Here is a 48693-nt window from a genome sequence, read left to right as displayed (position 1 = left end):
GAAATGGCGCAAGCTTGATGGCCAGAACCGCCTGCCCGAGATCATCCAGGGGATTGAATTCCGCGATGGCCTCCGCCAACTTCAAACCGCCGCCTGATCAGGCATCACCAACTTTCGCGCATATCTCGGCGGTTGCCGGGTCAATTCTCAGTGGCAATCAACACCAATGGCAGAGGCGTGCTGAACTGCTGGAAGTTCTGACTTTCCTCGGATCGCCGGGTCTGCGTGGGCAGCAGTCCCGCGATCTTTGCCAGCACGGAAATCCGTGCAGCCGGAGATGCGGCTTTACGGAAAAGCGCCTTTCCGTATTTGCGCAGGAAGAGGACGGTAGCGACTTCGCACGCCTCATAGGCCAGCTTCCAGTCCCAGGCACCTGTGGCATCGGACGCGCCGAAGGCCGTTTCCATAGCACGGCGCAACGTGACGGCATCGACGCGCTGACCGCGTTCGAGATGGGGGAGCAAAAGATTGGCCGCAGGCAGGATCGCGGGCGCAACCGCCAGCGGCGTGACCGGATCGGCCACGGGAAACACCATGTTCATGTCGGAAACCTCAGGAGAGCAGAAACGGAAGAGCCCGGACAGCGCGCTCTCTCGACCGCCCGGACTCAACCCCTTCCGGCCCACCTCTCCCTCTCAAACGGCTGCATGAAAAAAGCGCCCCGACCGGATGGCGGGGCGCTTGTCGTCATCAGCCGAAGCGGCGACCGGCTTCGGTGAAAGTGTATTCGTTGGCGGCGATGGTTTCATCGACCGCCTCGTCCGAAGACAGATAGTCATATTCGCGCTCAAGCTGGCGGTAGAGCCAGCGAGCCAGATCGCGCAGCGCCTCGATGATCGTCTCCTCGGCATCGGCGGTCATGTCCTGCCAGGTCGGGCTGTCTCGCTCGACCGAGATCGCCATGCAGTATTCGTGGTAATAATGACCGCGATGGCTGGCATCGGCGCGAAGCTGATAGAAGTTGCGGCGCTGGATCGCCTGAAGGGCATCGGCGATACGATGCAGTTCGGTGTCCTGCGGGGCGTATTCCCGGATCCGGTGCGGCGCATGTTTGCGGTAGGAATACCCGGATTCAAAGCAGGCACCGTCACCTTGCGACCAGAACCCTAGGTGCCAGATGCAGGGTTCCTGCCGGGTGCCGCCGCCCATCAACCGGACGGTGCGGGTCTTGAGGTTCAACCCGAGGATTTCCGCGATGCGCTGGAAATCCTCATAGACGGCATCGTACCAGTCATAGTCGAAGCCGCCCTCACGATACCAGGCACGGGCCTTGTCCTTTGCCGCATCAGACAATTCGTTGAGGCGATAGACGGTAGTTTCGATGACCTCAGGCATAGGGGTCTCTCCCTTCCAGAACCGAGGAAAGCCAGCCATCGGTATAGATCCAGTCCACGGTTTCGCCGGTGGCGAGATCGAGGACATGCGCCCCGCCGCCAAACCCGTCGATGCGCGGTTTCGAGCAGCTGTTTGCGTACTGAAAACCCCATAATCCGCTCAGGCCAAACTCGGCAGCGCAGCGTTTGACGAATTGGACGAGATGCTCGGGATCGCCGGTGATGTCGTCGCGCATCCAGAGCTGTGTGCCACCATGTTCAGGCTGGATGGAGAGCAAGAAGCCATCCGAGGGTGGATCTTCGGCGGCATTGTCATCCGCCAGAGCGTTGTAGAGATCGAGCGCGCGGGCGGCGTTTTCGGGGGTGCCTACGTCGAGGAGGCAGGAAAAATGCGTGTAATAGTCGGCCATGACGGTCTCCGGACATGACATGGCCCGGCGTATGGCCGAGCCGAATGAGATGGAAAGGGTGAAGCTCAGGCGGCCTGCGGCAGGCGGAGCAGATCGGCCGAGGTTTCTCGCCAGAAGGGATCGACCAACCGGGCCTCCAGCGCAGCGGCACGGTAGCGCAGCCGTCTCGCATCACCGGGATCCGAGGCCCTGAAGGCCATACCGCGCAGGCGGCTGGCCTCGGTCACGATCCTGCTTGCCTCGGCATCGGATGCGACTGGCTGTTGCCAGAGGATAATGCCGGCGCGGATTTCACCGACGAGGACCAGGCGCTGATCCCGATCCTGAATGAGCATGATGCGCGGCTGAAAATACGGGAAGCTGTCCGGCCCCGTGCAAATATCACCGCGCGCCACGCGCAAGGCTGCGGCCTGGATGGCCTCTTCCGGTGACGGGCATTCCCCAAGCGGGATCATGCGGTCGAAGCTGTTCGCCGCGTCATTGGCGTCATAGCTGGCGACGCCCAGGCAAGAGATGCGCAGCGGCAGCTTTTGCGCTCGATAAAGCGCGGGCAGAACATCGGCAGCCAGAATCTGACCGATGGAACGGAAGGTTTCGGAACGGGCAAAGGTCATCGGGATCACTCCATGACGGGCGCCGGTGAGCCTCTCTCTCCGTCCCTCAACCCGTCACGGCCGAACGGCCCGCACTCTTCCTCTCTGACCGGGCTTGTTCCCGGTTCCGCTGCCGGCGATGGGGATCATCGCAAGGCTGAAGGCCCGAAGCGCGGGCTGCCGCGCTCGGGCCGTCGGGGATGAGGCGCTTTCGCGCCTTACTCCCACGGGTCCAGCTCCAGCTTCACCATGTCGTCGTCGCCGTCGAACTCGGCGGCGGGGCAAGCGGCGTGGGTGCCGTCTCCGGCCTGGAACACAACGATCGAAACCATCAGCGTGGCGGCGAGGCTGGCGGCGAAGGCGGTGGCATCTGCATAGGACATGGGTTCCGGCTCCTGTCTTTGGAGGCGGGGGACCATCCCCCGCGCGACAGGCGCCCGAAGTGTCTGACCGGATCTGCAATCACCCTCGGGCGTTCGGACTTTTTCCGAATCCCCGAGGGCGGCACGCGCGCGTAAGCCGACCCTTCACGGGTTGATTGTCAAAGAGACGGATCGGACCAAGGTTTGCGAATGGAAGCGGGGGTGGGGCTTTGCATCAGACTGGAGCCGGATGTCCGCAGATGCCCCGCCGCGCCAGCCTTGCCACCATGCTGGCATCAGGATCGTGTTCACTTCAGGCCAGAGATGGCTGCCGCTTGTCCTGATGGGAATGACGGATTGCATGGTGAAGCCGGATTGGACACGTCCGGTGCAGACCTCCCATCCTCACGGCCAGGCACCCTGCGATCGGGTCTTCAGGTCCAAAGCCCATCGGCAATTTCTCGGGCGATCATCGCGCGCGCCTTCATTATCAGATCATCGCCCGAGGTATCGATATGACCGAAGAAACGGGCACGAGCACCATGAGCTGCCCACTCGGCGTAGCGGCAATACTCACGGGCATCGAGCCGGAACACCCGCATGTCTTCGGCCCAGTGAGGCTTTGGCTCCACGACAACAGTGATGCCATCGCAGGTTTCGGTCCACGGTAAGGTTCGATCCGAAGGGGGATGTTCGCGGTCGTCCAGAAAAATCTGATCGATGTCGATACTGATCGGCATGGCGGCTCTCCAAAGAAAAAGCCCGATCACGAGGACCGGGCGAGTTACGGAAACGGAGCGGTTGGAACGAGGCGACCGAAGCCGCCCCGCATGAGTGCTATTCAGCAGCGACCATATGCTGTTCTTCCTCGTCGTCAGCCGGGTCGTCCTCGCCATCGCCGGAAAGGAAATCGGGCAGATCGTCGGCTTCCGCCGCAGCGCCCGATGCCGGATCGACTTCGATACCATCGTCCACCATGCGCAGCGGCTCAGGCAACCAACCGGAATCGGCAAGCAGGCGTTCGGCCTCCTTGGCCATGTCGCCCTTCTTGAGATGTCCGATCAGATCGGCGGCCCGGTCGCCGGCCCCTTCGCGCACGGCTTCAAGGATACGCGGCTTGGTCACGCGGCCGAGATAGTTGCCAACAGTCGGTCGCCAACCCACGGCCACCATGTCGAGGCCGGTCGAACGGGCGAGCCGGTCAGCCTGTGACAGGCGGATGTCCAGCCCGTGCTGGCTGACGCCCGCGCCGCTGTAAGGGTTGGGCTTTTCATAGAGCGCGTTGACACCGAAGCTGACGCAATGGGCGAGCAGATCCATGCGCGAACCATCGTCCAGATCGGTCAGCCAATCCCAGAGTGCGGCATCATCTGCCGGGATATGATCGCCCCAGCGTTCGTGCCGGTCCTGGATCGCCTTGGCCGAAGCGCTGTCGCGCAGATCATCGGCCTGCGCGGGCAGATGCACCTCGCGGACCTGTGCTTCGAGGCAACCGCGGCTGGAATGCGGCATGAAGCAATCCATGACCAGCCTGTGCAGCAGTGCCGTCATAGCGACATGCGGGCTTACTGCCACCGCATCCCGCAGCGCCAGCGTCCGATGCGCGGTCAGCTCGCTGACCAGGCGATCGGGCAGCGGCTTGATGGTGTCGGCCTCGTCTTCCTCCTCAATTTCGACCGCCTGGCCGCCCAACGTGATAACTGCACCCATGCGGCTTACCTCCGGTTCTGCCCGCTGGATCACCTCGCCGGTTTCCGGGTCAACGATTTCAGCTTCCGGTTCCGCAGGCGTTTCATCCTCGGCGCGAACATAGCCGCGCTCGATCAGCAATGCGCCATCGGCGTCGATGCTGATGAAGACACCCGCCATGCAGATCTGGTCCGGCTCGAAGGTCATCGGACGGCGCTCGAAGGTTTCCAGCGCCTGCTCGATCTCACCGAGGCGGGCGTCGATCTCGTCCGGCAGTTCGTCGGCCTCGCCATATTCCGCTTCAAGCCGCTCATATTCGTCGCGCAATGCCTCGCGGGTGGCGCGTTCCTCTTCGCTCAGATCGACCGTGGTGCCGACAATCTGGCGAAGGCCATGATCGTGACCATAGGGAAAGGTGATGGCGACCTCTATCCATTTCCAGCCCTCCGCGGCGATGGCTTCGGCCTCGGCCTTCAGTTTTTCGCCCACCAGCCGGTCGAGCAGCACCGGATCTTGCAGCCAGCCACCATCGTCCTGCTGGAAAAGATCACGCAGGACGCAACCGCCAGCCTCTTCATAGGCGGCAATACCGACAAACACTGCCCGCTTGTCGGCGGCGCGGACCGTGGTTTCGGTCAGCAGGCGGCGGATGTGGTAGGGTTCTTTCTGCCAGCCATCCTTGATCCCTTCCCAGACATGCTCCTGCCGGGGGTGGTCAGAACTGACGCTGAAAGCCATGAGCTGCTCCAGCGTCATGCCGTCCTCGGCATAGACGTCGAGCAAGGTCGGGGAGACGGAAACCAGACGCAGGCGCTGCTTCACCACCTTGGCGTCCACGAAGAAGGCAGCAGCGATCGCTTCCTCGGTCATGCCCTTGTCGCGCATGGCCTGGAAGGCGCGGAACTGGTCGAGCGGATGCAGCGGTGCGCGCTCGATATTCTCGGCGAGCGAAACCTCGTCGATCAGCACGTCGGCGCTGGCCTCCGACACCACGCACGGAACCGGCGCGACCTTGGCGAGGCGCTTCTGCTTGACCAGCAGTTCGAGCGCGCGGAAACGGCGGCCGCCGGCAGGCACCTCGAACATGCCGGTTTCCTTGCCCTCGGCATCCACCACCGGGCGGACATGCAGGGACTGGATCAGGCCGCGACGGGCGATGGACTCGGCCAGTTCCTCAACCGAGATCCCGGCCTTGACGCGCCGGACGTTGAACTGGCTGAGGACCAGCTTGTTGAAAGGAATGTCGCGCGAGGACGACAGGGTGATCTTCTGAACGGCAGTGGCCATGTCAGTGACTCCATGACGGACGCCGGTGAGCCTCTCTCTCCGGCTATCAGCCCGTCACGGAGCGAAGCGCCGCCCTCTTCCTCTGAAGAGAGCGACGCCAGCCGCAGAACCTGAAACCCGGAAATCAGGCACTCCGGTTTTCTGTATCGGCGGATGTACGGGAAAAGCTCGCGCCGACGCGGTAGAGCAGGCGCTCGGCGGCGCGGATGCTGCCGGTCTCACGGGCGGCCTCGGCCCAGACCGAGATCGGGAAATCTCCGGTGAACAGCAGATCGTGCTCGATGCCCATGCCGAAGGGCAGCCGGACTGACTGCATCTCGCCAAGGCTCCACGAACCCAGTTCGGGATGGCCGAGATCCGCCAGGCCGAACATGATGTCGTCATCCTCATCCAGTTCGGTAGCGAGCCAGACGCCTTCACCGATGGGATTGAAGAACTTTACGACCGGGATGTTATCCTGATCGCGCTGGCGACCATTCGCCAGCAGGCGGTCTCGCTGTGCGCCGGTCAGGAGGATCATGCCGCAGCCCTCCGGTCGGTTTCGCTCGCATCCGGCTCCCCGGTGTCCTCGGCAGGCAGATGCGACAGCAGCCAGTCTGCCGCCTTGCTGGCCTGCGAGGCCGCGCGGACAATGGCGCGGGAATCCTCGCGCATGACCTCCAGCCACGACCCGATGTAGTCGGCATGGCGCACGGTCGGCACGATCCCGAGCGCGGCGCAGCTGAAAGCTGCAGCCTGCTCGGCAATCATTTCCTCGAAGGCGTATTTCTTCGAGCCGAACGAGCCGGTCAGATCGCGGTTGAGGCGGCTGTGATGGCCGCTGGCGTGACCCAACTCGTGCAGGGCCGTCCGGTGCCAGTTGATAGGCTCGAAATAGGCTTGCGGAGGCGGCACCTGCACATAGTCGAGCGGCGGCATATAGAAGGCGCGATCGCCGCCAATGCGGAAGTCGATGCCGGTGGCATGGATCAGCGCCTCGACCCGAGGTTCGATCAGGCCCGGCGGCGGTGGCGGCGCGACTGCCGTGATGTCATCGGGCAGGCCATCGCATTGTGCGGCATTGAAGACCGTGAACCGCTTCAGGAACGGTATGGCATGCGCATCCTCACCCGTCTCGCGGGCACGGCGTTTCTCGTCCTCGGGGGTGAAACGGTCGGCATAGACAACGGTGGTGCCACGTTCGCCCTTCCTGACATTTCCGCCAAGCGAAAGCGCCTGGCGGAAAGTCAGCCACGCCTGGCCGGGGAAACCATGCTGGATGACAGCGCCCCAGAGGATGAGAATATTGATGCCTGAATAGGACCGGCCGGTTGAAGCATTTCTCGGCAGGCCCAGCGGGGCGGTATTGGGCGACGCGCCCCAGGGCTGGACCCAGGGGAGCCGGCCTTGCTCCAGCTCAGCGATGATCTTGTTGGTGATGTCATCATAAAGGTTGCTGCGCGCGCCACCGTCAGCGGGGCTGTGAGCGTGTCTGGCCATCGGTGTAATCTCCGCGACGGGCGCCGGAAGCCTCTCTTCCAGCCCTCAACCCGTCACGGAAAACCCGTCCGCACTCTCACTCTGAAGGGGGCGTTGCGGGGTCTCCCCGCAGAAGGGGTAGGCAGAGACCAAGGCTCGGCCGCAGGGGAAGGCTTTCCCCATATCTGGCCTCTGTACGAGCGCGGAGCCCTCACAAAGGCGGACTATGGCTGACGTCTTCCTCCAGCTTTCAATCGAAGATCACACGAGGCGTTGGAGTCGTCGCTGACCGTTCGGGTCGCCCTACCCATATTCTCGAAATGGTGGCGACCCTTTGCGCCGCTTGGGAATCATCTGGCGACCACGCCCCATCTGTTAGGGACAATGCGAAAGCTTGCCGTGAGGAAAAGCGGCGGTCCAGCAAGATCCACCGGTGGCTACTGGCCTGGCTTACAGAGGCGTGCAGCCCATAATCGCGAACACGATGGCTGCCGAGACGCTCGCTTGAGATCAAGGCAGAACAGAATCAGGTCCAAGATATTGTTATAGAAAGATAAATGAGCATCCATGCTTACGTGGATTTGCCGCGTAAGCAACATCTCTCAAAAAGAGGGAATTGATAATGTTTTGATTTTTATGGGAAAAATGGCGCACCCGAGAGGATTCGAACCTCTGGCCTCCGCCTTCGGAGGGCGGCGCTCTATCCAGCTGAGCTACGGGTGCATACCGTTCGCGAGGTGCTTACGTCATGCTTACGCGAGTTTTTTGGCTTCTTGAAGAGCAAACCCGATATTCGCTCAAGCCATTGTTAAATCAGTACCTTTTCCAAACGCCTTCAGCCTTCACCGGACTTGACTACCGCCTTCGGAGGGCGGCGCTCTATCCAGCTGAGCTACGGGTGCATACCGTTCGCGAGGTGCTTACGCCATGCTTACGCGAGTTTTTCGTCGACAGGAAGAGCGAACCCGACATTCGCTCAAGCCATTGTTTAGTCACTTCTTTCTTCCAACACCAGCAGCCATCACCAGACTTGACATCCGCCTTCGGAGGGCGACACTCTATCCAGCTGAGCTACGGGTGCCCGACGCCTCCATAGCCGGGCCGGAGGGCTGACGCAATGGGTAAGTCAGTCCCGCGGGACGACCGAAAAGCCCGCCATCTTCGCATATCCACCGACCAGTGCCTCGCGGTCGGCATAGGACAGGATCGCGTCGATATCCTCGAAACCCGCCGGCGCCAACTTCTCGACCGCGTCGATCACGCCTTCCGGGCCGCCCTTGCGGTTCTGATGGACCACCTCGGCGGTCTTCGGGCGCCGCTCGGCCTCATAGGCCCAGAGGCCGGCCCGGGGATGGGGCTGCAGCCGCAGCGCATCGGCGAGGCAGCGGGCGTCCAGCACCGCCTGGCTGGCCCCGTTCGAGCCGACCGGATACATCGGATGCGCCGCGTCGCCGAGCAGCGTCACCCGCCCGAATGTCCAGCGCGGCAGCGGATCGCGATCGGCCATCGGGTATTCGAAGATCTCGGGCGTCGCGCGGACCAGGGCGTCGATGTCATAGCCGGGCAGGCTGAACCGCCGGGCATGGGGCAGAACCGTCGCCAGCGCCACCTTGCGCGACCAGTTGTCGGGCGGCGGCGGGCTGACGGCCGGATCCCTGGTGCGCACGTTCACCACCCAGTTCACCAGCTGCCGGCCATCGGCTTCGGGCGGGGCGATGGGATACAGCACCAGCTTGGCCCCGAAACCGCCGCCGATCGCCATCACCGTGCCATCGCGCCAGGGCGGGGCCAGGGCGGCGCCGCGCCACATCGAGACGCCGTTCCAGGACGGGGCGCCTTCATCCGGGTAGAAGTGCCGCCGCCCGGCCGAATGGATGCCGTCGGCGCAGATCAGCACGTCGCCGCGGGCGACATCGGCGGCGCCGCCCTCGGCCGCATCGACGAATTGCGCGGTGACCCCGCCCTCGTCCTGCACGAAACCGGCGAGGCGGCGGCCGCAGCGCACCGCATCCGGCCCCATCCGGGCGATCACCGCATCATGCAGAACCTTCTGCAACCGGCCGCGATGGATCGAGAACTGCGGCACGTCATGGCCGGCCAGCAGGCCGCGCGGCTCGTTCCAGACCTCCTGCCCCCGGCGGGTGTAGTAGTAGAGATGCGAGGTGCGCACCGCCACCCGGTCCAGCGCGTCGAGAAGGCCCAGACGGTCCAGTTCGGCAATGGCATGGGGCAGGATGTTGATGCCGACGCCGATCTCGCGGACCTCGCGGGCGGCCTCCCAGATCCGGCAGGGGATGCCGCGGGCGTGCAGCATCAGCGCCGTGGTCAGCCCGCCGATCCCCGCCCCTGCAATCAGGACCCGCATCACCCGTCCTCCGTGCCGCTATCCTCGGGCGGGGGCAGGAAATCGACCTCATGGGCGGCCGAGACAGCGACCACCTCGGCCGGGTTCGGGCTGGGGCCGAGGTTGTGCAGCGCCCAGAACAGGTCATAAAGCCGGCGCGCGGGCGACACCCAGAACAGGCATTTCACATCCGCGTCGGTCTTGTTGAAGATGCCGTGCGGAATGCCCATCGGCAGCCGCACCAGATCGCCCGGCACGGCCCGCCGCTCGGCCCCGTCCAGCAGGAAATCGAAGCAACCATCGAGGATATAGAGGAATTCATCCTGTGTCGGATGAATATGGGGCGGCACGAAGGTGCCCTTCGGAAAGGTCGCATGCCACGAGAAGGATTGTTCGGAAAGCTGTTTCGGAACATAGATTTGCCCGAGGATGTTCCAGCTTATTCCGTCCATCCCCTCGATGGCGCGGGTAATCCCGGCGGTCATGGTCATGTCGAATCCTCCCAGTTCAGACATGCAGGAAACGTTCCTTGATTTCGGGTGTGCTGCGCAATGCGGCATTATCGCCCGACCAGACGACGCGCCCCTTCTCGATCACCACGTGGCGATCGGCAAAGCGGGTCAGCGCATCCACGTTCTTGTCGATGATCAGAATCGATTCGCCCTCGGATTTCAACCGGGTCAGGCAGGCCCAGATCTCGTCGCGGATCAGCGGCGCCAGCCCCTCGGTCGCCTCGTCCAGCACCATCAGCCGCGGATTGGTCATCAGCGCGCGCCCGATGGCCAGCATCTGCTGCTCGCCGCCCGACAACTGGTTGCCGCGATGGCCCATGCGCTCGGCCAGGCGGGGGAACAGGGCCAGAACCTTGTCGAGAACCCAGTGGCCGGGCCGGGCCATGGCGATCAGGTTCTCGCGCACGTCCAGCGTCGGAAATACCTGCCGGCCCTCGGGCACCAGCCCCAGACCGGCGCGGGCGATGCGATGCGGCGCGGCGTTGGTCATGTCCTGCCCGCCGATCTCGACCCGGCCGGCGCGGGCCGGCAGCAGCCCGAAGACGGTGCTGATCGTCGTCGTCTTGCCCATGCCGTTGCGCCCCAGCAGGGTCACGACCTCGCCCTCGCCGACCTCGAAGCCGATGTCGTGCAGAACCTGGCTTTCGCCGTAAGCCGCCTGCAGCCCCTCGACCCGCAGCATCAGCCGCCCTCCCCGGCTTCTTCGCCCAGATAGGCGGCGCGCACCGCGGGATCGCCCCGGATCTCGTCCGGGGTGCCGGTGGCGATGATGCGGCCATAGACCAGCACGCTGATCCGGTCGGCCAGCGCAAAGACCGCATCCATGTCATGTTCGATCAGCACCTGCGTCACATCGCCCTTGAGGCTGCGCATGACCTCGACCAGCCGGTCGGCCTCCTGCCCGCTGGTCCCGGCCAGAGGCTCGTCCAGCAACAGCAGGCGCGGCCGGGTGGCCAGCGCGATGGCCAGTTCCAGTTGCCGTTTCTCGCCATGCGACAGGCTGCCGGCGCGGAAGAAGGCGCGGTCGGCGATGCCGACACGGTTCAGCGCCTCAAGCGCCGCCTCGTTCAGCGCGTGTTCCTGCGCGACCGGCGTGAAGAAGCGAAAGCTGGAACCCCGGCGCGCCTGCACCGCCACCGCCACGTTGTCCAGCGCCGTGAACCCCGGCAGGATCGAGGTGATCTGAAAGCTGCGCGACATGCCCGCGCGCACCCGGCGGTGCATCGGCAGGCCGGTCATCTCGGTCCCGTCGAAGCGGACCGAGCCGCCATCCGACCCCGCCTGCCCCGACAGTTGCGCGATCAGCGTCGATTTGCCGGCGCCGTTCGGCCCGATGATGGCGTGGAGTTCGCCGGCTTCGACCGACAGGTTCAGATCGTCGGTGACCTTCAGCGCGCCATAGGATTTGCGCAGCCCCCTGACCTCCAGCAGGCTCATGACCGCCTCCGGAAGAACCCGGCCAGACCGTCGCGGGAATAGAGCACCACGAGGATCAGGACGGTTCCGAACAGGATCGGCCAGTGATCGGTCAGGACCGCCAGCCATTCCTCAAGCAGCAGGGCGATGGTGGCCCCGGCGACAGCACCCAGCAGGTTGCCGACGCCGCCGAAGACCACCATCACCACCAGTTCGCCCGAGCGGTGCCAGTTCATGAAGGCGGGCGAGACATAGCTGGCCTGATTGGCCAGCATCACCCCTGCCACCGCCGCCATGCAGCCCGAAATGACATAGGCGGTCAGTTGATAGCGAAAGGGCGAAAAGCCGATGGCCCGCATCCTGACCGGGTTCTCGCGCGCGCCGGTCAGCACCCGGCCAAAGCGCGACCGGGTGATGGCGACGGCCAGCAGGTACAGGCCCAGAAGCAGCACGAGCGCCGTGTAATAAAGCGCCGTGTCATCCTCCAGCAGCGGCCGGCCGAACAGGGTCGAACGCGCCCGCAGCGTCACCCCGTCATCGCCGCCATAGGCCGACAGCGAGACGAAGAAGAAATAGGCCATCTGCGCGAAGGCCAGCGTGATCATGATGAAATAGATGCCGCGCGTGCGCAGCGAGATCGCCCCGGTGACCAGCGCAAAGACCGCAGCGCCAAGGATCGCGGCCAGCAGGTGCAGGCCCAGGTCGGTGACGCCCGCGCGGTTCAGGATCGCCACCGCATAGGCGCCGATGCCCAGATAGGCGGCATGGCCAAAGCTGACCAGCCCGCCATAGCCAAGGATCAGATCCAGCGCCAGGGCGGCGATGGCATAGGCCAGGATGCGGGTGGCGACGACGATCAGATAGCTGTCCTCAAGCGCGCCGGCGATCAGGGGCAGGGCCGCGAAGGCGGCAAACAGGATCGTGGCCGCCCAGGCCCGGGTCGGGATCAGCCTCATGTCCGGGCCCCGAACAGGCCGGCGGGCCGCAGCGCAAGGATCACCGCCATCAGGATATAGACCAGCATCGGCGCAAGCACCCTGCCCGCCTGCCCGGCCGCCGCCGGTTCAAGGAAGGCGCGCAGCACGATCGGCCCGAAGCTGCGCCCCAGCGTATCCACCAGCCCGACCAGCAGCGCGCCCGCGAAGGCCCCCTTCACCGAGCCGATGCCGCCGATCACGATGACCACGAAGGCCAGGATCAGCACGCTTTCGCCCATGCCCGGATCGACGGTCAGGATCGGCGCGACCATCGCGCCGGCAAAGCCCGCCAGCATGGCGCCGAAGGCGAAGATCAGGGTGAACAGCCGCTTGATGTCGACCCCGAGCGCCGCGACCATCGCCCGGTTGGTCGCCCCGGCCCGCAGCCGCATGCCGATCCGCGTGCGGGTGATGACCAGCCACAGCCCCAATGCGGTCAGCAGCCCGACCCCGATCACCACCAGCCGGAACACCGGATAGCGCAGCGGCGCGATCAGCGGGATCGAGCCCGACAGCGCCTCGGGCATCGGCACCGACAGCGGCGCGGCGCCCCAGATGATCTCGACCGCCTCGGTGATGATCATGACCAGGCCGAAGGTCGCCAGCACCTGATCCAGATGCGGCCGGTCATACAGCTTGCGGAACACCAGCAGTTCCAGCGCCAGACCGAACAGCAGCGTGGCCGGCAGTACCAGCAGCAGGCCCAGCCCGTAACTGCCGGTCATCTGCGTGAAGCTGACCACCAGATAGGCGCCGACCATGTAGATGACGCCATGGGCGAGGTTCACGAAATCCATGATCCCGAAGACCAGCGTCAGGCCGGCGGCGATCAGGAACAGCAGGATGCCGAACTGCACCCCGTTCAGAAGCTGAAGCAGAAACAGGCTGGTCATGCGCGCGTCCCGATGCAGAGGGGGCGTGTCACGCCCCCCTGCCGGTTCAGTTCATCTGGCAGTCGCCGACATAGTTGTCCTGATAGTCGTCGAAGATCTTCTTGACGACCGAGGTGGCGTAATTGCCGTCCTCGCGCTTGACCACCTCGGTCAGGTAGAAGTCCTGGATCGGATAGTGGTTCGGTCCAAAGCTGAAATCGCCGCGGACCGAGGTGAAGGGCGCCGTCTCCAGCGCCGCGATCAGCGCCTCCTTGTCGGCCACGCCGCCGGCCGCGCGGATGGCGCCGTCGATCAGATGCGCGGCGTCATAGGCCTGCATCGCATAGGTCGCCGGCACCTTGCCGTATTTCGCCTCATAGGCCGCGACGAAGGCCTTGTTCTCGGGCGTGTCCATGTCGGGCGCCCAGTTCGAGCCGCCAAAGAAGCCAAGCGCCGCATCCTGCTGGGCGGGCAGGGTCGATTCGTCCACCGTGAAGGCCGACAGGAACGGGATCGTCTCCAGCCCGGCCTGCCGGTATTGCTTGACCAGGTTCACGCCCATGCCGCCGGGCATGAAGGCGAACACCGCGTCGGGCTGCATGGCCGCGATCTGCGCCAGTTCCGCCTGATAGTCCAGCTGGCCCAGCTGGGTGAAGATCTCGCCCGCGACGCCGCCGGTATAGCTGTGCTTGAAGCCCGCGAGGCTGTCCTTGCCGGCCTGATAGTTCGGCGCCAGCAGGAAGACGTTGTCATAGCCCTGTTCCTGCGCATAGGCGCCCATCACCTCGTGCATCTGGTCGTTCTGATAGGAGGTGACGAAGAAGTTCCGGTTGCACTCGGCGCCGGCATAGTTCGAGGTGCCGGCATTGGGGCTGATCAGGATCGCGCCGGCATCGGTCACGGGTTTCTGGATCGCGCCGAGGATGTTCGAGAAGATCGGCCCGACCACGATATCGACACCGTCGCGCTCGACCAGTTCGCGGGCCTTGTTGGCGGCGATATCGGGCTTCTGCTCGTCATCGACCACGATGATCTCGGTCGCCAGACCGCCCAGATCACCGATCTCCTCGGCCGCCAGCAGGAAGCCGTCGCGCCCCATCTCGCCCAGAACGGCGGCGGGGCCGGACAGGGTGAAGACCAGCCCGATCTTCAGCGTCTCGCCTTCCTGCGCGGCCGCCGGGCCGGCAAGGCATGTGGTCGCGGCCAGCAAGGCCAGAAGCGTCCTCGAATGGGTCATGTTTACCTTCCTGTTGCCATGGGCCGCGTTAGCCGCCGCCCGTTTGTGCCTTCCCCCTACAACGACCAATGGCGATGGGTGAGTCAAGAAGATATTTCAGGCTTAAAATAGAAGCGCCGAAGCCACGCACCATCAGGGCGTGGCCTCAATGCGGCAATCCTGCAAGGGAAAAGGCGGTCAGAACCCGAACGAGAAGTTGCGGGTGATGCCCAGCCGGATGACCGACTGGTTCCGATCCTGGACGATCGGCGAATCCGCGGCATCGCCGATCAGGCGGCCATATTCGACCTCGCCGGTCAGCGCGGTCTTCTCGCCCAGGGCATAGCGCGCGGTGACCCTGGCCGCGGCCATGGTGAAGCCGCCGCCCGGCTCATAGACCGGGTTGCCGCTGGACAGGGACTGGCTGCCGGAGACACCGAAATAAGTCTCGACGAATTCGGAATCGCCATAGGTCGTCTCGAGCGTGGACCACAGGGTCAGCCGGTCGTTGATCTCGCTGCGATAGCGGACCCCGACCTCGCCGGTGATCCCGTGATGGCCGCCAAAGCCCTGCAGCGTGCGGACATAGGCGTTCACCGGGCCGTAGCCATAGCTGACCTGGGCGCCGAACTCGTAGGCCGCGCTGATGTCACCCATGCCGCGCAGCGCCTCGTCATCGCTTTCCTTGCGCTCGCCGGCATAGCCGAAGCTCGGAAGGATCGTGAAGCCGTCCAGATCCCCCTTGCCCGGCGCGCCAAAGCTGGCATTGCGCAGGACGATCCAGGGGCTGAACTCATTGTCCTGGGCGCCGGGATAGATGGCGCCGTAAGACGCGCCAAGCCCGATATCCGCCGACAGCGTGCCCCAGCGGTCACCGAATTTCAGATCCTGCGCATCCGCCGCCGTCGCCAGCGAGGCACACAGAACAGCAAGCACCAGAGCTTTTTTCATCGGTTACTCCCGGAAGGGCGCGGAACAATCGAGGGTCGTCTAGGTGCGAATCGGGGCGGCACGCAATGCCGTCACGGGGATTTTACACCATCGACGGGCAGGCGGCACATTTCGGCAACAATCCTACGCCTTTTCGGCCAGTTCCAGATTTTCCAGCGCATTCATCCAGATACTTTCCGCCCGCGCCATCGCCTCGACCGCCTCGGCATGCTTGCGGCCCCATTTCTCGGCCTCGGCGGGGTTCTGATAGATATCGGGATCGGCCAGCTTCAGATCAAGCTTTTCCAGCATCTCGGTCAGTTTCTCGACCCGATCCTCGGCCTTGCGCACCTCGGATCGCAGCGCCTGCAACTCATCGCGGGGCGGCCGTTTCGGCGCCGGCCTCAGTTGCGGCGCGGATTTCGGCTTCGCCGCCTCGTCGCCGGCCAGCAGGAAACGGCGGTAATCGTCCAGATCGCCCTCATAGGCCGTCACCGCGCCGTCATTGACCAGCCACAGCCGGTCGGCGACCAGCCCCAGAAGATGCATGTCATGGCTGACCAGCACCACCGCGCCGGTATAGTCGTTCAGCGCCTCGGACAGGGCCTCGCGGCTTTCGATGTCCAGATGGTTCGTGGGCTCGTCCAGCACCAGCAGATGCGGCGCGTCGATGGTGGCGACCAGCAGCGACAGCCGCGCCTTCTGACCACCCGAAAGCTGACCCACCCTGGTTTCAGCCTGCGCCTCCATCAGCCCGAACCCGGCCAGCCGGGCGCGCAGTTTCGCCGGCGCCTCGTCCGGGCGCAGCCGGCGGACATGGTCCAGCGGGGTCTCGGCCAGTGACAGTTCGTCCACCTGATGCTGGGCGAAATAGCCGACCCGCAGCCTGCCCGACCGGGTCAGCCGGCCCGCCATCGTGCCAAGCCGCTCGGCCAGAAGTTTCGACAGCGTCGATTTCCCCTGCCCGTTCCGGCCCAGCAGCGCGATCCGGTCGTCCTGATCGATGCGCAGGTTCAGCCGGTGCAAGACCGCCCGGTCGCCATAGCCGACCGCCACCGCCTCCATCGCCACGATCGGCGGCGACAGTTCCTCGGGCTGCGGGAATCCGAAGCGATGGAACTTTGCCTGTTCGGGGGCGGTGATCGGCTCCATCTTCGCCAGCATCTTGATGCGCGACTGGGCCTGCCGGGCCTTGGTCGCCTTGGCGCGGAACCGGTCGACGAAGCTTTGCAGATGTTCGCGCCGGGCCTGCTGCTTCTTGGCCTCGGCCGTCTGCAGGGCGCGGCGTTCGGCCCGCAGACGCGCGAAACCGTCGTAACCGCCGGTGTAAAGCGTCAGCCGCCGGTCCTCGAGATCCAGGATATGGCCCACGGCGCGGTTCAGAAGATCGCGGTCATGGCTGATGATGATGACCGTATAGGGATAGCGGGCCAGATAGGTTTCCAGCCACAGCGCGCCTTCGAGATCCAGATAGTTCGTCGGCTCGTCCAGCAGCAGCAGGTCGGGCTGCGCGAACAGCACGCCGGCCAGCGCCACCCGCATCCGCCAGCCGCCCGAGAAATCGGCGGTCGGCCGGGCCTGATCGGCGGTCGAGAAGCCCAGCCCGTCAAGGATCGAGGCGGCCCGCGCCTCGGCCGACCAGGCGTCGATATCGGCCAGCCGGGTCTGGATCTCGGCAATACGATGCGGATCGGTGGCGGTCTGGCTCTCGGCCAGCAGCGCCGCACGCTCGCGATCCTCGGCCAGCACCGTCTCCAGGACCGAACGCCCGGTCCCCGGCGCCTCCTGCGCGACACCACCGATCCGGGCGCGCGAGGGCAGCGAGATGGCGCCACCATCCAGCGACAGTTCCCCACGGATCAGCCGGAACAGCGTCGTCTTGCCGGCGCCGTTGGGGCCGACAAGGCCGACCTTGTGGCCCTCGGGGATGGTGGCCGAGGCGTGCTCGAACAGCGGCCGGCCCTGAATCGAGAATGATATGTCGTCGATGCGCAGCATGGGCGCGGCATGGCGCAAAGCCCGGGATTGGTCAATGGGCCATGCCGCGCGGCGATCATGGCACCGGGCGGCCTGCCCGGCGCCATGATCCTGCCCCGGTCACTTCAGGGTGATGCGGCCGTCAAGGGCGGGGGCATAGGTGGCGCCCTGCGCGGCCAGGTAATCGGCCAGCACCTCGGCCAGATCGGGGCCGAAATCATAGGCATTGACCGCATTGCTGGCGAAGATCGCATAGCCGTCGCCGCCGCTGCGCATGTAGTTGTTCGAGACCACGCCATAGGTCGCCGCCGGATCCAGCGGTGCCCAGTCCTCGCCTGCGCCGACCATCACGTCGCTGACCCGGCTGCCCGGCTCGTTCGCGGCGGTGATGGTGTATTTCAGCCCGGCCACCTGCGCGAACCGGCCCGCGCCCTCCTCGATCTGGCTGGCACCGTTCTCCAGGGCGGCCAGCACGTCGGCGCCGCTCAGCTGGAAGGTCGCCAGGGTGTTCTGGAAGGGCAGCACCGTATAGACCTCGCCCATGGTCACCGGCCCGGCATCAATCGAGGCGCGCAGCCCGCCGCCATTGGCAATCGCGATGCTGATGCCCTGATCCTTCACCCGGTCCAGCATCGCCTCGGCCACCAGATTGCCCATCTCGCATTCCCGCGCCCGGCAGTTCACCCGGTCGCCGTCGATCGGGGCGGCGGTCTCGGCCACGACCTTTTCACGCAGCTCGTCGATGGGCGCGGCCAGGTCCCTGATCCGCGCCAGCGTGGCCTCATCGGGCACCACCGAGGCATCCATCAGGATCGGCTCGCCCTCGGCCGCAATCAGGGTGCCGGCATCGTCGAAGGTCAGCTTCAGATGGCCCAGATATTTCGAATAGGCATAGGCCTGAACCACCGGCACCTCGACGCCATCGGCGCCCGCCACCATGGTCGGATAGGGGCCTTCGGCATTCTCCATATTGCCCAGCGGGCTGTGCGAATGGCCGCCGACCACGGCATCCAGTCCCGGGATCGCCGCCGCCAGTTCCTGATCGCGCCGATAACCCTCATGGGTCAGCGCGATGATCTTGGTCACGCCCTGATCGGTCAGTTCCTGCACATCGGCCTTGATGCTTTCGATATCGTCCATGAAGATCACTTCGTCGCCGGGCGAAGCGATCTCGGGCGTGTCCAGCGTGGTACCGCCGATAATGCCGATCTTGTCGCCGCCGATCTCGATGATGGTATTGCCGGTCAGCTTGCCCTTCAGCGAGGCGTCCTGCGAGGCGTCGATATTGGCCGAGATCACCGGAAACTCGACCGCTTCCATGAAGGCGGCCAGCGTCTCGGGGCCGTCGTCGAATTCGTGGTTACCCACCGCCATGGCATCATAGCCGAGCGAGTTCATCATCTCGGCCGCGACCTTGCCCTTGTAGGTGGTATAGAACAGGCTGCCCTGGAACTGGTCGCCCGCATCCAGCAGGATCACCGGCTCGCCCGCGGCCTCGAACTGCTTGCGCAATTCGGCGATCTTGGTGACGAACCGGGCCGAGCCGCCCAGACACTCGCCCGCCGCCTCGGTCTCGGCGTCGCAGGTGCTGTCGAACTTGTTGATCGATTCGATGCGGCTGTGAAAATCGTTCGTGTGCAGGACATGCAGCACGGTTTCGGACTGGGCCGCGCCGGCAAAAAGCGCGGCGGCCGAAACGGCGGTCAAGAAGCGGAGAGTCATCCGTGGTTCCTTTCTACCCCACTGTCATTCAGCCGCCAGCTTGGCGCAGTCCCGGTTGCCGGTCAAACATCCTGTGGACCCGGCCTTGACCACCGGCCACCAGAGGCGGCAAATGCGACCATGCTGATCTACAAGATTTTTCGCGCGGAAGAATGGGCGGCACTGCAGGCCGCCGGCCAGACCGACGGGGCGCCGGTCGATGTCGCCGACGGCTTCGTCCATTTCTCGACCGCCCTGCAACTGCCCGAAACCCTGGCCCGGCATTTCGCGGGCGAGGACAGCTTGACGCTTCTGGCCTGCGATGCCGGGGCCATGGGCCACGCTTTGCGGTGGGAGCCTTCGCGCGGGGGCGACCTCTTTCCGCATCTCTATCGCCCGCTGCGGATCGCCGATATCCGCTGGACGCGACCGATTGACCTCGGCCCGGACGGCCACAGGACGGGACCCCTGGAATGAGCATGGTGGAAAAACTGGGGCTGGCGGCGCTGCACCGGCTGGATCCCGAACACGCGCATGACCTGTCGATCAGGGCGCTGGCCTCGGGTCTCGTGCCGCTGCCCGGCGGGCCGGCCACATCGGACCGGCTGCGGTTGCGGCTGGCCGGGCTGGACCTGCCGAACCCGGTCGGGCTGGCCGCCGGATACGACAAGAACGCGCGCGCCGTGGCGCAGCTGATGCGGGCCGGCTTCGGCTTCATCGAGCTTGGCGCCGCAACCCCGCGCCCGCAGCCCGGAAACCCCAAGCCGCGACTGTTCCGGCTCAGCGGAGAACGGGCGATCATCAACCGCTTCGGCTTCAACAACGAGGGGGTCGAGGTGATCGCGCCACGTCTGGCGGCGCGACCGGCCGGGATCCCGGTGGGGCTGAATATCGGCGCGAACAAGGACAGCGCCGACCGCGCGGCGGATTTCGCCCAAGTGGTGCGGGTCGCGGGCGCGGCGGCCGATTTCCTGACCGTCAACGTCTCGTCCCCCAATACCGAACGGCTGCGCGATCTTCAGGGGGCCGCGGCACTGGCCGCGCTGCTGGGCGGCGTGATGGCGGCGCGCGACGCACTGCCCGTGCGACCGCCGGTCTTCCTCAAGATCGCCCCGGATCTGGATGAGGCCGGACTGGCCGATATCGCGGCGGTGGCCCGCGAGGCGCGGGTCGATGCGATCATCGCCACCAACACCACCCTGTCGCGCGACGGGCTGCATGACCCGCAGAAATCCGAAACCGGCGGGCTGTCGGGCGCCCCGCTTTTCGCGCGGGCGACCGGCGTTCTGGCGCGGCTTCACCGGCAGACGAAGGGAGAGATCCCGCTGATCGGCGTCGGCGGCATCGGCTCGGCCCAGCAGGCATGGGACAAGCTGCGCGCCGGGGCCTCGGCGATCCAGATCTATTCGGCACTGATCTATCAGGGCTTCTCGCTTGCCACGCGCATCACCGAGGAACTGGACGCCCGGCTCGAACGCGACAGGCTGACGCTGCCCGAACTTACGGGCAGCGGCGTCGCGGACTGGCTCTAGAAATACTCGTCGATCCCCAGCAACTGGTTCATGCTGTGCGAGGGTTCTGGACAGCCCGCATCCCCGATCACGCGCGCCGGAACGCCCGCCACGGTCTTGCAGGCGGGCACCTCCTGCAGGACCACCGACCCCGCCGCGATACGCGAGTGATGGCCGATCCGGATATTGCCCAGCACCTTCGCCCCGGCCCCGATCATGACGCCGTCGCCGATCTTCGGATGCCGGTCGCCATCCTCCTTGCCGGTGCCGCCAAGGGTCACCGAATGCAGCATCGACACATCGTTGCCGACCGCCGCCGTCTCGCCGATGACGATGGAATGGGCGTGGTCGATCATCACCCCGTTGCCGATCGTCGCGGCCGGGTGGATATCGACCCCAAAGCATTCCGAGCAGCGCATCTGCACGAAATAGGCCATGTCACGGCGGCCCTGCTGCCACAGCCAGTGCCCCATGCGATAGGCCTGCAACGCCTGAAAGCCCTTGAAGAACAGGATCGGCTGGATCAGCCGATGCGTCGCCGGGTCGCGGTCATAGACGGCCAGCAGATCGGCCCGCGCCGCGTCCCCCAGTGCCGGCGTCGTCGCATAGGCCTGATCCGCGATCTCGCGCAGGATCTGCTCGCTCATCTCGCCCGAGGCCAGCTTCAGCGAGAACCGGTAGGCCAGCGCCGCCTCGAGGCTGTGGTGATGCAGCAGGCCCGCATGGATCAGCGCGCCCAGCAGGGGTTCGTCCTGCACGGCCGCACTTGCTTCGTCGCGGACCTGAGCCCAGACCGCATCCCGGTCCAGATCCAATAGCTTCTTGCCGCTCTGTTGCATGTTCATCGGAACCATCCGCTATTTCAGGGTTCCAGTCTTAGCTCAGAACGGCGTGGGACGAAAGGCGCGGATGGCGCCCGGTCGTCTCATCCGGGCAGGCGCAGGCTCCACCAATGGACCGCAAGGCTGACCTTGCCGCCGGTGAATTCCCCGCCTTCTGCGGTCATCTGCAGCGTCTCGGACTGGTAATAGGTCATCGGCGTGCCCAGAATGCCGCGCGACCATGAATTCTTGCCCTTGCCCAGCCCCTGGCCAAAGCGATTCGCGGCCCCCTCCGTGCCCAGCCGCCAGCCGGTCAACGAGCCCGTCAGCGCCTCGGTGACCCGCGCGACAGCGCCAAGGACCATGACACCCGCCGGAATGGCGATGCCGGTGTCAAAGCTTGCGCCCGCACCGACCGTCACCTCGCCCTCGGCAAACCCGGCCATCATCGCAGACCCCATCGCGCCCAGCGACAGCGCACCCGCAACCCAGCCCGACCCGTCATGGACAGCACCGACGCCCTGATCGGCGATGAAGGCGCGCATCCCGGCGCCAGGTGGCAGAAACACCCAGCCGCCGTTCGCGCCGATGGCGATCCTCCCGCCCTGTCCCGACCAGTCGCCCGCCGCGGTCCCCGGCACGCCCCAGCACTGCCCGTCGATCACGGCATCGGGCGGCTGGGCGGTGGTCACGCTCTGCAGCACCAGGTTCACCAGCCCGTCGAGACGCATCAGCGCCTCGTTGACCGTGACATGTTTCTGCGCCTGTGCGGGCTGCAGCAGGGGCATGGCCAGACGCATGGTCTCATGGCTCGGCATTGAAGATCCTCCTGACAAAGGGGCCGGGTCCGAACTGGTCCGACATCTGGGCGACGGCGACGCTGAAGGCACCGCCCGCCGACAGGCTCTGCCACAGATCGGCAGGCACCGTGTATTCGGGCTGGCTCAGCTGCACTTCGTGCACCTGCGTCCCGCCCTGGGTGATCCGCAAAAGATAGATTTCGCGGGTCTCGCCCAAGGGCACCTCCAGCCCCTCCCAGCCGTCGCCATCGCTTCGCGTGCGCCGGATCCAGCCGAGGTTGCGGCCATCGGCGCGCAGGTGACAGGGCGCATAGGGGCGCAGCCCGATCCCCCGCGCCCCGGTCACCCGCGCGCGATAGCTGGAATCATCGGGTGCCCGCAGCGCCGGGCCGATCCGCCAGAAGCGTTCCTGCCCGCGTGCGCCGGGCGGCAGCTTGACCTGCCGTGGCGCCCCGTTCAGCAAGACCACCATGCTGCCCGCCGGCCAAAGATCGGGCATGATCGCATCGCTGCCGGCCTGCCCGCGCAGCCGCTGGCTGACCTCCCACAGGCCGCCGCCAACCGGTTCGGCCCGGCCGAACTGCATGATCTCCCACATCTCGGGCGAGCCGTCGCCGATGGCCAGCGCATTCGCCCCGGCCAGCAGTGCCCGCTCTGTCACCGAGCGCAGGGCATTCGTCTTCACCCGGATGCGCAGCGGCGCACCGCGATCGATCACGCCGGGGCGGGCGCGATGCAGCACGCTCTCGGTCCGGCCGATCACCGCCCCCTGATCCAGCAGCAGGTTCAACTCATACCCGCCTTCCTCCTCGACCGAGGCATAGGCCGCGACCGTTCCCGGCCACGGCTTCGCCGCCACCGCCAGATAGGGCGCATGCGGCACCTCGTCGCCGCGCAGCAGCGGCAGGTCCAGAAACACCGGCAGGACCGGCATCGGCGGGGCATAGCGCCGGATCGCCGTCTCGTCCTCGGTCGCCACCGCCGGAACATAGACGCCCGGATCGACCCGGACGGCATCGACGGTGATCGCGCCCGCGCGCTCGACCCGATCGATGCGCCAGCGGCGCGGCTCGACCCCGTGCTGCGCGATCCGCACCACATCACCCGGCCCCAGATGCGCCCGCGAGGGCGGCAACGCGAACCGCGCCGTGTCGCGCGACAGCACCGCCTCGGACAGCCAGCGTTCGGCAATCGCGCGCCCCTCGGCGCGGGTCGCGACCATCGGAAACTCGCTGTCGCTGACCGTTTCCAGATCGGCGTCGGGCAGGCTGGTCTCGGCCGTCGCCACCGCATAATCGGCACCCGCCTCGACATGGCTCAGCCGCAGGCGTCCGGCCAATCCGGGCTCGGCCGAACGGACGGTTTCCAGCCCCGCCAGATCCTCGGTCACGGCCAGATCGTCAGGCCCGATCGCAACCGTCGCCAGACCATCGCGCATGCGAAAGCACAGCCGACCCTCGCGTTCCACCGCATCAAAGCCATGGGCCAGCATCAGCGGTTGCAGCGCCGCCCGGCCGCTTTCACCCCCGGTCAGGCTATAGCCGCGCACGACCCCGGACAGCGCGCTGGCGTCATATGAGGCGATGCCGGCCATGCGACAGATATCGCCGACCACCGCCGGCAGCGTCACCGCCCCGGCCCGGCCGTTCAGCCAGTGCCCGCGCTCCCATGCCGGCCCGTCCGACCACAGATCCGGCCGGCCGGGAAAGGCCGGATAGGGCCGCGCGTCCCAGCACCAGACATGGGCGCGGTCCAGATCGACCATCCGTCCGCCATCCTCCATGGCAGGGTTGTTTTCCGGCTTCGACCAATGGGCGGTCACCGCGCGCAGATAGGCCGCCTGAATCGCGTCATCGCGTCGCCCGTTCGAGTAATGCGGCAGCATGCTTTCCGAACTATGGGCATCGAGGAACTTGTTCGGCTGGTTCGTCGCCTTGTCCAGCGCCGCACAGCCGTATTCGGTGAACCAGACCGGCTTTGATCCGGGCACCCAGCCCGTCGCCTCGGGCGACCGCAGGCCCCCCGGTCGGTCGTAATGCAGGTTCTGCCACCAGCTGGTGATGTCCTTGAAGCGCCAGACCCAGGCCTCGTCATAGCGTCCATCGGTAATCGGCGAACGCCTCTGCGCGTCGCGGTCGGCCTGGCTGGCATAGTACCAGTCGTAACCCTCGCCCCCGCAGACATTCGCCTGCAGATAGTCCGGGTTGTCGATCCGACCCCAATGCGCGTCCAGATGGTCCTCGCCCTCGCGCCAGTCGGACAGCGGCATGTAATTGTCGATGCCGATGAAATCGATATTGTCATCCGCCCACAGCGGATCGAGATGAAAGAACAATTCGCCATTGCCGGGATGGTGGCCGAAATATTCCGACCAGTCGGCGGCATAGCCGATCTTCACATCCGGCCCCAGAACGGCGCGCACATCCGCAGCCAGTTGCCTCAACTGCGCCACCGCCGGATAGCCGTTCTGCGGCCCCCGGATCCGGGTCATGCCCACCATCTCCGAGCCGATCAGGAAGGCATCGATCCCGCCCGCCGCCGCGCAGAGATGGGCGTAATGCAGGATGAAGCGGCGATAGGACCATTCGGCAGGCCCGTGATAGCCGACCCCGTCGCCCGTGCGGCTGAAATCCCCCGCCTGCGCGGTTCCGAAAAACGCCGCAACCTCGTCCGCCGCCGCCTGCGTCCCGTCGGGTGAACCCTCTTGCCCGGCGGCAACCGAGGTGGTGATCCTTCCCCGCCACGGCATGACGGGCTGTTCGCCGACGCCATGGGGATCGGGCAGGCCATTGCCAGCCAGTTGCTCCATCAGGATGAAGGGATAGAACACCGCCCGGCGCCCCGAGCCGGCAATCGCGCGCAGCGCCTCGATCACCGACCGGTCCGCAGGCGTGCCGCCATAGACCGGCCGCCCGTCGATCTGGGCAACAGACTGCGCCCCGCCCCGCGTCACGCCCGCCACGCGCCAGGGCATCTCGCTGCCGTCGCTCTCGCCCTGCTCGACCTTGGGGCGCAGGCTGCAATGCCCGATCCGCAGATCGTCGCCGAACCACGACACCACCAGCGAGACCGAGCCGACATTGGGCAATTCGCGCCCCATGACATCAAGTGAGGCGCTGAAATCCGTCCCGCCCATCGGCGTGTTGACATTGACCGAGCGATGCTCGCCCAATCCCAGGTCCTGTGTCACCGGCGTTGTCGCCAGCGCATATTCGCCGGTGCCGGGGATCAGCGCCACCGCCCGCACGTCGCGGCACAGGCCGCTGCCATCCTGCGCCGGACAGGTCACCTCGAAGCTCAGCTGCGGCATCCGGTTGCCCCAGCGTTCGAGGCTCAGATCCTCCAGCACGACATAGGCGACACCGCGATAGGCCGGCGCGTCCTCGCCCTCATGCGCGGCGATGACCGGATCGGGCATCTGCTCTCCGTCTCCGGCATAGACCCGCATGTTCAGGTCGGCCGCCGCGACCTCCTCGCCATCCGCCCAGACCCGGCCGACGCCGAGGATCTGCCCCTCGCACAGCGCCAGCGCCACCGACAGGCGATAGCTGATCTGCGTCACCGTCGTCTTCGGCGCACCCTTGCCGCCGCCGCTGCTGTCGGTTCGGCGGATCTCGTCCAGCGGCGAGGCCCAGACGACATGCCCGGGCAGCCGCATCTGGCCCCAAAGCCGCGGGATCGGCGCCCCCTCGCCCGCCGTCTGCAGGCGCAGCCGGTCGATCCGCCCGGTCTCGACCACCTTCGAGCCGCCGCCCAGCAGCCGTTGGTCGATCATCCGCCCCACCGTCGCACCAACCGCGCGGCCGATGACAGCACCCGACAGGCCCAGAAAGGCACCGCCAAGCCCGCCGCCGATGGACGCACCCACGGCGGACAACAGGATCGTGGCCATCGCGGCCTCCTTGCTTCAGAATCTCACGGAAAGCGGAACCGGGCTGCAATCCGGCTCTGCCAGGGTGTGGTCAGCGGGCTCTCGATGACGCCATGATGGGTATAGGCATGAACGAAACGCGGCGCGCGGCCGGTTTCCGAGACGATACCCAGATGCTTGGCGACCGCGCCCGCGCGCATGCGGAACAGCAGCACATCCGCCCCGGCCAGCGGCGCATCCTGTGCAACCGGCCGCAAATGCCGCAGTGCCCCGGACAGCAGCGGCTCATCTGCCCCGAACTCGCCCCAATCCGGCGTATAGGGCGGCGGTGCCTCGGGCTCGGCCCCGTAAAGCACACACCAGATGCCCCGGATCAACCCAAGGCAATCGGCGCCAGCCCCCTTTGCGCTGGCCTGATGGACATAGGGTGTGCCGATCCAGTCCCGGGCCAGCGCCACGATGCGGTCAGGATCCGCCACGACCGCCCCCTGCTTGCGGCGCCAGCAGCCAGTCTTCGCTGGGCAGATGCGGGAAGCCCCGAAAATTCAGATAATTGTCGAACTTCAACCGGCAGGTGACACTGCGCTTGTCGCAACCCGCGGTCAGCCGGACGCGGTCGCCGGGTTTCGGCACGATCCCCAGCCCCTGCCACAACTCGACCTCGCGGCCGCCGCCCGGCAGGGCAATGTCGTTCTTGACCGTGCCGCGCAATCCCCCGGCCTCACCATCCAGAACCAGCAGGACACCGCGCTCGAACCACGCCTTGTCGAAGGCCGGGAAACCCGCAAAGCGGAACAGCCGCCCCTCCTCGCATCCCTCGACCGCGCGCTCCGTCTGCAGCCCCGGCCCCGACAGATCGACGCCGCAGGCGCCATCACCCAGCCGCGCCGAGCAGCGCGGGTGGTAAACCCGGCCCTGCGGCGCGTTCAGCGGCTCGGACAGGCCCCGCAATTCGGCGCGAAAGGCCCCGCGCGACCGCGACACTTCGCCCAGACTGCCCGCGAACACCAGCCGCCGTTGCGCAGGATCGCTCCAGTCGACCTCCCACATCTTCAACTCGGCCGCATCCCACAGCCCGGCCAGCAGGTCCCTTTCGGTGATCGCATTGTCGGACAGCGCGCCCTCGGCCTCGGAATTGTCGACCGACAGCCCCGAGCCCTGCACCAGCGCCCGCGCGCTCATGCCGTGATCCGGGCGGAAGGTGACATTGCCAAAGCGCAGCCGGGCGTCATGGTCGGTGAAACCCAGGGTCAGCCCGTCACCGCGGCGGATCACCCAGGCCCGGCAGGTGGTGGTCGTGGTCATATCCGCACCTCCACAACCGGAATCTGGGGCACCTCGCCGGCCTGGAAACCGGCCACCGAAACCGCGATCCGGTCGGTGTCAAAGCGCACCGGCACATCGAATTCAAAGCCCGCCGTCACCGCCGCCCCGGGCTCGGGCGGCTCGCGGAAGGTCACCAGCCCCGTTGCGTGATCGACCTCGTAATCCTCGCCCGGAAAGCGTTCGACCCCGCCGATCCCCGCCCGCACCGTATCCTGCACCGGCTTGGTGATCGGCCGGGCATAGCGCGCCGGTCCCGACGCATAGGTCTTGATGAGTGCGAAAGTCACCGCATTGCCGTCGCCGCGCGCGATCTCCTGATCGTCGAAGACCGGGCTGCGCGAGGGCGCAGAGCTTTTGAAGTCCGACCAGTCCTTCCAGCGAAAAGCGTGCAACTGCCCGGCCCGCGCCTCGAAGAATACCACCAGCGCCGACAGGTCATCCAGCGAACGCAAGCCCATCCCCGCGTCATAGCGGCGCCGTGCATGCGCCCAGGGCGTGTTCCGCTCCTCGAAGCCGCTGGCCAGCGTGACGATCTCGGTGCGCCGCTCGGGGCCGCCGATCGAGCCGAAGGACAGGTTCGCCGGAAACCTCACCTCGTGAAAAGCCATTCCTGCCTCCCTGGTTCAGTTGTTGCGGTCGCCGCGCGCCAGCGCCCGGCCCAGTTGCGCGGCAATCTGCGACTGGCTGCGCTGGAAGCCCGCGACATCCGGGGTGGTCACGTTCACCGTGATATTGACCAGCCGGCCACCGCCACCCGCCGCGACACCCAGCCGGCCATCGGCCCCGCGCCGCAACGGCATGATCGCCTCGGGACCGGCCTCGCCCATCAGCCCGGTGGCGCCGCGCATCGGAAAATGCGTGGGCTGGCTGACGATCCCGCCCTTGGCGAAGGGCATGACGCGGCCCTGTACGAAGGCCCCGCCCGCGGCGAAGGGCAAGGCACCCGACAGCATTCCCGTGACGCTGCCGGCGAGGGATCCCGCCAGCGCATTTTCCATCGGCTTCATCGCCATCGAGAACACCTTGTCCGCGATCGACCGCCCGATGCCCTTCAGCGCCTCGGACAGCTTGATGCCGTCGAAGATCAGCCCGTCGAAGGCGCGGCGCAGACCGCTTTCGATGCCCGAACTCAAGCTGCCGACCTCGCGTGAGGTAATGGCCATCGACTGCCGCAGCCGCGCCAGTTCCGCCTCGAACTCGGCGGCCATGCGACTGCTCTGCCCGAATCCCTCGTCCAGCTGGTCCAGCGTCGCGCCGAACCCGTCCTTGTCCGCCATGCTGATGGCCCCCGCTTGTCAGTTGCTCTCATTCCCCGGGCGAGCCCGGCCGCCGGTCGGGATAGCGCGCCGCCAGTTCGGCCAGCCGTTCCCGCGTCATCGCCGGCGGTCCGGCCTCGACCCCCAGCATCAGGGCCAGTTCGGCCGGGGTCAGCGCCCAGAACTGCTCTGGTCGCAGCCCCAGCCCGCGCAACCCCGCGCGCATCAGGCCGGGCCAGTCCAGCCCGCCGCTCATGCGCCGATCCGGAAGGCGCGGGCCAGCAATTCGGCGGCTGCCCGCCCCGCTGCCACCGGCCCGCCGCCGATCTCGACCGTCAGCAGGTCGGCCGCGCGCCCCTGCCAGCCGCCGCCCCGCAGCCCTGCGACCAGCACCGCCAGCACATCGCGGCTGGAAAAGCGCCCGGCCTCGAACCGTTCGGCCAGCGCCAGCAGGCTGTCGGCGCCCAGATCCTGTTCCAGTTCGGCCAGTGCGCCCAGGGTCAGCCGCGCCACCTGCGCCTGCCCGTCCAGCGCGATCTCGACCTCGCCCCGCATCGGGTTCGCCATCACAGCACCGTAAAGCTCAGCGCACCGGCCGAGGCCATGCTGACCTCATAGGTGGCCTCGCCGTTATGGCTGCCGGCATATTCCAGCGCGGTGATCTGGAACGGTCCCTCGACGGTGCCGAAATCGGGGATCACCACCTGAAACCGCGGCACCTCGCCGTCGAAGAAGATCTGCCGCGCACGAGCATCGGTCGCCGCGTCCCGAAACACGCCCGAGCCCGAGATCGAGGCGCTGCGCATTCCCGCGCCACCCAGCAGTTCGCGCCAGCCGCCCTCGCTTTCGACGCTGGTGACATCCACCGTCTCGGCATTGAAGGATAGCCGCGAGGCGCGCAGCCCGGCCACCGTCTCGAAGGCGCCATCGCCCGTCATGTCCATCCTGACCAGCAGGTCGCGCCCGTTCTGTACCGCCATGGCCTCAACTCCTCAGCCCAGATCAATCAGGGCGCGAAAGGTCAGATCGACCCGTCGCGCCGCGCCGTTTTCTACCCGCCGCGCCCGCGCGCGCCGAAACCAGATCGCCACCAGATGGCCGCGATCCAGCATCAGGCCGCCCGTCTCCAGCGCCTCGGCCACCGCCGCGGCGGCGATCTTGACGGCACTGAAACCGGCACTGCCCTCGCTGCCCGACAGCACCGAGACGACGAAATCATGCTGCGATCCGCGCCCGGTCGCATCGCCGGCGTCACGCGCCTCCTCGGGGCCCAGCGAGACATGCACCCCGGCCGGCACATCGACCGGCATGGCGTCGAAGATCGCATCCCCGACCAGCGCCGCCAGCGCCGTGTCGGCCCGCAAATGCCGGTAAACCGCGCCCTGCAGCGCCGCCCCTGCCGCATAACTCATGCCTGATCCTCCTCTCGTGCAAAGCAGGTCAGCCAGCGCCCGTCCGGGTCACACTCGGCCACCGCCTCGATATGGAACAGCCGCGCGCCCAGCCGCAGCCGCTGGTCGGGCTCGGGCCGGCGCGGATCACCCTTTGGCGCTGCGCGCAGTGTGATCCGCCATGTCACCAGGCTTTGCGGCCCGACCTGGACCAGACGCTCGCGCCCCGCTGCGGCTTCCATCCCGGCCCAGAGCCAACCCAGCTGCCGCCAGACGACGCGATGGCCGCCCATTCCGTCCTCCTGCCGCTCGGGTGCTTCCAGCGCCAGCCGCAGGTTCAGCCTCGGCCGGCCCATCAGCGCGCCTCCCGGCGACCGCGACCGCCGAGGATGCGCACCTGCCGCCAACGCTCGATCAGCGCGCTGACCCCGAAGGGCATAGCCCCCTTCGATCCCTCGAAGCTGCGATCCTCGTAATAGCGCGCGGCCAGCATCAGCACCGCCTGCGCCAGATCGGCCGGCACCGATGCCCAGTCAGCACCGAACCCGGCGGTAAAGCGCACGTTCAGCAAACCGCGCCGCGGAACATGCGGCAGGATCACCCCGGTCGGCAGGATCATCGGACGCTGGCTGTCGGGCAGCAGCCGCCAGCTGTCCTGCGGCAGCGCCGTGACGATGCCGGCCCCGTCCTCGATCTCGATCCCCTCGATCGAGATCACCGGCGCCAGCGGCAGCGGCTGGCCCAGCCGGTCGCGCCAGTCATCCAGCTGCATCCGAAAGCGCCGGGTCAGCAGCACCTTGCCGGTCCGCCCCTCGATGGTCGCGATCGCGGCGCGCAGATAGCCGCCCAGGGCCGCCGTTTCGGCCGCCTCCTCGGCGACCCCGAACCCCGACCCCAGGCGCAAATGCTCGCGCAGCGCGGCGACAGGCAGCGCCTCCGCCGCAGGCGCCGTTTCCTCTATCAGCATCATCTCGCGAACCTCCCGTCCTGCCGTTCGCCTTGCCACTCCACGACGGCGGGGCCCGTCACGGACCCCGCCCATTTCCCGGCTGCGGAAAGGGGCCGCGCCCACGCGCCAGCCATCAGCGCGCGCGGACAGTTGCAAAGCCGGCATGGCCGGCGCCCGCGCGCGGCCCCTTCCCTCGCCCTTTCCCGAAGGATCAGGCGAAGCGCAGCAGCTTGACGGCGCGGAAGTCGGTGACACCGCCGCCGACCCGCTTGGTGGCGTAGAACAGCACATGCGGCTTGGCGCTGAACGGATCGCGCAGCACGCGCAGGTCGGGGCGCTCGACAATGGTATAGGCCGCCCGGAAATCGCCGAAGGCGACCGACAGCGCGTCCATGGCGATATCCGGCATGTCCTCGCCGATCAGCACCGGATAGCCCAGAAGCTGCGCCGACTGCCCGGCCGACAGCGCATCGGTCCACAGGAAGCGGCCTTCGCCATCCTTCATCTTGCGGATCCGTGCCGCGGTCTTCGAATTCATCACGAAGCTCGCATTGGCGCGATATTCGGCCCCCAGGGCGTAGATCAGGTCGATCAGCGCATCGGCCGGCGCATCGGCGTCGAAATCGCCCAGCGACCCGGTGGCAATCGTTCCGATCTGACCATCGGCCGCGCTGCCATCGGCCGCTGTCGGATAGGCCAGGATGCCGCGCGGCTTGGCCACGCCATCGCCATGGATGAAGGCCGCCGCTTCCGAACGGGCGAACCTGTCGGCAATCCGCTCGGCCAGCCAGGCCTCGACATCGAAGGCCGCGTCATCCAACAGCCGCTGGCTGGCCTTCGGCATGGCCGACAACTCGTGCACCGGGATCGAGATCCGCTCGATCCCGCCCGGGGCGGTCTCGGCCGCATCGGCCTCGCTCGCCCAGCCGGCACCGATGTCACCCTTGTCCACCAGCACCTCATAGGCCGAGGAATCGACGGCGACGACATTGGCCAGCCGGCGCAGCGAGGCACCCGAGCGCAGCACGTTCTGCACCGTCTCTGCCACCTGCGGCGCGGCCAGAAAACCGCCATCGCTGGCGACGGTCAGGCCCTTTTCCTCGATGACCAGCCCACGCAGCCCGTCATCGTCGCCGCGGCGCAGATAGGCGCTGAACGCCTTCTGATGCGGCACCTCGGTCTCGGCGGTGGCGGACAGGGGCGCGCGGCCCCGGCTGGCGGTCTTGCGATCAAGCATGTTCATGCGCTCTTCCTGTGCTTGCAGCTTCTTCTGGATGTCGTCTCGAAAGCCCCGGAGTTCGCCGACGAACCCCATCATGGCCCCCTTCAGATCGGCGGACGCGTCGCCGCCGCCCGCGGGTTTCACCTCGGTCATGGTCTTCTCCTCATCGCGATGATCGGGGCCGACCCGCCCCCTCTTGCCGGACGGCGGCAGCGCGCGATCCGAACCCCTCGGCCGCGCGCCCGCGCAGCCCTGATGTCAAGCGGCCCGCAGTGCCGCGGCGGCGGCCGCGAACAGCGCCGCCACCTCCAGCAGTTCGTCCGCCTCCTTGCGCCCCACCTTGGCCTCGGGCAGCATCGGGAAGGTGACCAGCGACACCTCCCACAGCTCGACCTCGGCCAGCGCGCGGCGCCCGTTCCGGTCACGCTCGGCGCGGATGGTGCGATAGCCGATCGACAGCCCGTCGATGGCCCCGGCCCCGATCAGCGCGGCCGCCTCGCGCGCCTGCGCCACATCGGGCAACAGCCGGCCCCTGACCCACAGCCCCGTCGCGTCCTCGCGGATCTCGTCCCAGACGCCGATGGGCCGCGCGGGATCGTGCTGCCACAGCATCCGCACCCGGTCGCCCCTGGCCGCCAGCCGCTTCAGCGAGGCGGCAAAGGCCCCCGGCAACACCGCGTCCCCGCCCTGATCGGTCAACCCGAACAGGCTGGCATAGCCCTCGATCACATGTCCCTCGGTCAGGGTTGGTGCCCCGCCGGCGAATTTCACCTCAAGTCCCGGTACCATCCGTCAGCCTCCTTTCGGCGCATATTCCAGAATGCCCTGCACGGCCTGGGTCAGGATCACCGCGACGACCCCGTAGACGGTCATCCACAGCCGCCGCTCCAGCCCCTCGATCAGCGCCTCGATCCGTTCCAGCCGCTTCTCGACGGTGCCGAACTGCAGCGCCATGATCCGCTCCTGCGCCTCGAACCGCTGGTCATGCCAGCCGAGGCCGTCCCTGACGAAACGCGACCCTTCCATCGCCTCACCCCTCGGCCAGAGGCGGCAGCCCCAACAGCGCCCGCTTCTCGGCATTGCTGAGAAACGACGCCTCGCTGACCCGCCGCCACTGCTGGTCCCGCTCCTCGGCCAAGGCCGGGATGCCGTCGGGATCGGGCTTCAGGGAAACCTCCTCGCCCAGATGCTCGGACAGCCACCAGGCGACCGAGGCCGCCACCCGCGCCGCCAGCGGCAGAACCGTCAGCCGGTAGAAGGCGCGATGCGCCTCGGCGTAATTGGCATAGGTCGCGTCACCCGGAATCCCCAGCAGCATCGGCGGCACCCCGAAGGCCAGCGCGATCTCGCGCGCCGCCGCCTGCTTGGTCTGGTGGAATTCCATGTCCGAGGGGCTGAAACCCATCGGCTTCCAGTCCAGCCCGCCCTCCAGCAGCATCGGCCGCCCGGCATTGCGCGCGCCCTGATGGTTCATCTCGATCTCGCCGACCAGCCGGTCATATTGCTCGGCGCTCAGCACCCCCTGCCCGTCCACGCCCCTGTAGACGATCGCCCCCGAGGGCCGCGCGGCATTGTCCAGCAGCGCCTTCGACCAGGCACTGGCGCTGTTATGCACATCCAGCGCGACGGCAGCCGCCTGCATCGGCGACAGCCCGTAGTGATCGTCCTGCGGATGAAAGCTCTTGATATGGCAGATCGGATCGGGACTGCCGGCCATGTCGAAGCGATGCCTGCGCCCGCCCACGGCGTATTCGAAGGCCACCGGCCAGCCATCGGCCCCCGGCACGATGCTGACCCGGTCCGAACGCAGCACATGCAGCTCCTCGGGCAGGCCCGAAGCAGCCAGCCCCACCGCCTCGAGATAGCCGTTCCCCGACAGCAGCATCTGCCCGAACAGCGCCTCGAACAGCTCGGCCCGGCCCTGCCCGGGATTGGGCCGGCGCAGCAGCCCCAGAACCGGATGGCTGTCAAAGCGCCGCGCGCCATCCTCGCAGACCAGCGGCACCGCCGCCGCCGCCTCGGCGATCAGCTTCACCGACCGGAACCCCACCGGATTGCCGACGAAACCACCCCGCGTCAGCGACCCGCTATCGCGCGCCGACCAGACCGGCCGCCCCGCCCCGGCGGCAAAGGCCACCACCCGACCGGTCGCACTGGCCTTCTTCCCGGGTGCGGGATCCTGCTTTTCCTCCCGCGAAAACAATCGAAATGCCATGCTCGCCTCCACGCATCCGCCATGAAAAAGGCCGGCCAGACGGCCAGCCCCTTCTTCTTCACGAAAATATCCTCTGGGGGTCCGGGGGGCGAAGCGCCCCCGGCCTCGCCTCACAACCGCCGCATCTGCGGCCGGCGCCAGCTTGAAGCCGGCTCGATCATCAGTTCATGGATTGCCCAGACCAGCGCATCCAGTCGGTCGGGGCTGCCTCGCCCCTCGAAGCCGCGCACCGTCATCTGGCACATCTGATCCTCCAGCACGCCCAGATCGCCGCCGCGCAGGTGCTTGACCCGCCCCTGCTCGTAAAGCGCCGCGACCGGCTCGGCCCGCAGCCCCTTGCCGCGCCCCGCCCGCAGGGCCCGGAACGGCACCAGGGGATCGACCTGCCGGATCACGCTCTCGACCAGGTCGCCGCCCTGGTTCACCTCGGCCACCAGCTTCTCGGCCCCGTGCAGGTCCATCGCCGCGATCGCCGCCCGCGCCCAGTCGCTTGGCCCGCCCCTGACCGTCGCATCCTCCAGCACATAGGCCCGCCAGTCGCGCGGCTCGCCTTCGGTCACCACGCCCGCGACCACGATCCCGCATGCGTCGCTGGCACGGCCCGCCGTCACCGCCGGATCGACCGCGACCACGACACGGGTCAGCTTCGGCGCCCGTTCCAGCCGCGCGCCTTCCAGCATGGCCGTGGTCCACAGCGCCCCCTCGACATCGTCCAGAAGCACCCCCTCCAGTTCCTGCCGGCCGATCCGGGTGCCGCCATAGCGCGCCTCGACCTCGGCCAGAAAGCTTTCGGCCAGATAGGCCCGGTTCGCATCCGTCGGCGCATGGGTGGTCACGGTCGAGGCATTGCCGAGGATCCGCTTCAGCACGCCGACATTGCGCGGCGTCGTCGTCACCACCTGCTGCGGATGCGCGCCCAGTCGCAGCGCGAATTGCAGCATGTCCCAGACATCCTCAGCCTTCTTCCACTTGGCCAGTTCATCCACCCAGGCCGCGTCGAACTGAGGCCCGCGCAGCGCCTCGGGTTCATGCGCGGAATAAACCGTGGCGGTCGCGCCATTGGCCCAGACCAGCCGCCGCCGCCCGGCCTCCCAGACCGGCCGCCGGTCCGGGGGTGAGCAGGCCAGGATGCCGCTCTCGCCCATCACCATCACCTCGCGCACCTGATCGAAGGTCTCGCCGACCAGTGCCACCCGGTGACAGCGGCCGGGCGCGGCGGCCGTCGACCCCTCGACCTGCCGGCGCACCCATTCCGACCCGGCACGGGTCTTGCCGGCACCGCGCCCGCCCATGATCACCCAGCTCTTCCAGTCCCCCTCGGGCGGCAATTGATGCGGCAGGGCCCAGAACTCGAACAGCCAGGGCAGCGCCATCAGCGCATTCTCTCCCAGACCGCCCAGAAACGCGTCAACCTCCTGCGGCGCGGCGCAGGCAAGCCAGGCGGCGCCCGATCTCATCTCGTGCCGCGTCAAGGTCGAGGCTGCCTCCGCCGACCCCTCCGGCAATGTCCTTGCGAAGTCTGTCAACCTTGTTCCTTTCCGTCATCATCAGATGGACGGCCTCGCGGACGCCCTTGGCTACCTGAACGGCATTCTTCAGTTCTGTCGGATCGACCGCGCCGCCTTCGCGGCCCGCCAGGGCCTGCTGATGCGCCTCCAGGTCCCGGATATAGGACCAGAAAAGCCCGTCAGCGACGGCAATGGCCTGCTCCGGATCGCAGCCCTGAGGCGATGTTTCGCCCCGGTCCGCGCCATCCGCGACGACCCGGGCGCCGGCCGCAAACGGCCCTTCGGGGTCGCCGGCCCCACTCCATTCCATATCGTTCATGCAAACTGTCCCGCCTCGTGTCCTGTCCGCACGAGCCGAAAAATGAAGAAGCGGCCCAGGGTTTCCCCCGGCCGCTCGCCCATTTCTCCCAGCATGGGAAATATCTACCCAAGGGCGTTCAGAAAGTCAATAACTAAACCTTAGGCTGATGAAGTTCAGGGAGGATATCCATAAAAATCAAAATGATGGCCAACGCAACACCCGCTGCACGCACCGCGCAACATGGCCCGAACCTGTCGCGACGGCACGCCCGGAGCCAGAATCGCCCGCAGCCGGCGGCGGCGGGCAACGCGGTTCGAAAGCCGGGTTCAGCCCTTCTTGGTGCCGCCCTTGCCGCGCGCCTCGGTCGCGGCCGCGATCGCGTTCGAGGCATCGTCCTGCAGTTTCTGCGCGAAGGACAGCATCTGCGCGGCATAAGCTTCGGCCCAGTCGGGGAACTGCCCGCTTTTCGAGGCAGCGGCCCGCATCTCCTCGCCCTTCTCGCGCAGCGCCTCGAACTGGTTCTCCCAGCCGCTCTGCATCGCCTGCCACTGGCTGCGGACATTCTCGCCGGCTTCCTCGAAATAGCCGCGAATCTGCTTGTTCATCTCTTCCTGGCGCTGCATGGCGGTTTCCTGCCACTTGCGGGCGCTGGCCATCATCTCGTCATTGCGGACGCCCATCTCGTCCTGCCATTCGGCGGCCCGCTCCTCGAAGACACGGGCATTGTCGGCCAAAGTCGAAAACATGTCGGACAGTTTCACGGAAATTCCTCCTGCTGCAGAGGCCCGGGCTGGCGCAGCATACGCCGTTGAAAAAGCCCGCCCCTTGCCGCTCAGCCTGCGGCGCGGGGCGGGCTTTGTCAAACCCTATGGACGACCCGGGGGCGACGCGTTCAACCGTCGCCCTGAACCGGACTGTCCGTCGCCTCTCCGCGCTGCGCCTCGATCTCGCGCCAGCGGGCGACATTGGCGTTATGCTCCGCCAGCGTCCGGGCAAAGGCATGCCCGCCCGAGCCGTCGGCCACGAAAAAGATGAACTCGGTCTGCGCCGGATTGAGCGCCGCATTGATCGCCGCCCGACCCGGATTGGCGATGGGCGTGGGCGGCAGCCCGTCGATGCGATAGGTGTTATAGGGCGTCGCCGCGTTCAGTTCCGACCGCCGCAAGCCGCGCTCCAGCACCCCCTCGCCACGGGTGATGCCATAGATCACCGTCGGGTCGGTCTCCAGCCGCATGCCCTGTTCCAGCCGGTTCACGAAGACGCTGGCGACCGTCGGGCGCTCGTCGGGCAGCCCGGTTTCCTTCTCGACGATCGAGGCCATGATCAGCGCTTCCTCGGGGCTTTCGTAAGGCAGGCCGAAGGGACGCGCCTCCCATTCCTGGGCCAGGATCGCAGCCTGCCGCCGCCCCATCTCGGCCAGAAGCGCGGCACGCGGCGAATCCTTGGCGACCTCATAGGTGTCGGGCGCCAGGCTGCCCTCGGCGGGCACCTCCTCGATCTCGCCCGACAGGAAATCGGCCTGCTTCAGCCCCTCGGCCACCTGCCAGCTGGTCACCCCCTCGGCCACGGTGACACGCAGCCGCGCATCGGGCTTCTGCCCGGCGGCGGCGATGGCCGCCGGCTGCGCCTCTGCTGCCGGGTTATAGCGCGCCATCTCCTCGAAACCGCCGGTCTCGGGGTTCATGTCGCGCAGCAGCACGCTGTTCTCGCGCACCCCCACCCGCAGGATGACCTCGGTCCCGCAGGTCGAGGGTCCACCGGCGGTGATCACGCCGAGGATACTCTCCATGCTGGAACCCGGCGGCAGCAGATAGCTGCCGAATTTCAGGTCGCGGGCCTTGTCCATATAGTCGGTGCCGGCGCGAAAGATATAGGCGCTGCTGACCGCGCCCTGCGCCGCCAGTTGCTGGCTGACCGCGTTCAGGCTGGCGCCGGGCGCGATCTGGACGCATTGCGCCACCTCGCTGGGACCCGGCCCGCTGAACTCGTGCTTGCTCCAGGCGACCGCCGCCGCCAGCGCGACCAGCAGCACGATCAGCAGGGTCAGGAAGTTCGAGGCGATATGGCGCCAGATCATCCCGCGACCTTCCCAAGCACGAGGCTGGCATTGGTGCCGCCAAAGCCAAAGCTGTTGGACAGGGCCACATCGACCTTGCGCCGCACGGCGGCATTCGCGGCCAGATCCAGCTTCGGCGTCACCGCCGGATTGTCCAGATTGATCGTCGGCGGGCAGATCTGGTCACGGATCGCAAGCACGCAGAAGATCGCCTCGACCGCGCCCGCCGCCCCCAGCAGGTGACCGATGCTCGACTTGGTCGAGGACATCACCGCATTGCCGGCATGATCGCCCAGCAACCGCTCGACCGCGCCCAGCTCGATCGTGTCGGCCATGGTCGAGGTGCCATGCGCGTTGATGTAATCGATCCGCTCGGGCCCGATCCCGGCGCTGCGCAGCGCGTTCTGCATGGCGCGATAGCCGCCATCGCCATCCTCGGAGGGCGCGGTGATGTGATAGGCGTCGCCCGACAGCCCGTAACCCAGCACCTCGGCATAGATCTTCGCGCCGCGCGCGCGGGCGTGTTCATATTCCTCCAGCACCACGCAGCCCGCGCCCTCGCCCATCACGAAGCCGTCGCGATCGGCGTCATAGGGGCGGCTGGCGGCCTGCGGATCCTCGGCCCGCCTGGTCGACAGGGCCTTGCAGGCGTTGAAGCCGGCGATCCCGATCTCGCTGATCGGCGCCTCGGCCCCGCCCGCGACCATCACATCGGCATCGCCCAGCATGATCAGCCGCGCGGCATCGCCAATGGCATGGGCGCCGGTCGAACAGGCGGTGACGACGGCATGATTCGGCCCCTTGAAGCCAAAGCGGATGCTGACCTGCCCCGAGATCAGGTTGATCAGCGCGCCCGGAATGAAGAAGGGGCTGACCCGCTTCGGTCCGCGCTCCTTGATCAGCACCGCGGTCTCGGCAATCGAACTCAGCCCGCCGATGCCCGAGCCGATCATGACCCCGGTGCGCAGCCGGCTTTCCTCGTCCTCGGGCCTCCAGCCGGCATCCGCAACCGCCTGCGCGGCGGCAGCCATGCCATAGAGGATGAAGTCATCGACCTTGCGCCGATCCTTCGGCTCCATCCAGTCATCCGGGTTGAAGGTCCCGTCGCTGCCATCACCGAACGGGATCTCGCAGGCATATTTCGTCACCACGTCCTTCGGATCAAAGCGGGTGATCGGCCCGGCCCCGGACCGTCCCGCCAGGAGCCGCTCCCACGTCGCCTCGACGCCCGAGGCCAGCGGCGTGACCATCCCAAGACCGGTGACAACAACCCTGCGCATCCGTGTTATCCTTCAAGCTGCCCGTTGGTTCCCGCCCTGATACACGCGGGGATACAACCGCGCAACGCCGGGCCCGCGGCAGATTGCGCAAGGCATCGCCGCCGCCGCCGTCGGGAACGGGAAAAAGAAGTAGGGGGGCGCCGCCCCCCGTCGCGTTCCGCGACGCCCCCCGAGGTATTTGAAAAGAGTGCGAGGCGGTCTCGGCTGCCCTCGCGCTCTTTGCAAATACCTGCGGGGTGAATTGGCCGCAGGCCAAGAGGGGGCGGCGAGCCCCCTTTCCCCCGCGAATACCGGGGAAGCTGGCCTCTCAGAGCAGGCCTTCGGCCCGGAAATCCTCGCGGATGTCGCGTTCGGGGCGCGGCCCGACATGGCCGATCACCTCGGCCGCCGCGACGCAGCCCATCCGGCCGGCGACCGCCAGCGGCCTGCCCGTGGCCAGCCCGTAGATCAGCCCCGCCGCGAACTGGTCCCCCGCCCCGGTCGCATCCACCGGCACGACCTTGTGAACGGGCACCATCACCCGTTCGCCGTCGCGGATCAGAATCGCGTCATCGCCCGAGCGCGTGCAGATCACCGTGCCGCAATCGGCCGCGGCCCGGGTCAGCGCCTCTTCCAGATCCCCGGTCTGATAGAGCGAGGACCATTCATGCACATTGCCGATGACGTAATCCATCGGCCCGGCCACCAGCCGCCGGAAATCCTCGCGGTGGCGGTCCACGCAGAACGGGTCCGACAGCGCGATCCCGACCTGGCCGCCGGCCTCGTGGCAGCTGGCCGCGGCCTTCATGAAAGCGTCCTTGCCCTTCGGCTTGTCGAACAGATAACCCTCGAGGAACAGCCAGCCCGCGCCCTGAAAGACCGACGGGTTCACGTCATCCGGGCCAAGATCGGCCGAGATGCCCAGATAGGTATTCATCGAGCGTTCGCCGTCGGGCGTGACGAAGATGATGCTGCGCGAGGTCGGCAGCTGCTCGCCCCCGATCGGCGGATTGACGAAGACCGTGCCCGCCGCTTCGGTCTGTTCGGCATAGCTGAGGCCAAGCGCGTCATCGACGACCCGCCCGATGAAGGCGGTCTTCAGCCCCAGGGCGCCGATCCCGGCCAGCGTATTGGCGACCGAGCCGCCCGGCACCAGCCGCGCCTGATTGCGCCCCGGCCCGTGGTCGTCGGCCTGCGCGGCCATCAGATATTCCGACCGCTCGCGCTCGATCAGCTGCATGATGCCCTTCTGCACCCCCATCCGGTCCAGCCAGGCGTCATCGGTCGGCGAGATCACGTCCATCACCGCATTGCCGATGCCGATCACATAGGGGGTGGTCATTCGGTTTTCTCCTCATAGGGGCAAAGATCGCGGATGATGCAGACGCCGCAGCGCGGCCTGCGCGCCTGGCAGATATAACGGCCATGCAGGATCAGCCAGTGGTGGGCATGCTGCTGGAACCGGACCGGCACATTGTCCTCGATGGCGCGTTCGACCTCGTCCACGTCGCGGCCCGGCGCGATGCGGGTGCGGTTGCCGACGCGGAAGATATGCGTGTCCACCGCCTGGCTGCTGTGTCCGAAGGCGCAGTTCAGCACCACATTGGCAGTCTTGCGGCCGACGCCGGGCAGGCTCATCAGTGCGGCGCGGCTGTCGGGCACCTCGCCGCCGAAATCCTCGACGAGGATCCGCGACAGGGCGATGACATTCCTTGCCTTCTGCCGGAAAAGGCCGATGGTCCTGATATGTTCGGTCACGCCCTCGACGCCCAGATCCAGCATCTTCCGCGGCGTGTCGGCTACCGCGAACAGCCCCTTGGTGGCCTTGTTCACGCCCACATCGGTCGCCTGCGCCGACAGCGCCACGGCAACGACCAGCGTGAAGGGACCGGTGAAGTTCAATTCGGTCTCGGGCGCCGGATTGGCTTCGCAGAGGCGCGAGAAGATCGCGACCTGATCGGCAAAGGGCAAGGGGGCGGAGGGACGACGGGCTTGGGCCATGGTTGACGCTTTTGACCCTGGCTCGATCACAATGCAAGCACCGCCCGTGCGGCGGCTTCCATTTCGGGCGGAACTGCGGCAGCGTTCCGGCGTTGGACAGCGGACCGGACCCGGTCACCTCGGTCCGCAAGCACACAGGCAAGTCCGCAAAGAACGAAATCGAAAGGCAGTGACATGAAACTTCGCACGACCACCGTCATCGCAGCCTCGGGGCTGATCGCCCTCGGCGCCTGCACCGATCCGTCGATGACCGGGACCGGAACCGGAACCGGGCTGAGCCGGACCCAGCAGGGCGCCATGGCCGGGGCCGCCCTTGGTGCGGTCCTGGGCGCCACCCGCGACGACGACAAGAACAACCAGGGCAAGGACGCGGCCAAGGGCGCGATCCTTGGCGCCATGGCCGGTGCCGTCGCCGGCAATATCCTCGACCGTCAGGCCGCCGCGCTGGAACAGGCGGTCTCGAACCCGAATATCCAGATCGTCAATCACGGCTCGTACCTGCAGGTCGTGCTGCCCGAAGGCATCCTCTTCGCCACCGACTCGGCGGCGGTGTCGGGTCCGGCGCAGGGCGACCTTTATGCCGTGGCGCGGAACCTGAACCAGTATCCGAACAGCCGCGTCGAGGTGGTCGGCCATACCGACGACACGGGCTCGGCCGGCTACAATTTCGATCTGTCGCAGCGCCGCGCGCAATCGGTCGCGGGCATCCTGACCGCGGCCGGCGTGGCACCGGCACGGATCGTCGCGATCGGCCGCGGCGAGGACCAGCCGGTCGCCTCGAACGGAACGGTTGAGGGCCGGGCCCGGAACCGCCGGGTGGAAATCCTGATCCGCCCGACCGGCTGATCCCGGCCGGCCATCGGCGATGCCATCAGCGAGGCCGATCAGGCGCGGCCCTGCTGCCCCTGGCCCCAGCGACCAGAGTGACGTTGCGTCATGTCGCGTGATCCGCCCGGAAATCGGGCATTTCGGCGATGTGACGCTGCGTTACTTTGATCTTTCGGTAAAAAATCTGGAAAACCGGCCCGCCATTCGCCAGATGCTGGCGGCGGGATTTCGTCCCGTGGCAGCCACCCCCAGAGTGGCTGCCTCATTTCCCCTTCGGTCAATGGGCGAACCCACCCGTACCCCCGCTCCGGGGCTCAGGAAGGCTTCGGAAGACCCGTCGCCTCCTGCGCCTCACCCCCGGCAGAACTCCGCTGCCTGCGGGCCGCCTGTTTCAGTTCTTCCAACTGACGCCGGGCCTCGGCCATCACCTCGTCCTCGCCCAGCCGTCTGGCGCAATCGATGACCGCCAGAGCGGTGTTCTTGTGCGGCTCGGCGGTCAGCGCGAGGCGGAAACAGGCCAGCGCCCCGGCCAGATCCCCGTCTTCGCGCAGCCGGTGGCCTCGGGCGAAATGCCACCTGGGCGAGCCGGGTTCCCACAGGGCGATCTCGCCCGGCACCCGGCCACGGAAGACCTCCTCGACCAGCGGCGCCAGCAGGCCGCGGCGATGCAGGACCACGATGACGCTGTGGCCGGTATGGGTCAGCGCGCGCAGATCCGCGGCGGGATAGGCCGGGGCAATCCATTGCCGGACCAGACGGCCGTCCTTGGGCTGGTGGGGGTCGAACAGCACCATCGGGGCCTGCGGCGACAGCGGCCCGTCCTCAAGCCTAGCACAGTGGCGGAAATCGCGCCGGGTCCGGGCCGGGTTCACCGAAATCAGCGGATGGATGTCGTTGCGCGGCGCGATCGCAAGGATGCGCGCCGCAAGCGCGCCGCCGAAATACAGCGCCGCATAGGCACCGGCGCTGTTGCCATAGGCGACGATCTCGCGCCCGGCGGCGATGGGCAGGATCAGCCGGGCCAGATCCTCGCTGTCGATGCCCTGATGCCAGGCATCGCGGTGCTGGCCGACATAGATCGTGTCATGGCCCCGCGACAGGGCGAAGTCCGTCCCGAAGCCCGAATCCGCCAGCCGGTCGGTCCTCGGGGCGAAGGTGACGACCAGCCGTTCCGAAGGCGCATCTGCGGCGCGGTGATGGACGACGCGATGACGGTCGGAATATGAAAGGACCTCGGGCATGGTCCGGCTTTTCTGAACCGGCCGCGCGCCCCGGTCAAAGCTGAAATTGTGAAACAGCCTTGACTTGCCAGCCCGCGGCAAGGGATGCCACAACGATCCGGCAGTGCAATCCGAAAGACCCCATGGCCGACACATCTTCCCTGCAGCTTGCCGACCTGACCATTATCTATGTCCTCGACCCGCCGGCGCTGACGCGCGACAGCATCATCCTGCTGTCCTCGATCCGGCAGGTTCTGGGGGATGTGAAGGTGGTGGCCTATACCCCGCGCGACAAGGCCGAGTTCCTGTTGCCCTATGTCACCGAATTCTACCGGCAGATGGATGCCGAGATCCGGCTGATGGATCCCACCGACCGCTTTGCCCCGCCCTACAAGCAGGGCAACAAGATCCTGGCCTGCCTGCAGCCGCGCGAAACCGGATACACGCTGTTTCTGGATACCGACACGGCGGTCGTCGCCGCCTTCGACCGGGCCGATCTGGTGGCGCCGGGCACGGTCAGCGTCGTCCCCGAGGGGGTTCAGGGCTGGGGCGGCAATCCGGGGTCGTGGGAATATGTCTATGCGAAGTTCGGCCTGCCCTTCCCCGAGGAACGCGTGCGCCTGACCCGCAGCGCCAAGACCGTCCCGCCCTATTTCAATGCCGGCATGATCGCCTTCCCGACCGGCTCGGACTTTGCCGGCTGCTGGTTCCGGATCGCGGCGGAACTGGACGCCGATCCCGAGGTCCGCAACAAGCGGCCATGGCTGGACCAGATCGCATTGCCGCTGGCGATCCGGCAGGCCGGGTTGCAGATGCAGGTCATGGCGAATGGCTGGAACCTGTCGATCTCGCATCCGGGGCAGCACCGGCATCTCGAACGGTTCTTCGCGCATGTGGACGCGATCGATGCCCGGATCGTGCATTACCACCAGCCCAAGTTCTTTCGCGGCACGCGCTATCAGCAGATCGTCGATGGGGCCCTGGCCGGCCATACCCGTTTCGGATCGCTGGCCGATCTGACCGCCGAGGGCGATGCCCGCCACGCACGGCGCGAAGAGGTCTGGCAGCGTTTCGGCGAGTTGAAGAAACTCAGGCAGCGGTCGCCCGCAGAGATCGAGGAAATGCACGCCCTCAGCCGCGAGAAGAACTTTATCAAGTCCTTCCGCGACAGCCTCGAACGCCAGATCGAGATCGCGCCGGCCAGCATCGTCAAGACCGCGGGCGAGGTCTGAACCATGGCCGGAAAACCGCCCCCCCCCGCCACCAAGGCCCCCGCCGCGACCGATCTTGCCCGGATCGGCTCGCTCTGGATCGGCGGCGATCTGTCCTGGCTCGAGATCGCCTCGCTGCACAGTTTCGTGGCGCTTGGCCATGACGTGGCGCTCTATGCCTATGACGAGATCGCGAACGTGCCGCCCGGCGTGACCCTGCGCGATGCCCGCGAGATCTGGGACAGCGCCGGCTTCGTCATCCACAAGGAATCGGGCAGCCCGGCCCCGCATGCGGATATCTTCCGGGTGATGATGGTGCGGCAGACCGGCCGGGTCTGGGTGGATACGGACGTGATCGCCCTGCGCCCCTTCGCCCTGGACATCGACTGGTATCTGGGCCACGAGCGGCAGGACAAGGAGGAACTGGGCAATGCCATTCTGGGCCTGCCCGCCGGATCGCGCCTGCTGGAAGACCTGCACGCCTTCCTGACCGACCCGCATCCGGTGCCCCCCTGGATGCCGCAGCCGCGGCGCGAAAAGCTGGCGGCGCTGTGGCGGGCCGAGCCGGATTTCGGCTTTGGCGATCTGGCCTGGGGCACCTCGGGGCCGAAGGCGCTGACCCATTTCGCGCGCGCGACCGGCGATATCGAACATGCCCAGCCGCAGGAGATGTTCTTTCCCGTCACCTTCCAGGAACGCAGGATGCTGCTCAACCCGCGCCGCGCCGAGGAACTGGACCATCGGGTGTCAAAGGCCGAAAGCCGCTCGGTCCATCTCTATTCGCGATGGATGCGCAAGGCCTCGGCGCGCGAGGAGGCGGGCCTGCCGCCGCGCGACAGCTGGATCGGCCGCTGGGCCGCGGAACACGGGATCATCGGCTATCCCCCTGTCGCCGGGGCGGATCCGGCGCAGCCCGCGGCGGAACCCGCCCGGCCCGATGCGGATGAACGCCGCCGCCGGCATGCCCAGGCCCAGGTGACCGAACGCGAGGCGATGGCCGCGGCCGAGGTCGCGCTGGCCGATCTGGACCAGCGCAAGGCACGCATCCCGGGCGGCGCAAATGTCTCGCGCCACGGCCGGGTGACGATCGTGACCATGGCCAAGGATGAAGGCCCCTATGTGCTGGAATGGGTGGCCCATCACCATGTCCTCGGGTTCACCGACATCCTCGCCTATACCAATGACTGCACCGACGGCACCGATGAGATGTTCGACGCGCTGGCCGGCCTCGGGCTGGTCACGCGGCTGGGCAACCCGCCCTGGAAGGACAAGCCGCCGCAGTCGCGGGCGCTGCACTGGGCCGAGATCAATTCCTTCGCGATGGAATCGGACTGGCTGCTGATCATGGATCTGGACGAGTTCGTCTCGATCCGGGGCGGCGGGCCGCGGGTCGATGACCTGATCGACCGGATCCTGTCGCAGAAGGCGACCGGCATGTGCCTTGCCTGGCGCTTCTTCGGCAGCGCGGGCCTTGAGCGTTTCGAGCCGGGTCCGGTGACCGAACGGATGACCGCCGCCGCCCCCGAGAGTTTCGTCAAGGGTTACGGCATCAAGACCCTGTTCCGGACCGATCCGCACATGGCGCTGGCCATCCACCGGCCCTATCTGAAGATCCGTTTCGCGCGCAGCAAGGAAGGCAGCGACTATCCGGTGAACTGGCTGAACGGCAATGGTGCGGCCCTGAACGGCCGCGATCTGCGCTGGCGGCTGAACAGTCATCAGGTGGGCTATGATCTGGCGCAGATGAACCATTACGGCGTCAAGTCGCGCGAGGAATACCTGCTGCGGCGGCTGCGCGGCGACGTTCTGGACAATCACTCGAAATACGATGCCGAATATTTCGGCGTCTTCGACCGCAACGAGGTCGAGGATCGCTCGGCCCTCGCGCTGGCCGGCGAGCGCGAGGCGCTGGTGGCCAGGCTGCTGAAGGATCCGGCGGTGCGCGCGGCCGCCGATCTGATCGAGGCCCGGCTTCAGGACCGGCTGGCGCGGCTGCGGCATTCGGACGGCTACCGGGAACAGATGGCGGAACTGCAACCCTATCCGTTCGACAAGGCGATGAAAATCAAACGCAAATGACAGGCGGGACCCCATGACACAGATCCGACCGGGCGACATCTTTCCGGTGCCCGAGCCCGATCAGGGCTGGTCGCGCGAGGTGATGACGGTAGATGACGCGATCGTCTGGCCGGCCGGGCCGATGCAGCGCATTCCCATGTGCGGCATCACCCATGCCGACGGCCGCGATTGCCCCGAGGCCGCGATCTATCGCGGCGATACGCGGATGATGGCCCCGGTGGCGGTCGAAACCCGCCCCCAACCCGCGGCGCGCCTGCCGGGCACGCATCTGTGGGGCGGGCAGGTCTTCGCGCATTTCGGCCATTTCATGACCGAGACGATTCCGCGGCTCTGGGCCAGCACTCATGCCGGCGTCGAAAGCATCGTTTTCATCGGCAAGCACGAGCAGTTGCAGAAATTCTCGCCCTGGCAGCAGGATTTCCTCGCCCTGCTGGGGATGGACCTGCCCGTCACCTTCGTCACCGAACCCACCCGGATCGAACGGCTGATGGTCCCGGGCCAGGGCTTCGGGCTTGGCCGGATCGCCCGCGGAACGCCCGAGTTCCGCGCCTTCATCGGCCGGTTGCAGGACCGGATCGAGCCGAAGGGGGCCGAACGGATCTACGTCTCGCGCACCAAGACCGGCAAGAAGGGCCGGGTGCTGAACGAATATTCGATCGAGCAGAACCTGATCGCGCAGGGCTATACCGCCTATCACCCGCAGGATCACAGCCCCGCCGAGCAACTGGCGCAATACATGGCGGCGACGCATGTGATCGGCCTCGACAGTTCGGCCTTTCACCTGCTGGGCTTCATGGCGCGTCCCGGGCAGCGGGTGGCGGTGGTCCTGCGCCGCAACATGATGGCCTATGTGAATATCCAGCGTCAGCTTGAAGGCATGCTGGGCCGCAGCCCCGATATCATCAACGTGCTGCTGGGCGACTGGATGCCGCCGCGCCAGAAGGGGGCCAACCGCGAAAGCTGGGGCCAGGTCGATCACCACAGGCTGGTGGCCCGGCTGACCGACCTCGGCTATCTCGACCGCCCCGAAGCCTGGACCTATCCGGACGAGAAGGACTTCAACATCGCCTTCGCGAAGTTCCGCAAACGGATGGGCGGCGAGGTCGTGTTCCGCCCGGTCGAGGTGCCGATCGAAAAGATCGTCGCAGCCGCCCGCAAGGATTGAGGCCCTTCCCGCCTGTCAGGCATACCCGGCGCCGAGAGGCGCGGGGCCTTGTCCGGGCAGGCCCGATCCGGCGCGCGGCCAAGCGGACAAGGACGAAGCCGCTCGCGCGGCATTGGTGCCTGCGGCAGGCATTTTGCATTGATCTGCCCCCTGTGCATTTGGGAATGGGCGCGGCTGCCTGACGATTTGGGGCCATCGCCTCGAATATCTGCCACCAGATACCTTTCCGGCTCCAGCGGCTGAACCGGCGGAACGCGGAGTTCCACGCCCCGAACACGTCCGGCAGGTCACGCCATGTTGAGCCAGTCCGAACAATCCACAATACTGCTTCGACGAACATCCGGTTGTCGCTACCGCTGCTACCGCGCGTGCGCCCGTCGCCGATAAAGTGGGCCGCGATCCGATCCCATTGACGATCGGACAAAACCAGACGTTCCAAGGTTCCCATGGTAAATCTTCCTGCTAAGGGAGCATGGAATCAGCCTCCTACACCAATGTGAATCTGGAGGGTTCTGTGAGGTCGCGTGGCGGATCGGGGGCGTCTTGGCGCGTTCCGCGACCTCATTGAAGCCGGATTGAACGAAGCCGCGGTCCGGTTTGGCGCTATGGGAATTGTGGTGTTTGG

49 protein-coding genes, 1 tRNA gene and 2 pseudogenes are annotated in these 48693 nt (G+C 66.9%); 6 read left to right on the top strand and 46 right to left on the bottom strand.

Annotation, left to right across the window (positions count from 1 at the left end; all coding sequences use genetic code 11):
* Positions 1-152 precede the first annotated feature (152 nt).
* From KNW02_RS14475 to KNW02_RS14380, 20 genes and pseudogenes are all read right to left on the bottom strand, one after another.
* Positions 153-542 (bottom strand): annotated as a pseudogene (locus tag KNW02_RS14475) (hypothetical protein); the annotation flags it as partial.
* 148 nt (positions 543-690) lie between these two features.
* Positions 691-1335, bottom strand: coding sequence for a DUF8835 domain-containing pootine (locus KNW02_RS14470; protein ID WP_216033993.1), 645 nt, complete (start codon positions 1333-1335; stop codon positions 691-693).
* Positions 1328-1744, bottom strand: coding sequence for a hypothetical protein (locus tag KNW02_RS14465; RefSeq protein WP_216033992.1), 417 nt, complete (start codon positions 1742-1744; stop codon positions 1328-1330). The genes KNW02_RS14470 and KNW02_RS14465 overlap by 8 nt, the downstream gene beginning before the upstream one ends.
* A 65-nt stretch (positions 1745-1809) precedes the next feature.
* A complete protein-coding gene (locus KNW02_RS14460) occupies positions 1810-2358 on the bottom strand; it encodes a hypothetical protein (protein WP_216033991.1) in 549 nt (182 codons plus the stop codon).
* A gap of 197 nt (positions 2359-2555) precedes the next feature.
* A complete protein-coding gene (locus KNW02_RS14455; protein ID WP_009450567.1) occupies positions 2556-2720 on the bottom strand; it encodes a hypothetical protein in 165 nt (54 codons plus the stop codon).
* Positions 2721-3133: 413 nt separating this feature from the next.
* Positions 3134-3439, bottom strand: coding sequence for a hypothetical protein (locus tag KNW02_RS14450; RefSeq protein WP_216033990.1), 306 nt, complete (start codon positions 3437-3439; stop codon positions 3134-3136).
* A 97-nt stretch (positions 3440-3536) separates the two neighbouring features.
* Positions 3537-5675 (bottom strand): Spo0J and enkurin domain-containing protein, encoded by a 2139-nt coding sequence (locus KNW02_RS14445; protein WP_216033989.1) that lies wholly within the window; start codon positions 5673-5675, stop codon positions 3537-3539.
* Between the two features lie 124 nt (positions 5676-5799).
* Positions 5800-6195, bottom strand: coding sequence for a DUF2958 domain-containing protein (locus KNW02_RS14440; protein WP_216033988.1), 396 nt, complete (start codon positions 6193-6195; stop codon positions 5800-5802).
* Positions 6192-7154 (bottom strand): ArdC family protein, encoded by a 963-nt coding sequence (locus KNW02_RS14435; protein ID WP_216033987.1) that lies wholly within the window; start codon positions 7152-7154, stop codon positions 6192-6194. Before KNW02_RS14435 ends, KNW02_RS14440 begins: the two co-directional genes overlap by 4 nt.
* Positions 7155-7779: 625 nt before the next feature.
* Positions 7780-7856 (bottom strand) — tRNA-Arg (locus KNW02_RS14430).
* A gap of 403 nt (positions 7857-8259) precedes the next feature.
* Positions 8260-9498, bottom strand: a complete 1239-nt coding sequence (locus KNW02_RS14425; protein ID WP_216033986.1) for a flavin-dependent oxidoreductase — start codon at positions 9496-9498, stop codon at positions 8260-8262.
* Positions 9498-9968 carry a cupin domain-containing protein gene (locus tag KNW02_RS14420; RefSeq protein ID WP_431356760.1) on the bottom strand — a complete coding sequence of 157 codons (471 nt, stop codon included), beginning with the start codon at positions 9966-9968 and terminating at the stop codon, positions 9498-9500. The genes KNW02_RS14425 and KNW02_RS14420 overlap by 1 nt, the downstream gene beginning before the upstream one ends.
* Before the next feature lie 16 nt (positions 9969-9984).
* On the bottom strand, positions 9985-10671 hold the full coding sequence (locus KNW02_RS14415) for an ABC transporter ATP-binding protein (protein WP_216033985.1): 687 nt from the start codon (positions 10669-10671) through the stop codon (positions 9985-9987).
* Entirely contained in the window at positions 10671-11426 is a 756-nt protein-coding gene (locus KNW02_RS14410; protein ID WP_216033984.1) for an ABC transporter ATP-binding protein, read from the bottom strand. Before KNW02_RS14410 ends, KNW02_RS14415 begins: the two co-directional genes overlap by 1 nt.
* Positions 11423-12361, bottom strand: a complete 939-nt coding sequence (locus KNW02_RS14405) for a branched-chain amino acid ABC transporter permease (protein ID WP_216033983.1) — start codon at positions 12359-12361, stop codon at positions 11423-11425. Before KNW02_RS14405 ends, KNW02_RS14410 begins: the two co-directional genes overlap by 4 nt.
* Complete coding sequence (locus tag KNW02_RS14400) at positions 12358-13275, bottom strand: branched-chain amino acid ABC transporter permease (RefSeq protein ID WP_216033982.1); 918 nt, start codon at positions 13273-13275, stop codon at positions 12358-12360. Before KNW02_RS14400 ends, KNW02_RS14405 begins: the two co-directional genes overlap by 4 nt.
* Before the next feature lie 46 nt (positions 13276-13321).
* Positions 13322-14491 carry an ABC transporter substrate-binding protein gene (locus KNW02_RS14395; RefSeq protein ID WP_216033981.1) on the bottom strand — a complete coding sequence of 390 codons (1170 nt, stop codon included), beginning with the start codon at positions 14489-14491 and terminating at the stop codon, positions 13322-13324.
* Positions 14492-14668: 177 nt separating this feature from the next.
* Entirely contained in the window at positions 14669-15421 is a 753-nt protein-coding gene (locus KNW02_RS14390; RefSeq protein ID WP_216033980.1) for a MipA/OmpV family protein, read from the bottom strand.
* A 123-nt stretch (positions 15422-15544) separates the two neighbouring features.
* Complete coding sequence (locus KNW02_RS14385; protein WP_216033979.1) at positions 15545-17398, bottom strand: ABC-F family ATP-binding cassette domain-containing protein; 1854 nt, start codon at positions 17396-17398, stop codon at positions 15545-15547.
* 99 nt (positions 17399-17497) lie between these two features.
* Positions 17498-19099, bottom strand: coding sequence for a bifunctional metallophosphatase/5'-nucleotidase (locus tag KNW02_RS14380; protein ID WP_216033978.1), 1602 nt, complete (start codon positions 19097-19099; stop codon positions 17498-17500).
* Between the two features lie 120 nt (positions 19100-19219).
* Here KNW02_RS14380 and KNW02_RS14375 point away from each other — a divergent pair, with 120 nt between their 5' ends.
* Positions 19220-19555, top strand: a complete 336-nt coding sequence (locus KNW02_RS14375) for a DUF952 domain-containing protein (RefSeq protein WP_216033977.1) — start codon at positions 19220-19222, stop codon at positions 19553-19555.
* A complete protein-coding gene (locus tag KNW02_RS14370; protein ID WP_216033976.1) occupies positions 19552-20610 on the top strand; it encodes a quinone-dependent dihydroorotate dehydrogenase in 1059 nt (352 codons plus the stop codon). Before KNW02_RS14375 ends, KNW02_RS14370 begins: the two co-directional genes overlap by 4 nt.
* Here KNW02_RS14370 and cysE read toward each other — a convergent pair.
* The 24 genes from cysE to nth form a co-directional block, all read right to left on the bottom strand.
* Positions 20607-21434 carry a serine O-acetyltransferase gene (gene cysE, locus KNW02_RS14365; protein ID WP_252733897.1) on the bottom strand — a complete coding sequence of 276 codons (828 nt, stop codon included), beginning with the start codon at positions 21432-21434 and terminating at the stop codon, positions 20607-20609. The genes KNW02_RS14370 and cysE overlap by 4 nt on opposite strands.
* Before the next feature lie 80 nt (positions 21435-21514).
* Complete coding sequence (locus KNW02_RS14360) at positions 21515-22228, bottom strand: DUF2793 domain-containing protein (RefSeq protein ID WP_216033975.1); 714 nt, start codon at positions 22226-22228, stop codon at positions 21515-21517.
* Positions 22215-26102 carry a baseplate multidomain protein megatron gene (locus KNW02_RS14355; protein ID WP_216033974.1) on the bottom strand — a complete coding sequence of 1296 codons (3888 nt, stop codon included), beginning with the start codon at positions 26100-26102 and terminating at the stop codon, positions 22215-22217. Before KNW02_RS14355 ends, KNW02_RS14360 begins: the two co-directional genes overlap by 14 nt.
* Before the next feature lie 23 nt (positions 26103-26125).
* The gene (locus KNW02_RS14350) at positions 26126-26560 is read right to left on the bottom strand and encodes a C40 family peptidase (protein ID WP_216033973.1); all 435 of its coding nucleotides are present in this window, start codon (positions 26558-26560) and stop codon (positions 26126-26128) included.
* Complete coding sequence (locus tag KNW02_RS14345; protein WP_216033972.1) at positions 26547-27386, bottom strand: DUF2163 domain-containing protein; 840 nt, start codon at positions 27384-27386, stop codon at positions 26547-26549. The genes KNW02_RS14350 and KNW02_RS14345 overlap by 14 nt, the downstream gene beginning before the upstream one ends.
* Positions 27383-28015 (bottom strand): DUF2460 domain-containing protein, encoded by a 633-nt coding sequence (locus tag KNW02_RS14340; protein WP_216033971.1) that lies wholly within the window; start codon positions 28013-28015, stop codon positions 27383-27385. Before KNW02_RS14340 ends, KNW02_RS14345 begins: the two co-directional genes overlap by 4 nt.
* A 15-nt stretch (positions 28016-28030) precedes the next feature.
* Entirely contained in the window at positions 28031-28684 is a 654-nt protein-coding gene (locus KNW02_RS14335) for a phage tail tape measure protein (protein WP_216033970.1), read from the bottom strand.
* A 28-nt stretch (positions 28685-28712) separates the two neighbouring features.
* Positions 28713-28919 carry a rcc01693 family protein gene (locus KNW02_RS14330; protein ID WP_216033969.1) on the bottom strand — a complete coding sequence of 69 codons (207 nt, stop codon included), beginning with the start codon at positions 28917-28919 and terminating at the stop codon, positions 28713-28715.
* A complete protein-coding gene (locus tag KNW02_RS14325) occupies positions 28916-29230 on the bottom strand; it encodes a gene transfer agent family protein (protein ID WP_216033968.1) in 315 nt (104 codons plus the stop codon). The genes KNW02_RS14330 and KNW02_RS14325 overlap by 4 nt, the downstream gene beginning before the upstream one ends.
* Complete coding sequence (locus KNW02_RS14320; protein ID WP_216033967.1) at positions 29230-29643, bottom strand: phage major tail protein, TP901-1 family; 414 nt, start codon at positions 29641-29643, stop codon at positions 29230-29232. Before KNW02_RS14320 ends, KNW02_RS14325 begins: the two co-directional genes overlap by 1 nt.
* A 12-nt stretch (positions 29644-29655) precedes the next feature.
* Positions 29656-30075 carry a DUF3168 domain-containing protein gene (locus tag KNW02_RS14315; protein ID WP_216033966.1) on the bottom strand — a complete coding sequence of 140 codons (420 nt, stop codon included), beginning with the start codon at positions 30073-30075 and terminating at the stop codon, positions 29656-29658.
* Positions 30072-30410, bottom strand: coding sequence for a head-tail adaptor protein (locus tag KNW02_RS14310; protein ID WP_216033965.1), 339 nt, complete (start codon positions 30408-30410; stop codon positions 30072-30074). The genes KNW02_RS14315 and KNW02_RS14310 overlap by 4 nt, the downstream gene beginning before the upstream one ends.
* Positions 30410-31024 carry a head-tail connector protein gene (locus KNW02_RS14305; protein WP_216033964.1) on the bottom strand — a complete coding sequence of 205 codons (615 nt, stop codon included), beginning with the start codon at positions 31022-31024 and terminating at the stop codon, positions 30410-30412. The genes KNW02_RS14310 and KNW02_RS14305 overlap by 1 nt, the downstream gene beginning before the upstream one ends.
* Before the next feature lie 190 nt (positions 31025-31214).
* Complete coding sequence (locus KNW02_RS14300) at positions 31215-32378, bottom strand: phage major capsid protein (protein ID WP_216033963.1); 1164 nt, start codon at positions 32376-32378, stop codon at positions 31215-31217.
* 105 nt (positions 32379-32483) lie between these two features.
* A complete protein-coding gene (locus KNW02_RS14295) occupies positions 32484-33014 on the bottom strand; it encodes an HK97 family phage prohead protease (RefSeq protein ID WP_216033962.1) in 531 nt (176 codons plus the stop codon).
* 3 nt (positions 33015-33017) lie between these two features.
* Entirely contained in the window at positions 33018-33251 is a 234-nt protein-coding gene (locus tag KNW02_RS14290) for a GTA head formation protein, RCAP_rcc01685 family (protein ID WP_216033961.1), read from the bottom strand.
* Positions 33252-33255: 4 nt separating this feature from the next.
* On the bottom strand, positions 33256-34440 hold the full coding sequence (locus KNW02_RS14285) for a phage portal protein (RefSeq protein WP_216033960.1): 1185 nt from the start codon (positions 34438-34440) through the stop codon (positions 33256-33258).
* A 110-nt stretch (positions 34441-34550) separates the two neighbouring features.
* Positions 34551-35897, bottom strand: a complete 1347-nt coding sequence (locus tag KNW02_RS14280; RefSeq protein WP_216033959.1) for a DNA-packaging protein — start codon at positions 35895-35897, stop codon at positions 34551-34553.
* The gene (locus tag KNW02_RS14275; RefSeq protein WP_216033958.1) at positions 35848-36267 is read right to left on the bottom strand and encodes a permease; all 420 of its coding nucleotides are present in this window, start codon (positions 36265-36267) and stop codon (positions 35848-35850) included. Before KNW02_RS14275 ends, KNW02_RS14280 begins: the two co-directional genes overlap by 50 nt.
* Positions 36268-36575: 308 nt before the next feature.
* Positions 36576-37010 (bottom strand): hypothetical protein, encoded by a 435-nt coding sequence (locus tag KNW02_RS14270; protein WP_216033957.1) that lies wholly within the window; start codon positions 37008-37010, stop codon positions 36576-36578.
* A 131-nt stretch (positions 37011-37141) separates the two neighbouring features.
* Complete coding sequence (gene mltG / locus KNW02_RS14265) at positions 37142-38326, bottom strand: endolytic transglycosylase MltG (RefSeq protein ID WP_216033956.1); 1185 nt, start codon at positions 38324-38326, stop codon at positions 37142-37144.
* Positions 38323-39585 carry a beta-ketoacyl-ACP synthase II gene (gene fabF, locus KNW02_RS14260; RefSeq protein ID WP_216033955.1) on the bottom strand — a complete coding sequence of 421 codons (1263 nt, stop codon included), beginning with the start codon at positions 39583-39585 and terminating at the stop codon, positions 38323-38325. The genes mltG and fabF overlap by 4 nt, the downstream gene beginning before the upstream one ends.
* Positions 39586-39892: 307 nt before the next feature.
* A complete protein-coding gene (locus tag KNW02_RS14255) occupies positions 39893-40906 on the bottom strand; it encodes an adenosine kinase (RefSeq protein ID WP_216033954.1) in 1014 nt (337 codons plus the stop codon).
* Positions 40903-41565: an endonuclease III gene (gene nth, locus KNW02_RS14250; protein ID WP_216033953.1), complete on the bottom strand. Its 663-nt coding sequence runs from the start codon at positions 41563-41565 to the stop codon at positions 40903-40905. Before nth ends, KNW02_RS14255 begins: the two co-directional genes overlap by 4 nt.
* 174 nt (positions 41566-41739) lie before the next feature.
* Here nth and KNW02_RS14245 point away from each other — a divergent pair, with 174 nt between their 5' ends.
* Entirely contained in the window at positions 41740-42411 is a 672-nt protein-coding gene (locus KNW02_RS14245) for a YiaD family glycine zipper/OmpA-like lipoprotein (RefSeq protein WP_216033952.1), read from the top strand.
* 296 nt (positions 42412-42707) lie between these two features.
* Here KNW02_RS14245 and KNW02_RS14240 read toward each other — a convergent pair whose 3' ends face one another.
* Positions 42708-43634, bottom strand: a complete 927-nt coding sequence (locus KNW02_RS14240; protein WP_216033951.1) for a hypothetical protein — start codon at positions 43632-43634, stop codon at positions 42708-42710.
* Positions 43635-43756: 122 nt separating this feature from the next.
* Here KNW02_RS14240 and KNW02_RS14235 point away from each other — a divergent pair, with 122 nt between their 5' ends.
* The 3 genes from KNW02_RS14235 to KNW02_RS14225 are packed head-to-tail and all read left to right on the top strand — an operon-like array spanning position 43757 to position 48068.
* Complete coding sequence (locus tag KNW02_RS14235; protein ID WP_216033950.1) at positions 43757-44845, top strand: hypothetical protein; 1089 nt, start codon at positions 43757-43759, stop codon at positions 44843-44845.
* 3 nt (positions 44846-44848) lie between these two features.
* Positions 44849-46903 (top strand): glycosyltransferase family 2 protein, encoded by a 2055-nt coding sequence (locus KNW02_RS14230; RefSeq protein ID WP_216033949.1) that lies wholly within the window; start codon positions 44849-44851, stop codon positions 46901-46903.
* Positions 46904-46916: 13 nt separating this feature from the next.
* Positions 46917-48068: a glycosyltransferase family 61 protein gene (locus tag KNW02_RS14225; RefSeq protein ID WP_216033948.1), complete on the top strand. Its 1152-nt coding sequence runs from the start codon at positions 46917-46919 to the stop codon at positions 48066-48068.
* Positions 48069-48195: 127 nt separating this feature from the next.
* Here KNW02_RS14225 and KNW02_RS14220 read toward each other — a convergent pair.
* Positions 48196-48516: pseudogene (locus KNW02_RS14220) on the bottom strand (transposase); the annotation flags it as partial.
* Positions 48517-48693: the final 177 nt, after the last annotated feature.

Source organism: Paracoccus marinaquae (assembly GCF_018860165.1).
In the GTDB taxonomy this organism is placed as follows: Bacteria; Pseudomonadota; Alphaproteobacteria; order Rhodobacterales; family Rhodobacteraceae; genus Paracoccus; species Paracoccus marinaquae.
The sequence above is the reverse complement of the archived record's forward strand: the minus strand, read 5'-3'. Positions and strand labels throughout refer to the sequence as shown.

What these genes read in the sequence shown, in the direction of transcription:
- KNW02_RS14470 (WP_216033993.1), bottom strand. Translation starts at nt 1,335, where the DNA reads ATGCCTGAGGTCATCGAAACTACCGTCTATCGCCTCAACGAATTGTCT.
- KNW02_RS14465 (WP_216033992.1), bottom strand. Translation starts at nt 1,744, where the DNA reads ATGGCCGACTATTACACGCATTTTTCCTGCCTCCTCGACGTAGGCACC.
- KNW02_RS14460 (WP_216033991.1), bottom strand. Translation starts at nt 2,358, where the DNA reads ATGACCTTTGCCCGTTCCGAAACCTTCCGTTCCATCGGTCAGATTCTG.
- KNW02_RS14455 (WP_009450567.1), bottom strand. Translation starts at nt 2,720, where the DNA reads ATGTCCTATGCAGATGCCACCGCCTTCGCCGCCAGCCTCGCCGCCACG.
- KNW02_RS14450 (WP_216033990.1), bottom strand. Translation starts at nt 3,439, where the DNA reads ATGCCGATCAGTATCGACATCGATCAGATTTTTCTGGACGACCGCGAA.
- KNW02_RS14445 (WP_216033989.1), bottom strand. Translation starts at nt 5,675, where the DNA reads ATGGCCACTGCCGTTCAGAAGATCACCCTGTCGTCCTCGCGCGACATT.
- KNW02_RS14440 (WP_216033988.1), bottom strand. Translation starts at nt 6,195, where the DNA reads ATGATCCTCCTGACCGGCGCACAGCGAGACCGCCTGCTGGCGAATGGT.
- KNW02_RS14435 (WP_216033987.1), bottom strand. Translation starts at nt 7,154, where the DNA reads ATGGCCAGACACGCTCACAGCCCCGCTGACGGTGGCGCGCGCAGCAAC.
- KNW02_RS14425 (WP_216033986.1), bottom strand. Translation starts at nt 9,498, where the DNA reads ATGCGGGTCCTGATTGCAGGGGCGGGGATCGGCGGGCTGACCACGGCG.
- KNW02_RS14420 (WP_431356760.1), bottom strand. Translation starts at nt 9,968, where the DNA reads ATGACCATGACCGCCGGGATTACCCGCGCCATCGAGGGGATGGACGGA.
- KNW02_RS14415 (WP_216033985.1), bottom strand. Translation starts at nt 10,671, where the DNA reads ATGCTGCGGGTCGAGGGGCTGCAGGCGGCTTACGGCGAAAGCCAGGTT.
- KNW02_RS14410 (WP_216033984.1), bottom strand. Translation starts at nt 11,426, where the DNA reads ATGAGCCTGCTGGAGGTCAGGGGGCTGCGCAAATCCTATGGCGCGCTG.
- KNW02_RS14405 (WP_216033983.1), bottom strand. Translation starts at nt 12,361, where the DNA reads ATGAGGCTGATCCCGACCCGGGCCTGGGCGGCCACGATCCTGTTTGCC.
- KNW02_RS14400 (WP_216033982.1), bottom strand. Translation starts at nt 13,275, where the DNA reads ATGACCAGCCTGTTTCTGCTTCAGCTTCTGAACGGGGTGCAGTTCGGC.
- KNW02_RS14395 (WP_216033981.1), bottom strand. Translation starts at nt 14,491, where the DNA reads ATGACCCATTCGAGGACGCTTCTGGCCTTGCTGGCCGCGACCACATGC.
- KNW02_RS14390 (WP_216033980.1), bottom strand. Translation starts at nt 15,421, where the DNA reads ATGAAAAAAGCTCTGGTGCTTGCTGTTCTGTGTGCCTCGCTGGCGACG.
- KNW02_RS14385 (WP_216033979.1), bottom strand. Translation starts at nt 17,398, where the DNA reads ATGCTGCGCATCGACGACATATCATTCTCGATTCAGGGCCGGCCGCTG.
- KNW02_RS14380 (WP_216033978.1), bottom strand. Translation starts at nt 19,099, where the DNA reads ATGACTCTCCGCTTCTTGACCGCCGTTTCGGCCGCCGCGCTTTTTGCC.
- KNW02_RS14375 (WP_216033977.1), top strand. Translation starts at nt 19,220, where the DNA reads ATGCTGATCTACAAGATTTTTCGCGCGGAAGAATGGGCGGCACTGCAG.
- KNW02_RS14370 (WP_216033976.1), top strand. Translation starts at nt 19,552, where the DNA reads ATGAGCATGGTGGAAAAACTGGGGCTGGCGGCGCTGCACCGGCTGGAT.
- cysE (WP_252733897.1), bottom strand. Translation starts at nt 21,434, where the DNA reads ATGAACATGCAACAGAGCGGCAAGAAGCTATTGGATCTGGACCGGGAT.
- KNW02_RS14360 (WP_216033975.1), bottom strand. Translation starts at nt 22,228, where the DNA reads ATGCCGAGCCATGAGACCATGCGTCTGGCCATGCCCCTGCTGCAGCCC.
- KNW02_RS14355 (WP_216033974.1), bottom strand. Translation starts at nt 26,102, where the DNA reads ATGGCCACGATCCTGTTGTCCGCCGTGGGTGCGTCCATCGGCGGCGGG.
- KNW02_RS14345 (WP_216033972.1), bottom strand. Translation starts at nt 27,386, where the DNA reads ATGACCACGACCACCACCTGCCGGGCCTGGGTGATCCGCCGCGGTGAC.
- KNW02_RS14340 (WP_216033971.1), bottom strand. Translation starts at nt 28,015, where the DNA reads ATGGCTTTTCACGAGGTGAGGTTTCCGGCGAACCTGTCCTTCGGCTCG.
- KNW02_RS14335 (WP_216033970.1), bottom strand. Translation starts at nt 28,684, where the DNA reads ATGGCGGACAAGGACGGGTTCGGCGCGACGCTGGACCAGCTGGACGAG.
- KNW02_RS14330 (WP_216033969.1), bottom strand. Translation starts at nt 28,919, where the DNA reads ATGAGCGGCGGGCTGGACTGGCCCGGCCTGATGCGCGCGGGGTTGCGC.
- KNW02_RS14325 (WP_216033968.1), bottom strand. Translation starts at nt 29,230, where the DNA reads ATGGCGAACCCGATGCGGGGCGAGGTCGAGATCGCGCTGGACGGGCAG.
- KNW02_RS14320 (WP_216033967.1), bottom strand. Translation starts at nt 29,643, where the DNA reads ATGGCGGTACAGAACGGGCGCGACCTGCTGGTCAGGATGGACATGACG.
- KNW02_RS14315 (WP_216033966.1), bottom strand. Translation starts at nt 30,075, where the DNA reads ATGAGTTATGCGGCAGGGGCGGCGCTGCAGGGCGCGGTTTACCGGCAT.
- KNW02_RS14310 (WP_216033965.1), bottom strand. Translation starts at nt 30,410, where the DNA reads ATGGGCCGGCCGAGGCTGAACCTGCGGCTGGCGCTGGAAGCACCCGAG.
- KNW02_RS14305 (WP_216033964.1), bottom strand. Translation starts at nt 31,024, where the DNA reads ATGATGCTGATAGAGGAAACGGCGCCTGCGGCGGAGGCGCTGCCTGTC.
- KNW02_RS14300 (WP_216033963.1), bottom strand. Translation starts at nt 32,378, where the DNA reads ATGACCGAGGTGAAACCCGCGGGCGGCGGCGACGCGTCCGCCGATCTG.
- KNW02_RS14295 (WP_216033962.1), bottom strand. Translation starts at nt 33,014, where the DNA reads ATGGTACCGGGACTTGAGGTGAAATTCGCCGGCGGGGCACCAACCCTG.
- KNW02_RS14290 (WP_216033961.1), bottom strand. Translation starts at nt 33,251, where the DNA reads ATGGAAGGGTCGCGTTTCGTCAGGGACGGCCTCGGCTGGCATGACCAG.
- KNW02_RS14285 (WP_216033960.1), bottom strand. Translation starts at nt 34,440, where the DNA reads ATGGCATTTCGATTGTTTTCGCGGGAGGAAAAGCAGGATCCCGCACCC.
- KNW02_RS14280 (WP_216033959.1), bottom strand. Translation starts at nt 35,897, where the DNA reads ATGAGATCGGGCGCCGCCTGGCTTGCCTGCGCCGCGCCGCAGGAGGTT.
- KNW02_RS14275 (WP_216033958.1), bottom strand. Translation starts at nt 36,267, where the DNA reads ATGAACGATATGGAATGGAGTGGGGCCGGCGACCCCGAAGGGCCGTTT.
- mltG (WP_216033956.1), bottom strand. Translation starts at nt 38,326, where the DNA reads ATGATCTGGCGCCATATCGCCTCGAACTTCCTGACCCTGCTGATCGTG.
- fabF (WP_216033955.1), bottom strand. Translation starts at nt 39,585, where the DNA reads ATGCGCAGGGTTGTTGTCACCGGTCTTGGGATGGTCACGCCGCTGGCC.
- KNW02_RS14255 (WP_216033954.1), bottom strand. Translation starts at nt 40,906, where the DNA reads ATGACCACCCCCTATGTGATCGGCATCGGCAATGCGGTGATGGACGTG.
- nth (WP_216033953.1), bottom strand. Translation starts at nt 41,565, where the DNA reads ATGGCCCAAGCCCGTCGTCCCTCCGCCCCCTTGCCCTTTGCCGATCAG.
- KNW02_RS14245 (WP_216033952.1), top strand. Translation starts at nt 41,740, where the DNA reads ATGAAACTTCGCACGACCACCGTCATCGCAGCCTCGGGGCTGATCGCC.
- KNW02_RS14240 (WP_216033951.1), bottom strand. Translation starts at nt 43,634, where the DNA reads ATGCCCGAGGTCCTTTCATATTCCGACCGTCATCGCGTCGTCCATCAC.
- KNW02_RS14235 (WP_216033950.1), top strand. Translation starts at nt 43,757, where the DNA reads ATGGCCGACACATCTTCCCTGCAGCTTGCCGACCTGACCATTATCTAT.
- KNW02_RS14230 (WP_216033949.1), top strand. Translation starts at nt 44,849, where the DNA reads ATGGCCGGAAAACCGCCCCCCCCCGCCACCAAGGCCCCCGCCGCGACC.
- KNW02_RS14225 (WP_216033948.1), top strand. Translation starts at nt 46,917, where the DNA reads ATGACACAGATCCGACCGGGCGACATCTTTCCGGTGCCCGAGCCCGAT.